Annotated in this window: 51 protein-coding genes and 1 pseudogene (1 of these 52 only partly in view); 24 read left to right on the top strand and 28 right to left on the bottom strand. The window is 61.9% G+C overall.

The annotated features are described in order from the left end of the window. Window positions 1-1,026, bottom strand: partial view of a penicillin-insensitive murein endopeptidase gene (gene mepA / locus BHMPCIPO_RS01295; RefSeq protein ID WP_173515091.1) — the 5' portion only. 33 nt of this gene lie to the left of the window's left edge; 1,026 of the gene's 1,059 nt are visible here — the first part of the coding sequence; it begins with the start codon at window positions 1,024-1,026; the stop codon falls past the left edge of the window. A gap of 233 nt (window positions 1,027-1,259) precedes the next feature. Between mepA and BHMPCIPO_RS01290 the strand changes: the two genes are divergently transcribed. The 5 genes from BHMPCIPO_RS01290 (at window position 1,260) to BHMPCIPO_RS01270 (ending at window position 8,131) form a co-directional block, all read left to right on the top strand. Beyond that, complete coding sequence (locus tag BHMPCIPO_RS01290; RefSeq protein ID WP_173515090.1) at window positions 1,260-3,113, top strand: extracellular solute-binding protein; 1,854 nt, start codon at window positions 1,260-1,262, stop codon at window positions 3,111-3,113. Window positions 3,114-3,296: 183 nt separating this feature from the next. After that, window positions 3,297-4,379: a microcin C ABC transporter permease YejB gene (locus BHMPCIPO_RS01285; RefSeq protein WP_173515089.1), complete on the top strand. Its 1,083-nt coding sequence runs from the start codon at window positions 3,297-3,299 to the stop codon at window positions 4,377-4,379. After that, a complete protein-coding gene (locus BHMPCIPO_RS01280) occupies window positions 4,379-5,524 on the top strand; it encodes an ABC transporter permease (RefSeq protein ID WP_173515088.1) in 1,146 nt (381 codons plus the stop codon). Before BHMPCIPO_RS01285 ends, BHMPCIPO_RS01280 begins: the two co-directional genes overlap by 1 nt. A gap of 8 nt (window positions 5,525-5,532) precedes the next feature. Beyond that, on the top strand, window positions 5,533-7,161 hold the full coding sequence (locus BHMPCIPO_RS01275) for an ABC transporter ATP-binding protein (RefSeq protein ID WP_173515087.1): 1,629 nt from the start codon (window positions 5,533-5,535) through the stop codon (window positions 7,159-7,161). 10 nt (window positions 7,162-7,171) lie between these two features. Further along, on the top strand, window positions 7,172-8,131 hold the full coding sequence (locus BHMPCIPO_RS01270; RefSeq protein ID WP_173515086.1) for a 2-hydroxyacid dehydrogenase: 960 nt from the start codon (window positions 7,172-7,174) through the stop codon (window positions 8,129-8,131). 59 nt (window positions 8,132-8,190) lie between these two features. Here the strand turns inward: BHMPCIPO_RS01270 and BHMPCIPO_RS01265 are convergent, their stop codons facing one another. From BHMPCIPO_RS01265 to BHMPCIPO_RS01255, 3 genes are all read right to left on the bottom strand, one after another. Further along, window positions 8,191-9,045 (bottom strand): C40 family peptidase, encoded by an 855-nt coding sequence (locus BHMPCIPO_RS01265; protein WP_173515085.1) that lies wholly within the window; start codon window positions 9,043-9,045, stop codon window positions 8,191-8,193. Between the two features lie 6 nt (window positions 9,046-9,051). Then, window positions 9,052-9,402, bottom strand: coding sequence for a MarR family transcriptional regulator (locus BHMPCIPO_RS01260; protein WP_173515084.1), 351 nt, complete (start codon window positions 9,400-9,402; stop codon window positions 9,052-9,054). A gap of 87 nt (window positions 9,403-9,489) precedes the next feature. Then, window positions 9,490-10,881, bottom strand: a complete 1,392-nt coding sequence (locus tag BHMPCIPO_RS01255) for a leucyl aminopeptidase family protein (protein WP_173515083.1) — start codon at window positions 10,879-10,881, stop codon at window positions 9,490-9,492. 131 nt (window positions 10,882-11,012) lie between these two features. Here BHMPCIPO_RS01255 and BHMPCIPO_RS01250 point away from each other — a divergent pair, with 131 nt between their 5' ends. Further along, a complete protein-coding gene (locus BHMPCIPO_RS01250; RefSeq protein ID WP_173515082.1) occupies window positions 11,013-11,837 on the top strand; it encodes a tetratricopeptide repeat protein in 825 nt (274 codons plus the stop codon). A gap of 196 nt (window positions 11,838-12,033) precedes the next feature. Here the strand turns inward: BHMPCIPO_RS01250 and BHMPCIPO_RS01245 are convergent, their stop codons facing one another. From BHMPCIPO_RS01245 to BHMPCIPO_RS01200, 10 genes are all read right to left on the bottom strand, one after another. Continuing rightward, on the bottom strand, window positions 12,034-13,017 hold the full coding sequence (locus BHMPCIPO_RS01245; RefSeq protein WP_173515081.1) for a type II secretion system F family protein: 984 nt from the start codon (window positions 13,015-13,017) through the stop codon (window positions 12,034-12,036). A gap of 9 nt (window positions 13,018-13,026) precedes the next feature. Beyond that, window positions 13,027-14,037: a type II secretion system F family protein gene (locus BHMPCIPO_RS01240; protein WP_173515080.1), complete on the bottom strand. Its 1,011-nt coding sequence runs from the start codon at window positions 14,035-14,037 to the stop codon at window positions 13,027-13,029. A gap of 8 nt (window positions 14,038-14,045) precedes the next feature. Then, the gene (locus tag BHMPCIPO_RS01235; protein ID WP_173515079.1) at window positions 14,046-15,515 is read right to left on the bottom strand and encodes a TadA family conjugal transfer-associated ATPase; all 1,470 of its coding nucleotides are present in this window, start codon (window positions 15,513-15,515) and stop codon (window positions 14,046-14,048) included. Window positions 15,516-15,536: 21 nt separating this feature from the next. Continuing rightward, window positions 15,537-16,826 (bottom strand): CpaE/TadZ family protein, encoded by a 1,290-nt coding sequence (locus tag BHMPCIPO_RS01230; protein WP_173515078.1) that lies wholly within the window; start codon window positions 16,824-16,826, stop codon window positions 15,537-15,539. 18 nt (window positions 16,827-16,844) lie between these two features. Further along, entirely contained in the window at window positions 16,845-17,540 is a 696-nt protein-coding gene (locus BHMPCIPO_RS01225; RefSeq protein ID WP_173515077.1) for a CpaD family pilus assembly protein, read from the bottom strand. A 55-nt stretch (window positions 17,541-17,595) separates the two neighbouring features. Further along, a complete protein-coding gene (locus BHMPCIPO_RS01220; protein WP_210266389.1) occupies window positions 17,596-19,059 on the bottom strand; it encodes a type II and III secretion system protein family protein in 1,464 nt (487 codons plus the stop codon). 94 nt (window positions 19,060-19,153) lie between these two features. After that, window positions 19,154-19,963, bottom strand: coding sequence for a Flp pilus assembly protein CpaB (gene cpaB / locus BHMPCIPO_RS01215; protein WP_173515075.1), 810 nt, complete (start codon window positions 19,961-19,963; stop codon window positions 19,154-19,156). 118 nt (window positions 19,964-20,081) lie between these two features. Next, the gene (locus tag BHMPCIPO_RS01210; RefSeq protein ID WP_173515074.1) at window positions 20,082-20,594 is read right to left on the bottom strand and encodes an A24 family peptidase; all 513 of its coding nucleotides are present in this window, start codon (window positions 20,592-20,594) and stop codon (window positions 20,082-20,084) included. A 112-nt stretch (window positions 20,595-20,706) separates the two neighbouring features. Continuing rightward, window positions 20,707-20,892 (bottom strand): Flp family type IVb pilin, encoded by a 186-nt coding sequence (locus BHMPCIPO_RS01205; protein WP_173515073.1) that lies wholly within the window; start codon window positions 20,890-20,892, stop codon window positions 20,707-20,709. A gap of 32 nt (window positions 20,893-20,924) precedes the next feature. Then, the gene (locus BHMPCIPO_RS01200) at window positions 20,925-21,110 is read right to left on the bottom strand and encodes a Flp family type IVb pilin (protein ID WP_173515072.1); all 186 of its coding nucleotides are present in this window, start codon (window positions 21,108-21,110) and stop codon (window positions 20,925-20,927) included. Window positions 21,111-21,367: 257 nt separating this feature from the next. Here BHMPCIPO_RS01200 and BHMPCIPO_RS01195 point away from each other — a divergent pair, with 257 nt between their 5' ends. The 5 genes from BHMPCIPO_RS01195 (at window position 21,368) to BHMPCIPO_RS01175 (ending at window position 25,446) form a co-directional block, all read left to right on the top strand. Continuing rightward, window positions 21,368-21,781 carry a pilus assembly protein N-terminal domain-containing protein gene (locus BHMPCIPO_RS01195; protein WP_173515071.1) on the top strand — a complete coding sequence of 138 codons (414 nt, stop codon included), beginning with the start codon at window positions 21,368-21,370 and terminating at the stop codon, window positions 21,779-21,781. A 115-nt stretch (window positions 21,782-21,896) separates the two neighbouring features. After that, entirely contained in the window at window positions 21,897-22,520 is a 624-nt protein-coding gene (locus tag BHMPCIPO_RS01190) for a TadE/TadG family type IV pilus assembly protein (RefSeq protein WP_173515070.1), read from the top strand. 8 nt (window positions 22,521-22,528) lie between these two features. Next, window positions 22,529-23,119 (top strand): TadE/TadG family type IV pilus assembly protein, encoded by a 591-nt coding sequence (locus BHMPCIPO_RS01185; protein ID WP_173515069.1) that lies wholly within the window; start codon window positions 22,529-22,531, stop codon window positions 23,117-23,119. Window positions 23,120-23,260: 141 nt separating this feature from the next. Continuing rightward, window positions 23,261-24,481 (top strand): phosphopentomutase, encoded by a 1,221-nt coding sequence (locus tag BHMPCIPO_RS01180; protein ID WP_173515068.1) that lies wholly within the window; start codon window positions 23,261-23,263, stop codon window positions 24,479-24,481. Next, on the top strand, window positions 24,478-25,446 hold the full coding sequence (locus BHMPCIPO_RS01175; protein ID WP_173515067.1) for an adenosine deaminase: 969 nt from the start codon (window positions 24,478-24,480) through the stop codon (window positions 25,444-25,446). The genes BHMPCIPO_RS01180 and BHMPCIPO_RS01175 overlap by 4 nt, the downstream gene beginning before the upstream one ends. A gap of 13 nt (window positions 25,447-25,459) precedes the next feature. On the opposite strand, the gene BHMPCIPO_RS01170 is transcribed toward BHMPCIPO_RS01175, so the two are convergent. From BHMPCIPO_RS01170 to BHMPCIPO_RS01160, 3 genes and pseudogenes are all read right to left on the bottom strand, one after another. Next, window positions 25,460-25,891, bottom strand: a complete 432-nt coding sequence (locus BHMPCIPO_RS01170; protein WP_173515066.1) for an IS5 family transposase — start codon at window positions 25,889-25,891, stop codon at window positions 25,460-25,462. A 292-nt stretch (window positions 25,892-26,183) separates the two neighbouring features. Further along, window positions 26,184-27,338 carry an IS110 family RNA-guided transposase gene (locus BHMPCIPO_RS01165; RefSeq protein ID WP_173515065.1) on the bottom strand — a complete coding sequence of 385 codons (1,155 nt, stop codon included), beginning with the start codon at window positions 27,336-27,338 and terminating at the stop codon, window positions 26,184-26,186. A gap of 79 nt (window positions 27,339-27,417) precedes the next feature. Then, a pseudogene (locus tag BHMPCIPO_RS01160) lies at window positions 27,418-27,747 on the bottom strand (IS5 family transposase); the annotation flags it as partial. Window positions 27,748-27,884: 137 nt separating this feature from the next. Here BHMPCIPO_RS01160 and BHMPCIPO_RS01155 point away from each other — a divergent pair. Continuing rightward, entirely contained in the window at window positions 27,885-29,006 is a 1,122-nt protein-coding gene (locus BHMPCIPO_RS01155) for an IS630 family transposase (RefSeq protein WP_173515064.1), read from the top strand. Window positions 29,007-29,249: 243 nt separating this feature from the next. Here BHMPCIPO_RS01155 and BHMPCIPO_RS01150 read toward each other — a convergent pair whose 3' ends face one another. From BHMPCIPO_RS01150 to BHMPCIPO_RS01140, 3 genes are all read right to left on the bottom strand, one after another. Next, window positions 29,250-30,857, bottom strand: coding sequence for a copper resistance CopC/CopD family protein (locus BHMPCIPO_RS01150; RefSeq protein WP_173515063.1), 1,608 nt, complete (start codon window positions 30,855-30,857; stop codon window positions 29,250-29,252). Between the two features lie 45 nt (window positions 30,858-30,902). Next, window positions 30,903-31,433 (bottom strand): YcnI family copper-binding membrane protein, encoded by a 531-nt coding sequence (locus tag BHMPCIPO_RS01145; RefSeq protein ID WP_173515062.1) that lies wholly within the window; start codon window positions 31,431-31,433, stop codon window positions 30,903-30,905. Between the two features lie 972 nt (window positions 31,434-32,405). After that, window positions 32,406-32,948, bottom strand: coding sequence for an NADPH-dependent FMN reductase (locus tag BHMPCIPO_RS01140; RefSeq protein ID WP_173515061.1), 543 nt, complete (start codon window positions 32,946-32,948; stop codon window positions 32,406-32,408). A 483-nt stretch (window positions 32,949-33,431) separates the two neighbouring features. Here BHMPCIPO_RS01140 and BHMPCIPO_RS01135 point away from each other — a divergent pair, with 483 nt between their 5' ends. The 5 genes from BHMPCIPO_RS01135 to BHMPCIPO_RS01115 all read left to right on the top strand — a co-directional run bounded on the left by BHMPCIPO_RS01135 (window position 33,432) and on the right by BHMPCIPO_RS01115 (window position 38,744). Continuing rightward, window positions 33,432-34,775, top strand: a complete 1,344-nt coding sequence (locus BHMPCIPO_RS01135; RefSeq protein ID WP_173515060.1) for an extracellular solute-binding protein — start codon at window positions 33,432-33,434, stop codon at window positions 34,773-34,775. A 74-nt stretch (window positions 34,776-34,849) separates the two neighbouring features. After that, the gene (locus tag BHMPCIPO_RS01130) at window positions 34,850-35,740 is read left to right on the top strand and encodes a carbohydrate ABC transporter permease (RefSeq protein ID WP_173515059.1); all 891 of its coding nucleotides are present in this window, start codon (window positions 34,850-34,852) and stop codon (window positions 35,738-35,740) included. 7 nt (window positions 35,741-35,747) lie between these two features. Continuing rightward, window positions 35,748-36,635, top strand: a complete 888-nt coding sequence (locus BHMPCIPO_RS01125) for an ABC transporter permease subunit (RefSeq protein WP_173515058.1) — start codon at window positions 35,748-35,750, stop codon at window positions 36,633-36,635. A 42-nt stretch (window positions 36,636-36,677) separates the two neighbouring features. Further along, on the top strand, window positions 36,678-37,799 hold the full coding sequence (locus BHMPCIPO_RS01120) for a sn-glycerol-3-phosphate import ATP-binding protein UgpC (protein WP_173515057.1): 1,122 nt from the start codon (window positions 36,678-36,680) through the stop codon (window positions 37,797-37,799). Window positions 37,800-37,829: 30 nt separating this feature from the next. Continuing rightward, on the top strand, window positions 37,830-38,744 hold the full coding sequence (locus BHMPCIPO_RS01115; RefSeq protein WP_173515056.1) for a TIM barrel protein: 915 nt from the start codon (window positions 37,830-37,832) through the stop codon (window positions 38,742-38,744). A 93-nt stretch (window positions 38,745-38,837) separates the two neighbouring features. On the opposite strand, the gene BHMPCIPO_RS33420 is transcribed toward BHMPCIPO_RS01115, so the two are convergent. The 5 genes from BHMPCIPO_RS33420 to BHMPCIPO_RS01095 form a co-directional block, all read right to left on the bottom strand. Then, window positions 38,838-38,972, bottom strand: coding sequence for a hypothetical protein (locus BHMPCIPO_RS33420; RefSeq protein WP_282439001.1), 135 nt, complete (start codon window positions 38,970-38,972; stop codon window positions 38,838-38,840). 37 nt (window positions 38,973-39,009) lie between these two features. Beyond that, complete coding sequence (locus BHMPCIPO_RS01110) at window positions 39,010-39,666, bottom strand: flavin reductase family protein (RefSeq protein WP_173518048.1); 657 nt, start codon at window positions 39,664-39,666, stop codon at window positions 39,010-39,012. 599 nt (window positions 39,667-40,265) lie between these two features. Beyond that, window positions 40,266-40,982, bottom strand: coding sequence for a GntR family transcriptional regulator (locus tag BHMPCIPO_RS01105; RefSeq protein ID WP_173515055.1), 717 nt, complete (start codon window positions 40,980-40,982; stop codon window positions 40,266-40,268). A 36-nt stretch (window positions 40,983-41,018) separates the two neighbouring features. Next, the gene (locus BHMPCIPO_RS01100) at window positions 41,019-42,215 is read right to left on the bottom strand and encodes an amidohydrolase (protein ID WP_173515054.1); all 1,197 of its coding nucleotides are present in this window, start codon (window positions 42,213-42,215) and stop codon (window positions 41,019-41,021) included. A gap of 26 nt (window positions 42,216-42,241) precedes the next feature. Continuing rightward, window positions 42,242-43,618, bottom strand: coding sequence for an amidohydrolase family protein (locus BHMPCIPO_RS01095; protein WP_173515053.1), 1,377 nt, complete (start codon window positions 43,616-43,618; stop codon window positions 42,242-42,244). Between the two features lie 165 nt (window positions 43,619-43,783). Here BHMPCIPO_RS01095 and BHMPCIPO_RS01090 point away from each other — a divergent pair, with 165 nt between their 5' ends. The 6 genes from BHMPCIPO_RS01090 to BHMPCIPO_RS01065 all read left to right on the top strand — a co-directional run bounded on the left by BHMPCIPO_RS01090 (window position 43,784) and on the right by BHMPCIPO_RS01065 (window position 51,384). Continuing rightward, window positions 43,784-45,358, top strand: a complete 1,575-nt coding sequence (locus BHMPCIPO_RS01090) for an ABC transporter substrate-binding protein (protein ID WP_173515052.1) — start codon at window positions 43,784-43,786, stop codon at window positions 45,356-45,358. Between the two features lie 163 nt (window positions 45,359-45,521). Next, window positions 45,522-46,487, top strand: a complete 966-nt coding sequence (locus BHMPCIPO_RS01085; protein WP_173515051.1) for an ABC transporter permease — start codon at window positions 45,522-45,524, stop codon at window positions 46,485-46,487. Next, on the top strand, window positions 46,487-47,383 hold the full coding sequence (locus tag BHMPCIPO_RS01080; RefSeq protein ID WP_173515050.1) for an ABC transporter permease: 897 nt from the start codon (window positions 46,487-46,489) through the stop codon (window positions 47,381-47,383). Before BHMPCIPO_RS01085 ends, BHMPCIPO_RS01080 begins: the two co-directional genes overlap by 1 nt. A gap of 1 nt (window position 47,384) precedes the next feature. After that, on the top strand, window positions 47,385-49,097 hold the full coding sequence (locus BHMPCIPO_RS01075; protein ID WP_173515049.1) for a dipeptide ABC transporter ATP-binding protein: 1,713 nt from the start codon (window positions 47,385-47,387) through the stop codon (window positions 49,095-49,097). A gap of 211 nt (window positions 49,098-49,308) precedes the next feature. Continuing rightward, entirely contained in the window at window positions 49,309-50,505 is a 1,197-nt protein-coding gene (locus BHMPCIPO_RS01070) for a cyanate transporter (RefSeq protein ID WP_173515048.1), read from the top strand. Between the two features lie 174 nt (window positions 50,506-50,679). Next, complete coding sequence (locus BHMPCIPO_RS01065) at window positions 50,680-51,384, top strand: GntR family transcriptional regulator (RefSeq protein WP_173515047.1); 705 nt, start codon at window positions 50,680-50,682, stop codon at window positions 51,382-51,384. 180 nt (window positions 51,385-51,564) lie between these two features. Here BHMPCIPO_RS01065 and BHMPCIPO_RS01060 read toward each other — a convergent pair whose 3' ends face one another. The 3 genes from BHMPCIPO_RS01060 to BHMPCIPO_RS01050 all read right to left on the bottom strand — a co-directional run bounded on the left by BHMPCIPO_RS01060 (window position 51,565) and on the right by BHMPCIPO_RS01050 (window position 54,952). After that, window positions 51,565-52,962 (bottom strand): amidohydrolase family protein, encoded by a 1,398-nt coding sequence (locus tag BHMPCIPO_RS01060; RefSeq protein ID WP_173515046.1) that lies wholly within the window; start codon window positions 52,960-52,962, stop codon window positions 51,565-51,567. Between the two features lie 154 nt (window positions 52,963-53,116). Next, the gene (locus BHMPCIPO_RS01055) at window positions 53,117-53,977 is read right to left on the bottom strand and encodes a LysR family transcriptional regulator (RefSeq protein WP_173515045.1); all 861 of its coding nucleotides are present in this window, start codon (window positions 53,975-53,977) and stop codon (window positions 53,117-53,119) included. A 270-nt stretch (window positions 53,978-54,247) separates the two neighbouring features. After that, window positions 54,248-54,952 (bottom strand): gamma-glutamyl-gamma-aminobutyrate hydrolase family protein, encoded by a 705-nt coding sequence (locus BHMPCIPO_RS01050; protein ID WP_173515044.1) that lies wholly within the window; start codon window positions 54,950-54,952, stop codon window positions 54,248-54,250. Window positions 54,953-55,397: 445 nt separating this feature from the next. Between BHMPCIPO_RS01050 and BHMPCIPO_RS01045 the strand changes: the two genes are divergently transcribed. Beyond that, the gene (locus BHMPCIPO_RS01045; protein WP_173515043.1) at window positions 55,398-55,664 is read left to right on the top strand and encodes a hypothetical protein; all 267 of its coding nucleotides are present in this window, start codon (window positions 55,398-55,400) and stop codon (window positions 55,662-55,664) included. Window positions 55,665-55,669: the final 5 nt, after the last annotated feature.

Raw genomic sequence — 55,669 nt, 5'->3', positions numbered from 1 at the left:
AACATCGGCCGGCGGCACATCGCCTGCGGCAGCGCCGATCACCTGTTCGATACCCTCCTCAACCGCCGGAGCCGGCGCAGCCGCGCGATAGGCCGTGCCAAAGGTGGCGGCCTCTTCCGAGGCCGGCGCGGGGCCGTTCAGCACCAGCGCACAGGCCTTCGGCAGGTCGGCAAGCGTCGTCACCTTCGGCTTCACGGGTTTTTCGCCCGGCTTCTTCGCAGGCTTCGCCCAGGGCTCGTCGGTAAACCACCAGGCCAGCGACTTGTCGCAGCCGTCGCCGGCCGGCACGGCCGCCTGGTCCTTGCAGCTCGTGGCGCCCTCGGGGCATTTGATGCGGATGTGGAAATGATAGTCGTGGCCGTAGATCGGCCGGACCTTGCCGAGCGCCGAACGGTCGCCGGTCCAGGTATCGCAAAGTTTCTTCTTGATCGCCGGATTGACGAAGACGCGCTCGACCTGCGGGTAGCTCGCAGCCAGCATGATCAATTGCGCATGTTTCGGCGTCCAGACCGAACGATCGATCGTCAAGAACTTGTTCTTCTGCAGCATCGATGTTGCCGAAATATCCTCGCGCTCGCGATAGGTGAGCGTGCGCTGAGGCATCGGCGTCAGCCAAATATCGGCGTCAAGGCCGATCTGGTGGGACGCATGCCCCGACAGCATCGGGCCGCCGCGCGGCTGGGAGATGTCGCCGAGCAACAGGCCCGGCCAGCCGACCTTTTCGGCCGCATCATGCGAAAACTGCTCAATCAGCGCGATCATCTGCGGGTGGCCCCAACGGCGGTTGCGCGACAGCCGCATCGCCTGCCAGGTGGGCCCGTCGGTCGGGATCGCGACCCCGCCGGCAAGGCAACCCTTGGCGTAGAACCCATAGGGATTGGCAGCCATTTCGGCCGGCAGGGCCTTGGCGCCGAACAGCGCCTTGGCCGGCGTTTCATCCGCAACCGCATTGTCGGCAACCAGAAGGCTTGTGCCCAGCAGCAGCGCCAGAAGCGCCGAACCGCAGCGTCGAAATGGAGCAATCATCAAAATTCGTCCCGTTTGTCCCGCGGACATCCGCGCCGACGCGCAGCCTGCGATGTCCTACGAACCCCTATCCTAGAGCCCGGTCTTTGCCTGAGCCTTGCGACTCACGCGGTCGTGAATCACCGGGATGTGACTCAAAAATTTCGCCTGATTTGCGGCAGTGCCTGTCAATTGCCGGGATTTCGCCTATGCTCTCAAAAAAGAAGATTGAAATATAAGGGGGTACCGGCTGGATGCCAAACTTCTGCAGGACCATGAAACCTGGCCTCGCAACGTCACTGCTGGCTGCGGCGCTTCTTCTCCTTCCTCCTGCAGCCAAAGCCGAACACCCCGACTGGCATCATGGGCTGTCGCTCGTCGGCGAACTCAAATACAAGCCCAACTTCCCGCATTACGACTATGTCAATCCGAACGCACCGAAGGGCGGCGACGTCAGGCTCTCGAACACCGGCACCTTCGACACCTTCAATCCGATCCTCGACAGGGGGGAGGTCGCAGTCGGCCTGGCGCTGGTCTTCGACACCTTGATGAAATCCGCAGACGACGAAATCTCGACGGCCTATGGCCTGCTTGCCGAGGGCGTTTCCTTCCCCGCCGACATCTCGTCGGCCACCTTCCGCCTGCGGCAGGAAGCGAAATGGGCGGACGGAAAGCCGGTGACGCCGGAAGACGTCATCTTCAGCTTCGACAAGACCAAGGAACTCAATCCGCTCTATTCGAACTACTACAAGCACGTGAAGTCGGCCGAAAAGACCGGAGAACGCGACGTCACCTTCCATTTCGACGAGAAGAACAACCACGAACTGCCGCATATTCTGGGCCAGTTCCTCATCCTCCCGAAGCACTGGTGGGAGGGGCAAGGGCCGGATGGCAAGCCGCGCGACATCAACAAGACGACGCTGGAACCGGTGATGGGCTCCGGCCCCTACAAGATCGCATCCTTTTCAGCCGGAGCGACGATCCGCTACGAGCTCAGGGACGACTATTGGGGCAAGTCGCTCAACGTCAATGTCGGACACAACAATTTCGGCTCGATCAGTTATACGTACTTCGGCGACCGCGATGTCGAGTTCGAGGCGTTTCGTTCGGGCAACAGCGACTATTGGCAGGAAAACCAGGCGAGCCGCTGGGCTACCGGCTACGACTTCCCGGCGGTCAAGGACGGCCGCATCAAGCGCGAGAGCCTGCCCAATCCGCTGAGGGCCACCGGCATCATGCAGGCCCTCGTGCCCAACATGCGGCGGGTGCCCTTCAACGACGAAAGGGTGCGCCAGGCACTGAACTATGCCTTCGACTTCGAAGAGATGAACCGCACGGTCTTCTATAACCAATATACGCGGGTCGACAGCTACTTCTGGAACACGGAGCTCGCCTCTTCGGGCCTGCCGGAAGGGGACGAGCTCTCCATCCTCAACGAAGTGAAGGACAAGGTGCCGCCAGAAGTCTTCACGACACCCTACAAGAACCCCGTGGGAGGCACGCCGCAGGCGGGGCGCGACAACCTGCGCCAGGCGATCGCCCTGCTCATGGAGGCCGGCTACGAGCTGAAGGGCAACCGGATGGTCGAGGCAAAATCGGGAAGGCCGTTCTCGTTCGAGATCCTCTTGAGCAGCGCCACGCTCGAACGCGTCGCCCTGCCCTATGCGCAGAACCTCAAAAAGATCGGCATCGACGCGCGCGTGCGCACCGTCGATCCGTCGCAATACACCAACCGCACGCGCGCCTTCGACTACGACATGACCTGGATCGTGTGGGGCGAGACCCTCAGCCCCGGAAACGAGCAACTCGACCAATGGGGATCGAGGGCCGCCAAGGAGCCCGGCTCGCGAAATTACGCCGGGATCGCCGATGCCGGCGTCGATGCGCTGATCGAGAAGGTGATCTTCGCCAAGGATCGCAAGGCACTCGTGGCGGCGACGAAAGCACTCGACCGCGTCCTGCTCGCGCATAATTTCGTCGTGCCGCTCTACTACAAGAAGGACATGACGATCGCCTACTGGGACAAGTTCGAGCGGCCCGCAGAACTGCCGACCTATGGGATCGGCTTCCCCGATATCTGGTGGTCGAAAACCGCCGCTGCCAAATGAAGTCCTTGCACTCCAGCGGCGTCTCGATTCCAAATGCAAAAAAACGAATCACTGAAACAAGCACGAGCCCCGATCCGGGCCCGACAGCCGCAAGGAGACGCAAGGATTGAGACATCATAGACGGCATGCCGACGCTTCGCGGGTCCGGGCCACCGCCCACACGTCGATCGAAAGGCTGGCCTGATGGGTGCCTATATCCTGCGCCGCCTGCTCCTGATGATACCGACGCTGTTCGGGATCATGGCGATCTCCTTCATCGTCGTTCAGTTCGCGCCGGGCGGCCCGGTCGAGCAGGTGATCTCTGAACTTACCAATGCCAGCGGCTCGGATCGACTGAGCGGCAATGGCGGCGACCTTCTGCAGCGCGGCGGCGAGGAAAGCGGCCGCTATCGCGGTGCCCAGGGTCTTGATCCGGAATTCATCGCCAAACTCGAAAAGCAATTCGGCTTCGACAAGCCGCCGCTCGAACGCTTCGTCACGATGATGTGGAACTATATCCGCTTCGATTTCGGCGAGAGCTTCTTCCGCAACACCTCGGTCATCGACCTCATCAAGGAGAAGATGCCGGTCTCGATCTCGCTCGGCCTCTGGATTCTCCTGTTTTCCTACGCGATCTCCATCCCGCTCGGCATCAAGAAGGCGGTCACCGACGGCTCCACCTTCGATGTCTGGACCTCCGGCGTCATCATCATCGGCTATGCCGTGCCGAGCTTCCTGTTCGGCATCCTGCTGATCGTCGTGTTCGCCGGCGGGTCGTTCTTCGACTGGTTCCCGCTGCGCGGCATCGTCTCGGACAATTTCTGGCAATTGCCCTGGTGGCAGAAGCCGCTCGACTATATCTGGCACATGACGCTGCCGCTGATCACGCTGCTGCTCTCGGCATTTGCGACCACGACGCTGCTCACCAAGAATTCCTTCATCGACGAGATCAAGAAGCAATATGTGACGACGGCGCGGGCCAAGGGGCTCAACGATCGCCAGGTGCTCTACGGCCACGTGTTCCGCAACGCCATGCTGATCATCATCGCCGGCTTTCCTGGTGCCTTCATCTCGGCCTTTTTCACCGGCTCGCTGCTGATCGAATACATCTTCTCGCTCGATGGTCTCGGCCGTCTCGGCTATGATTCGGTCGTCAAGCGCGACTATCCGATCGTCTTCGCGACGCTCTTCATCTTCTCGCTGATGGGCCTGCTCGTCAGCCTGCTTTCGGACCTCATCTACACCTGGGTCGATCCGCGGATCGACTTCGAGCGGAGGGATGTCTGATGGCAAGCGTGACCACCTCTCCGACTGCCCCCGCGGCCGTGCCGCCGCGCGGCTGGCTATCCCCGGTCAACCAGCGGCGTTGGCAGAATTTCAAGGCGAACCGGCGCGGCTACTGGTCGCTCTGGATCTTTCTCGTGCTGTTCGGGCTCAGCCTCTGTGCCGAGCTCATCGCCAACGACAGGCCGATCGTTGCCTCCTACAAGGGCGAACTGCTGTTTCCGGTGGCCATCAACTACCCTGAAGAGAAGTTCGGCGGCTTCCTTGCGGAAACCGACTACCGCTCCGACTTCATTCGCGACGAGATCGAGGCCAACGGCTGGATGATCTGGCCGCCGATCCGCTATTCCTACCAGACGGTCAATTCCAACATTCCGCATTCGGCGCCGACGGCTCCCTTCTGGCTGATGAGCAAGGAGGAGCGCTGCACCGCCTATCCGGAAGGTGTGAACGACCGCAACTGCGTCGCCGGCAATCTCAATTGGCTCGGCACCGACGACCAGGCGCGCGACGTCATGGCGCGGATGATCTACGGCTTCCGCATCTCGGTGCTTTTCGGCCTGACGCTGACCATTGCCTCGGCCGTGATCGGCGTCACGGCGGGCGCCGTCCAGGGCTATTTCGGCGGCTGGACGGATCTCCTGATGCAACGTTTCATCGAGATCTGGTCGTCAATGCCGGTGCTCTACATCCTGTTGATCATCGCCGCGATCCTGCCGCCCGGCTTCTTCGTGCTGCTCGGCATCATGCTCTTGTTTTCCTGGGTCGGCTTCGTCGGCGTCGTGCGCGCCGAGTTCCTCCGGGCACGCAATTTCGAATATGTAAATGCGGCCCGCGCGCTCGGCGTCGGCAATGCCACGATCATGTTTCGCCACCTGCTGCCGAACGCCATGGTCGCGACGCTGACCTTCCTACCCTTCATCCTTTCCGGATCGATCACGACGCTGACCTCGCTCGACTTCCTGGGCTTCGGCATGCCGCCGGGCTCGCCTTCGCTCGGCGAAATGATCGCCCAGGGCAAGTCCAACCTCCAGGCGCCCTGGTTGGGACTGACGGCTTTCTGCGTCATGTCGATCATGCTGTCGCTGCTGATTTTCGTCGGCGAGGCAACGCGCGACGCCTTCGACCCGAGAAAGACGTTCCGGTGAGCGCGACGATGACAGATCCCCTTCTTTCCGTTCGCGACCTCTCGGTTGCCTTTCATCAGGGCGGCAACACGTCGCTTGCCGTCGAGCACATTTCCTTCGACATCCAGCGCGGCGAGACCGTTGCGCTCGTCGGCGAATCCGGTTCTGGCAAGTCGGTCTCGGCCAATTCGATCCTGAAGCTGCTGCCCTACCCTTCGGCCAGCCATCCGAGCGGCGAGATCCTCTTCAACGGCAAGGACCTCCTGAAGGCCAACGACGCGGAGCTGCGCAACGTGCGCGGCAACGACATCACCATGATCTTCCAGGAACCGATGACCTCGCTCAATCCGCTGCATTCGATCGAGCGGCAGATCGGCGAGATCCTCGAACTGCACCAAGGGCTCGAAGGAGCCGCCGCGCGCACCCGCATTCTCGAACTCCTGAACCAGGTCGGCATCCGCGAGCCGGAGAAGCGCCTCAGCGCCTATCCGCACGAGCTCTCCGGCGGCCAGCGCCAGCGCGTCATGATCGCGATGGCGCTCGCCAACCGGCCGGAACTGCTGATTGCCGACGAACCGACGACGGCGCTCGACGTGACGGTCCAGGCACAGATCCTCGAGCTTCTGAAGAAGCTCAAGGACGAACACGGCATGTCGATGCTGTTCATCACCCACGACCTCGGCATCGTGCGCAAGATCGCCGACCGGGTCTGCGTGATGACCAAGGGCAAGATCGTCGAGACCGGGCCGACCGCCGAGATCTTCGCCAGCCCGCAACACGCCTATACCCGCCACCTGCTTGCGTCGGAACCGAAGGGCAACCCGCCGCCCTCCGACGCCTCCAAGCCGATCGTGATGGAAGCCTCCGACATGAAGGTCTGGTTCCCGATCAAGGCCGGCTTCCTGCGCAAGGTGGTCGACCATGTGAAGGCGGTCGACGGTATAGACCTCAAGCTGCGTGCCGGTCAGACGCTCGGCGTCGTCGGCGAATCCGGCTCCGGCAAGACGACCCTCGGGCTGGCGCTGACGCGGCTGATCTCGTCCAAGGGACGCATCGCCTTCGTCGGCAAGGACATCGACCGTTACAGCTTCAACGAGATGCGGCCGCTGCGAAACCGGATGCAGATCGTCTTCCAGGATCCCTATGGCTCGCTCAGCCCGCGCATGTCAGTGGCCGACATCATTGCCGAGGGCCTGAAGATTCACGAGCGGTCCCTTTCCGAAAACGAGCGCGATGCGCGTGTCGCCGCCGCACTCGAAGAGGTCGGCCTCGATCCTTCGACCCGCTGGCGCTACCCGCACGAATTTTCCGGCGGACAACGCCAGCGCATCGCCATCGCCCGTGCCATGGTGCTCAAGCCGCAATTCGTCATGCTCGACGAACCGACCTCGGCCCTCGACATGAGCGTGCAGGCGCAGGTGGTCGATCTGCTGCGCGACCTGCAGAGCAAACACGACCTCGCCTATCTGTTCATCAGCCACGACCTGAAAGTCGTGCGGGCACTGGCGAACGAGATGATCGTGATGCGCATGGGCAAGGTGGTGGAACAGGGGCCGGCCGAACGCATCTTCAGCGCGCCGACCGAGGACTATACCAAGGCGCTGATGGCGGCCGCGTTCGACATCGAAGCCGTCAATCTCACCGCGATCCGCCAGTAGAGTGCCCGCAATGACTGCAAAGAGCCCCGTCATCGTCGATCTGAAGTTCATTCCGGAAGAGGTCGAGGAGGCCCTTCGCGGCGCCTTTCCCGATCGCGAGGTGATCAATCGCGCCGACATTGTGCACCACAGTCGCGACCTCTCGGGTATCGACTATGCAGTGGTGTGGAAATCGGCACCGGATCTCTTCGAACGGGCGCCAGACCTCAAGGTGGTCTTCTCCGGCGGCGCCGGCGTCGATCACGTGCTGACGCTTCCCGGCCTTCCCGAGGTGCCGCTCGTACGCTTTGTGGATCAAACACTGACAACGCGCATGAGCGAATGGGTCGTCATGCAGTGCCTCATGCATCTGCGCCAGCACCGCGCCTACGAGGCGCTGGCGGCGAAGCGCGAGTGGCGCGATCTGACCCAGCCGGAAGCCGCCGACATCACGGTCGGCATCATGGGCATGGGCGTCCTCGGCCAGGACGCCGCCCGTAAGCTCTCGCTCATGGGCTTCAAGGTGGTGGGGTGGTCGCGAACCAAGAGGTCTGTCGCGGGCATCGAGACCTACGGCGGCAGCGAACTCGACAGCTTCCTGGCGCGCGCGGATTTCCTCGTCGGCCTGCTTCCGCTCACCCCGGATACGCGGGGTATCTTCAATCTGCGCCTGTTTGCCAAACTCAGCCGCAACGGCCCGTTCGGTGCGCCTGTCTTCATCAATGCCGGCCGCGGCGGCAGCCAGGTCGAAGCCGATATCCTGAAGGCACTCGACAGTGGCGTGCTCGGCGGCGCCTCGCTCGATGTCTTCGAAGAGGAACCGCTTGTCCGCGACAGCCGCTTCTGGACCATGCCGAACGTCTATGTGACGCCGCATGTGGCGGCATCCTCCGACGTCAAGGCGCTGTTCCGTCATGTCGAGCAGCAGATCGCCCGCTTCGAGAGCGGGCAGCCGCTCGAACATGTGGTCGATAAAGTAGCCGGCTATTGATTGAGAGCAGGCGAGGAGGAAGCAAGCAGTAGTCTCCTTGTTCCTCCCATAACGGGCGATCAGGGACGGCGATAGCCCGTCGGCTGGTCATAGAGCCAACCAATACGTTCGATCGAGGCTTCCAACCCCTCGCGCGCAACGGTCATCGTGTGGCCGTTGGCATGGATCAGGGTCTGGTCGTCCTCCATCAGCGCGACGTGCCCTTTCCAGAAGACGAGGTCGCCGCGCTTGAGCTCATCGCGCGCAATCGGCGTTCCCAGGCCCGTCGCCTGCATGTCCGAATCGCGCGGCGCGAGCCTGCCGACCATCATCATCGACAGTTGCACAAGGCCGGAGCAATCGATGCCGAAGCCTGAGCGACCGCCCCAGAGATACGGCGTTTCGATGAAACGGGCAGCAACGGAGACATAGTCTCCCGGCATGACACTGCCGACCTCGATGCAGTGATTGGCGATGACCGCCTGGCCGCCATCGAGCAGGAAGTAGCGCGTTCCCCGGGTTTCGCGCTCATCGACAACCGTCAACCGACTACCCATCGACAGCGGATAAACGGTCGGAAGGCGCAGATCATGGCCGGTATAGACGAAGGTGCGCGGCACTGAGACGATATGTGTCGGGCTCTTGACCACCGGCGCGAGGCAATATTCCGGCAGGTAGCCGACATAGCCGTCGAGATCGGCCTTCACCCAGCACCAGCTCGCGTTGGTGTCGAGCACTCGAACCGATTCGCCAAGCAGCAGCTCTGTGTCGGTGCCGCAGGTGAGTTCGGGCTTCGCCCGCAGGGGCGCAACGGGAACCGAGACGCGGGCAACGCTTCCCTCGACATAGCGTTCGGCTTGCACGACACCGCGAAGACGGCTCTCTGCGAGGTCGGGTCGATAGGCATTCAAGCGGCGATCGGGGAGTGTCGACATATCTACTCACTTGGGCTGTTTGCGGCCCTGATCAATGATCAGGTCACCGAATTTTTCAAGATAGATGGCACCCTCGACTGTCCTTTTGATGACGACGTTGCGGCGATCACGGTCATCGCGGACGCGATCGACAAGACCAAGCGCCCCCATGGTATCGAGCGCGCGGGTGATAACCGGCTTGGTGACGCCCAGCGTCGCCGCCAGACCGCGCACGGTGTGCGGCGGCGGCACGAGGTAGATGTGCAGGAGGATAGCCAGCTGCCGCAAGGTCAGGTCGCGGCTGTCGACCCGGACCTGGGCGAGCGACACCGCATGCCAAAGCCCGAGGGCCTGGGAAGGCGTAAGCTCGATCGGCAATGGCGGCTCCTGCGCATGGGACTGACCCGCCACGATAGCGGCGGATCGTTACGCAAGCGTTTCTTTTTGCAGGCCGAATAGGCCCGACTATTTCGCCATCTTCTGGATGTGATAATAGAGCGCCCGGATGGCCTGTGCCTCGCCGCCAATCGGCGAATGCGGCCGCTCGGTCTGCGCCCATCCGAAGATGTCGAAATGCACCCAGCTCTTGGTGTTGGTGATGAAGCGCCGGAGGAAGAGCGCCGCGGTGATCGAACCGGCCATGCCGCCCGCCGGCGCATTGGTGAGATCTGCGATCCGCGCCGAGACATCCTTGTCGTAGCCGTTGTAGAGCGGCATGCGCCATATCGGATCGTCCACCTCGAGGCTTGCTTCGGAGAGATCGTGGGCGAGATCGGCATCGTCGGTGAAGAAAGGCGGCAGGTCCGGGCCGAGCGCGACGCGGGCGGCGCCGGTGAGCGTTGCCATGTCGACGAGCAGGTCGGTCTTTTCCTCGTCGGCATAGGCGAGCGCATCGGCCAAGATCAGCCGGCCCTCGGCATCGGTGTTGTCGATCTGCACTGTCAGTCCCTTGCGGCTGCGGTAGATGTCACCGGGGCGGAAGGCATTGGCGGAGATCGAGTTTTCGACCACGGGCACGATGACGCGCAGATCGACCTTGAGCTTGGCGTCCATGATCATCAGCGCGAGGCCGAGCACATTGGCGGCACCGCCCATGTCCTTCTTCATCAGGAGCATGGAGGCGGACGGCTTGATGTCGAGGCCGCCGGTATCAAAGCAGACGCCCTTGCCGACCAGCGTTATCTTCCTGTGACCCTTCTTGCCCCAGCGCAACTCGAGAAGGCGGGGCGCCTCGGCGCTGGCGCGACCAACGGTATGGACCAGCGGGAAGTTCTGCGTCAGCAGCGCTTCGCCTGATATGACCGAGACATCAGCCTTGTAGTGGGTCGCCAGCGCGCGGAATGCCGCCTCGAGCGCTTCCGGTCCCATGTCGTTGGTCGGCGTGTTGATGAGGTCGCGCGCCAGAAAGACGCCGGCAAGCTGCCGCTTGATGTCGGTCGCGTCGGCGTCAGCGGGGATGAGCAGCGTCGGCGGCTCACCCTTGGCGGATTTGTAGCGTTCAAAGCGGTAGGAGCCGAGGCCGTAGCCGAGCGCCAGGCGGTTGGCGGTAAGCGGGGCCGTTTCGATGTGCCACTTGCCCGCCGGCAGCGCCCGCGCGAGCTTGCCGGCCAGGAACGGCGCCTCCGACGGGTTGCTGCCGAGACCGAAAAGCGCGCCGCCGAGATGGCCGTCGGACGACGGGATCAACAGCACCGCGCCGGATTCGGCGGTAAAGCCAGCCTTGCGCGCCCAGTCCAAAGCGATCGGATCGATCGTCCCCGTCTCGATGTGCGCCGGCGTGACCGCGAAGATCGGCAGGGTCTTGCCGGCGCTGGTGTTGAACGGCGACGGCCGCTCGATGAACTGATAGGGAGCCATGAAAGTCCTCGGCTGACAGAGATGGAATCGCGCCATTAACGCTCTGTTAGGGTTAACAGATTATTGCTGGAGTGAAAGTTGCGCCGGTGTTGTCTGAAGTTCAGGTGCGCGAATGCATGCTGGGGACACTCATGGCCAAACGCACGACTTCACGCTTGAAAGCCGCTCATCTCTTCCAGGGCGCGGCGATTGCGCTGGTGGCGCTCACGCTGGCGGGCTGCGCCAGTCAGCCGAAGAAGGAACTGACGACGGGCTCGATATCGCGCACGTCGAAGCCGGTGCAGTCGATGACCGCGACGGAGCTTTCGGCGGCGGCCGAAAGCATCGGCCAGGCCTATGAAAAGAACCCGAGGGATCGCGAAGCTGGGCTCAACTACGCCAACCTTCTGCGCATGACCGGCCGCAACGAGCAGGCCCTCGCCGTCATGCAGCAGGTCGCGATCAACAATCCATCGGACCGGGAAGTGCTCGGCGCCTATGGCAAGGCGCAGGCCGCGGCCGGCCAGCTCGACCAGGCGCTGGCGACGATCAGCCGGGCCCAGACCCCAGACCGTCCGGACTGGAAGCTGAAATCGGCCGAGGGCGCGATCCTCGACCAGCTCGGACGCCCGCAGGAGGCGCGCGCGCGCTATCGCGAAGCGCTCGACCTCAAGCCGAATGAACCGTCCGTGCTCTCCAACCTTGGCATGTCCTACCTTCTGACCAAGGATCTTCGCACCGCGGAAACCTATCTCAAGTCGGCAGCAGGCCAGCCCGGCGCCGACAGCAGTGTGCGGCAGAACCTGGCGCTGGCGGTCGGGCTTCAGGGCCGTTTTCAAGAGGCCGAGACCATCGCCCGGCAAGAGCTTTCCAGCGAACAGGCGGAAGCGAACGTCGCCTATCTGCGCTCGATGCTCTCCCAGCAGGGAGCGTGGAAGCAACTGGCCAAGGCTGACGAGGCGAAGGCCGCCAACTAACGACGAGCGCAAATCCCCACGGTCGCGCGCGCAGGCGCTGCCCGGACAGGTGTATCAAGCTATGCGGATTACTGCGCCCGGTTGCCGCCTACGGCGGCGATCTGGTGCAACGCCGGGACAGGTTCGAGTGCCACCGGCTACCCTCCAAAACATGTCGCGCAAGCACAAGGTCGAATCTGAAGGCCGGCGACGCGCGTCAGAACTTGTCGGCGACCTGGATGCCGGCGGGCCCGAGAATGACGGCGACCAGGACCGGCAAGAAGAAGAGGATCATCGGCACCGTCAGCTTCGGCGGCAGCGCCGCCGCCTTCTTTTCAGCCGCCGTCATGCGCTGATCGCGGCTTTCCTGCGCAAGAACACGCAGCGCCTGGGCGATCGGCGTACCGTAACGGTCCGCCTGGATGAGTGCCTGGACCACCGACTTGACCTCTTCGAGGCCGGTGCGAAGGCCGAGGTTTTCGAGCGCCGCGCGACGGTCAGGCAGGAAGGAAAGTTCTGCGGTCGTGAGCACCAGTTCCTCTGCCAAAGGCTGCGACTGGGCCGCGATTTCGTCTGCGACACGACGCATCGCCAGTTCCATCGACACGCCCGATTCGACGCAGATCAGGAGAAGGTCCAGCGCGTCCGGCCAGGCGCGACGGATCGAATGCTGGCGCTTGGAGACGGCGTTGGCGACAATAATGTTCGGCGCGTAGAAGCCCAGATAGGCGAAACCGATCGCGAAGAAGAGACGCACCATCAGCGGCTTCTCGACGAAATTTCCGAGCACGAAAATGTAGACGAGAGCGATGAGCAGAAACAGGAAAGGCAGGCAGAAGCGCGCGAACAGAAAAGTATTGAGGGCATTCTGCGAGCGGAAGCCGGCCATTTTCAAACGGTTGACCGTGTTGTCGTCCACGAGCGCCGTGCGCAGATTGAGCCTTTCGACGATCTGGCGAATAGAAGCGTTGTTCTGGCCACGCAGACTCGCCCTGCCGCTCTGTGCTTCGGCGAGCCGCGCCCGTTCGCGTGCGCGGATTTGCTCCCGCTCGCTCGCAACCGACTTCATCCGCTTTCCGAGATCGCCCCGTTCGAAGAACGGCACGATCAGCGAGTAAAATGTCGCGAGCACGGCAAGCGAAACCAGAACGGCGATGACGACGTTCGGATCGGTCAGCGTCTTGATCAGGTCCATGCTCATCGATGCGCCTCAGATATCGAAATTGATCATATTGCGCATCACCAAGATGCCGATGCTCATCCAGACGAGGCCAGCGCCGATGATGAGGTGACCGCGCGGGTCGGTGAACAGCACCATCATGTATGCGGGCGAGGTCACGTAGACCAGGAACGAGACGATGAACGGCAGGGCACCGATGATGCAGGCCGACGCCTTGGCCTCCATCGACATTGCGCTGACCTTCGCCCTCATCTTCCTGCGATCGCGCAGAACCCTCGACAGGTTGCCGAGGGCTTCGGAAAGGTTGCCGCCCGCCTGCGCCTGAATGGCGATGACGATGGCGAAGAAGTTCACCTCGGGCAGAGGAATGCTGTTGATCATGCGGGCACAGGCTTCGGTGACGCTCAATCCGACCTGCTGGGATTCGACCACACGGCGGAACTCTGTCTTGACCGGCTCCTGCCCATCGGCGGCGATGAGGCGGAGCGCGTCATTGAGCGGAAGGCCGGATTTGATCGAGCGGACCATGATCTCGAGCGCGTTCGGAAACTCCTCCAGGAACTTCTTGCAGCGTCGCTTGATGAGGAAGCCGACAAACCAGCGAGGCAGGCCAAGGCCTGCGATCAGGGCGATTCCCAGGCCGATTGCGGGTCCGGCTCCCATGATCACGGCGACGAGAAAGGCGAAGACGCCGAAAAGCGCGCTGAACAGATAGAAGCGTCCCAAGGACATCGAGAGGTCCGCCTGGGTCAGCCGCACCTTCATCGAAGGCGATGATTTGGCCGAGCGTTCCTGCTGCTTCTTCTCGAGTTCCTTCAGCGAATCCTGCACGGATTTGCGCCGCTTCGACAATTCGCTGACACGGTCTCGTGCCGCCTTAACCTTCGCGCGGTCCGTTTCCGCCGCGCTGACCTTGCGCACGCGGCTTTCCGCCTTCTTTTCGCTTTCGATACGCGAGAACAGCAAGCCGTAGGCAAGCGCCGCCGCCGATATGGCGACGAGAGCGGCCAGTGCCAGAACGGTGATGTCTATGCCAAACATCGCAGCTCCTAGTTCTTGTCCATCGCGTCGAGGGTGGCGGCCAGGCGCTTGTCCTCGTTGAAGTAGCGGGCGCGCTCCCAGAAATGCGGCCGGCCGATACCGGTTGAGGTATGGCGGCCAATAATGCGTCCGTTGGCATCCTCGCCTTCGATCTCGTAGCGCATCAGGTCCTGCGTGATGATCACGTCGCCTTCCATGCCCACGACTTCGGTTATGTGGGTAATTCGGCGGGAGCCGTCGCGCAAACGCGACGCCTGGATGATCACGTCCACCGATCCGGCAATGATCTCGCGCACGGTCTTGGCTGGCAGGCTGTAACCGCCCAGGGCGATCATCGATTCCATGCGGCTCAAGCATTCACGTGGCGTGTTGGCATGGATCGTTCCCATCGAGCCGTCATGGCCGGTGTTCATCGCCTGAAGCAGATCGAAGACCTCGGGGCCACGCACTTCGCCGACGATGATGCGTTCCGGCCGCATGCGCAGGCAGTTCTTGATGAGATCGCGCATGGTGATCTCGCCTTCGCCTTCGATGTTCGGCGGGCGTGTTTCCAGGCGCACGACATGCGGCTGTTGCAGTTGCAGTTCCGCCGTATCCTCGCAGGTGATCACCCGCTCGTCGGCATCGATGTAGCGCGTGAGGCAGTTGAGAAGTGTCGTCTTGCCCGAGCCCGTACCGCCAGAGATGACAATGTTGCAGCGGACGCGACCGATGATCTGCAGCAGGGTGGCGCCTTCCGGCGTTACCGATCCGAAGCGGACGAGCTGCTCCAGCGTCAGCTTGTCCTTCTTGAACTTTCGGATCGTCAGGGCCGTGCCGTCGATCGCAAGCGGCGGGGCGATGACGTTGACGCGCGATCCGTCCGGCAGGCGGGCGTCGCAGATGGGGCTCGATTCGTCGACGCGGCGACCGACCTGGCCGACGATACGCTGGCAGATCGACAGGAGCTGGGCGTTGTCGCGGAAGCGGATTTCCGATTCCTGTACCTTGCCGCCGACTTCGATGAAGGTCTGCCCCGCGCCGTTGACCATGATGTCGGCTATGTCGTCGCGGGCAAGCAGCGGTTCGAGCGGGCCATATCCCAGCACGTCGTTACAGATATCGTCGAGCAGCTCTTCCTGCTCGGAGATCGACATCGCGAAATTCTTGATTGTGATGATGTCGTTGACGATGTCGCGAATTTCCTCGCGCGCGCTTTCTGTATCCAGCTTGGCGAGCTGCGACAGATCGATCGTGTCGATCAGCGCCGAAAATACCTGCGACTTCGTATCGTAATAATCTTCCGTTCGCGCGGTGCGACGACGGGCCGGCGACGCGGCGGCAGGCTGGATCTTCGGGATCGCGGAAGTCGGCTCGCCGAGAACCGGGACGGCGGGCCGTTCGATCGCCGCCGGTTGCGCAACAGCCACGGGCGGAGGAACGGCGGGACCCGGGGTACCGCTTTTGCCGAAGCCTTCGTTTCCGCGTTTGCCAAACATTTGCGTGATCCTACGTCCTGTCTATTTCCTACCGAGCGCGGCAAGCACCTTGCCAAGTCCGCCGCGCCGGGCCTTCTTCATCGTCACCCGGCCGGTCAAGAGATGTGCGAGCTGTGAGAACGTTTCGGCTGCCGGCGCCTTCTTGTCGATTTCCGCGATCATCCGCCCGCTGTTCGAAGCGTTGCCGAAGAGCGCCGCGTCAAAGGGGATAATGGCGACCGCTTCGGTTTCCAGCGAATCGCAGAACTCGCTCGCCGTAATCTCCGGACGCTTCGGCATCCCGACCTGGTTCAGAACCAGGTGGGGCGGCTTGTCATTTGGACGCAACTTCTTCATTGCATCGAGCAGGTTCTTGGTATTGCGAAGGCTGGCGAGATCGGGGGTCGCGGTGATCACCACTTCGTCGGCTTCCGCGAGCACGGCGCGGGTCCAGTCCGTCCACAGATGCGGAACATCTAGAACGGAAACGGGCGCGCTGCGCTGCAGGATCTCGAGGATCGGGTGGAACGCACCGGTCTCGAAATCATAGGCGCGGTCCAGCATGGAGGGGGCAGCCAGCAGCGACAGGTGGTCGGAGCATTTGGTCAGCAGCCGGTCAAGGAACACCTCGTCCAGGCGCTCCGGCGCAAACACCGCTTCGGCAATGCCCTGCGGCGGATCCTGGTCGAAATCGATGTTGGCCGTGCCATAGGGAAGGTCGAGATCGGCGAGAATGGTCTCGGTCGAGAAGAGGCTGGAGATGCCCCAGGCGCAATTGTGCGCGATCACCGACGAACCGCAGCCGCCCTTTGCACCGATGAAGGCGATGCTTCGGCCGAGCGGCTCGGCATCCGGGTCGACGAAGATCGCTGAAACGGCGGTGAGAATATCCGGCATGGACACCGGTGCGACCATGTATTCGGAAATGCCGTTGCGGATGAGTTCGCGATAGAGCCCGATATCGTTGTGCTTGCCGACGAGGATCACCTTGGTGCTCGGGTCGCAGACCTCCGCAAGCGGCGCGAGTTCCGCCAGAAGCGACCGCGGTTCGGTCGATGTCTCGAGGATGATGAGATTGGGAGTGGATACGGTCGCGAACATGTTTGCGGCCGCGTCGATGCTGCCGCTGTTGATGCGCAGGCTGACCTTCGTCATGCGCCGGTCCTGCCCGCAACGCTCCATCAGCCGCTGCATTGCATTGGTTTCGCAGAAGGCGTGGATCGAAATCCGCGGCAGCGGACGGACCTGCTCCAGATCGCCCGTACGCACCTGGTCGAAGAAGGGATCGTCCCCCTCGCCACCGGTCTCGATCTTATAGTCGATCGTGCTCATTTCCTCATCCCGCCGCTATCAGTTGAAGATGACGACCGGGCCGTCGCTCTTTTCGGTTCCACGCCAGTCCTTGATGACCTGACCGCGCTGTTCCGCATCGATCGGCGATGTCTGGCGCGGACCGAGCAAGTCTGTCGGGTTGGCGATCTGGGCGGCCAGGTTCGATTGCGAGGCGCAACCGAAATTGTAATAGTTCTTGTTTTCCATCGTGTTGAGGTTCAGGTCCTCCGGCCAGGTGCCGCAAGGCGCCGTCTGGGCGGTAATCGCAACGTAGCTCAAGCGGATCGGTGCCGCGTCGCCATAGGGTCCGGCGTCATAGCTCGTCTCGAGGAGGCGTTTGGCCGGGACCCCGGCGGCAACCAGAACGCTGCGGATCTCCCTGCGCATCGCCTGCGCAGCATGGCTGTTGGCCGCGCCGCGCGGCATCATGATCTGCACGACGCCGCTTGCCGAATTGTGATAGTCGGAAGCGAAACCGGCTATGACATCGCGCGTTCCCTGGGTCAGGCGGCGGTCGCCCGACGCGATCGGGATATCGATGGCGCGTTCGCCTTCGGCAAGCACGATCGGATGCCGCGTGCGATAGTCGTCCGGAATCGAGCCGGTGGCGAGATTGTCCTTCGTCCCGCAGCTCGCAAGGAAGATGCCGGCGATGGCCAGCATGGCCACGCGGCCCGTGCATCGCATGACGGCGCTGGATGTGCTCAGGGGCATGGCATTCGGCCTTTCAGGTGTCTTGTGGGAACCGGTTCGAAGCGTCATGACCGACCTATTTGTAGATGAAGCCGACATTGCCGTGATAGCGCCCCGCCGGAGCCGCGGCCTCCGGCCGCCCGTAGATGCGGTTCACACGGCCAAGGAAGTAGCTGTCGAGATCGTTGGCCGGATTGAAGTTGTCGTCAGGCCGGGAGATCGCGCTTCTTGCGACCGGGCGGACCAGATAGGGTGTCGCGATGATGACGAGCTCGGTCTCGTTGCGCACGAAATCCTTGCTGCGGAAGAGCGTTCCGAGGATCGGGATCTTCGCTGCCCCCGGCAGGCCCGACATCGCCTGGCGAATATTGTCCTGAACCAGGCCGGCAATCACGATCGAGCCGCCGGAAGGCAGTTCGACGCTGGTCGATGCCTCGCGCCTGCGGATGCCGAGAAAGGTATTGCCGGGAATGCTTGTCTTGCCGTTGCCGGTGACAGCAGATCCCTCATAGGTCGGCTCCGAGACGTTCGTCTCGATCTGAAGGCTGATGCGTCCAGGCCCAAGAACGACGGGCTTGAAGTTCAAGCGGATGCCATATTCAACATCGTTGACTTCGCGCGTGACCTTGTCTTCCCCGGTTTTCTCGTCCGTCGTGACTTCTTGGGTTCCGGGCAGGCGGAATTCACCGCCAACATAGAACTTTGCTTCCTGTCCGGAAATCGCCGTCAGACTCGGCTCGGCCAGCGTCCGCATCACGCCCGCCTGCTCCATCGCATTGATGTAGCTCGCGATCGTCGTTCCGCCGATGGTCCCTCTGATCAACGCATTCGCACCGACGCCAACCGCGTCGCCGAGGTTGGCCGGGTTGCGGAAACCGATGCCGCTCTCGCCATCGCCAATGCGGCCGTTGAAACCGAGCTGTTTCAAGACTTGACGGCTGACTTCGGCAACGGTGACCTTGAGGTTGACCTGGTCGTCGCCGTCGATCGTCAGGAGATTGACGATCTGCGAGACCTGCCGATCTTCGGCGAAGATATCGGCGTCACCATTGTTGCCCTGGGCGGTGATATTGCGCGTGGTCGCCTCACCGCCCTGGAGGAAGGCTTTGGCGAGATCGACGGCGCGGGTAGAATCGAGCGGCGTTCGCACCGTTCCGGTGAGCACGATGTTGTCCGAGATGATCTCGACATTGATATCGGCGTCCGGAATGAAGCGACGCAAATTCGACTGAAGGTTGGCGATATCGCGCTCGACTTCGATGTCGAGGCTGACGATCTCCTCGCCATTGGGGCCAAAGACGAAGATGTTGGTCTGGCCAACGGACTTGCCGAAGAGGTAGATACGCCGCGACGTACGGGTCACGGCATCGGCCAGCGAAGGATCTGCCACGAGAATATCGTGCGCGTCGGCGGGGAGGTCGACGACGACGGCCTTGTTCAGGCCGAGGCTGACCTTCTTCTTGACGCCAGGACCACTCTCAACGATCCGTACGACCGAGGAAGCGGCGGCGAGTGCCACCGACGGCGTCGGCAGGTACATGCCGGAAAACGCCAGGCAGAACGATAAACCGGCTGCGACAGACGCCCGAAATTTGTTTCCGCTCTGTTTCACCTTGTGCCCCGTTCTAACCTGGTTACTGCTGCGTCTGGCCGGCTGTGCCGTCGCTCTTGACGATGGACCCGGACTTGATGACCTGGATGCTCGGCTGGCCGTCACCGCTCAGCAGGTAATCTGCGGCGTCGGTGTCGGATTCCTGTGCGTCGGCGACGCTTCGGAGTGCCAATGAAATGCGCTCGGCCATTTGCTGCGCGACCGTCATTACCTTCGACTGGTCGGGCGTCAGCTCCAGGGTGGCCGTGGTACCGACGACGGCTTTCGTGCCGTCGTCCTTCTCCTCGACCTGCTGGTCGATTGCCAGGACACGCACATTGCTGAGCACGGTTTCGGTCAGATAGAGTTCGCCATCGCCCTTGCGGACCATGATGACGTCGACACGGTCATTCGGAAGGATGAAGCCGCCGGCACCGGTGGCGACGGTGATTTCCGTCGCGACGGCGCGTTTGCCAGCCGGCAACAGCGACGACATGATGCGGCTGGACGAATCTGCGACCTTTTCGTGGCGGACCGGCTCGCCGTTGAAGATCGGCAGGCGGACGACGGCCCCCGTGAGGTCGTCGATTGCCGATGGTTGATTTTCGTCGGTGATCAGGCCGTCAACCACACCGTCCTTCGGCCAGGCCATCCACTGGATGGAATCGCCGCCAAGGCGCGATCCGACGGGCAGGCTCTTGCTGGCAACCAGGACGTTGACGGTCGGCGCCCTCTCGATCAGGGGCTCGGCGGCCATCGGCGCAGGTGCGCGCGTCAGTTTCATCGCCAATAGACCAGCCATCGCGGCCGATAGCACGGCCACCGCCAGTATGATGATGCGAACCGGTTTCATGATCGTTTCCGAGCCCCAAAGAAATGCCAGGGTCAGATTGATCAGGAATTGGTGTAATTATGGTTAACGGATTACTTATGGGCGCGGTTAACGAAGGATGACGCCCTACACGCTCGTGTTAGGAAAGACGCGCAAAGGCCGCCTCCATAAGCGGCGAAGCCGGGTAGGCGGCAAAGCCACCGAGCGCGATCGCGACCCCGTAGGGAATTTTCTTGGCCGTCAGCAAGAGTTGCGGAACGGGAATGCCACTCGCAAGTATCGCATTTTCCTGCCGACGCAGCATGAGGATGGCAAGCGTCAGCAAGCCTCCGAAAATCGAGACATAGAGCAGAAAAGCGGTCAACGACGGCGTGATTCCAAACCAGATGGCGCTGGCGGTCAGGAGCTTGGCGTCACCGCCACCCATCACATTCGTGGCGAACAGGCAGAAGCACACGGCAAAGACAGCGAGGGCTGCGGCAAGATGCTGTCCGATCTCGCTGAAACCGAGCCCCGCGAATGGCGCGACGACGAAGAACGAGCCCAGTAGAATCGCCGAAACGCGATTGGGAATCGTCATGGTCAGCAGGTCCGAAAACGCTGCAAATCCCAGACAGAAGGGAAAGATCACGAAGATGGCGGCTTCAGTCATGTTCCTGTCTTCCGAACGTAGGCATGCAATCTTCAACCCGCCGCAAGGACCAGATAGCAATAGAGCCGCCTCTGCGGCGGCTCCATCGTCGATCCTTGCCGAAGCCGGATCGTCAGAGCTTACCGGCGGTGCTCGTCGAAATCTTCGATCCGAGGCCGTTGAACGTGGAGTCAAGCGCGTTGCCGAGCGTGCTCGCACCGGCAATCAACGCAACCGAGATGAGAGCTGCGATAAGGCCGTATTCGATGGCAGTCGCACCGGACTCGTCTCGTACCAAGCGGAAGACAATGGTCTTCATGGAACCCCCTTCGCCTTAAGCTATCAAGCCGACTAGAGCTTGCCGGCCGTGCTGCTCGAAAGCTTCGAGCCAAGGCTGTTGAACGTGGTATTGAGCGTACTGCCGAGCGAGGTTGCACCAGCGATCAGAGCAACGGAAATCAGGGCGGCGATCAGGCCGTATTCAATGGCAGTCGCGCCGGACTCGTCCTTCATCAGACGGGCAAAAATCTTCTTCATGATGATTCTCCTACTTCACATTTGTTGTTCAGCACTTCCGCCAACTGTTGCCGTTGATCGGATGGCCTCAAACTAGTCCTGGCGCATTGCCATCGACTTAAGGAAGGCGGTTACCGACAAGTTAACGAAGCGTCCCTGATTTTTGGGTAAACGAACAGAAAACGACGCAGCATCCGCAAAGCCCCGAAATGGCGGACTTAACGGTTCATTCACCAAGATGGGTGAGTGTAGGGTGAGCACCATCCCAAGGACCCGTCATGACCCTGCCTTTCGCGACCAGCCGAGCCGCCATCTTAGCATTCGCGATCGCCGCGCTCGCCCCAGCGGTTGCCGTCGCGACCGAAGGCGACATGATGCGCGTCTACATGGATCACGCGCGCGTGCTCAAGCTCGATCGCCCGGTCAGCAAGGTCATCATCGGTAATGCCGAAGTGGCGGACGCCACGGTTGCCGACGCCCGAACCATCGTCATCACCGGCCGCAATTTTGGCACCACCAATCTGGTCATCCTCGACCAGGACGGAAACGCCATTGTCGATGAGCGGATTCTGGTGTCGATCGACGAAGGAAACACCGTGCGTATCTACAAGCAGACGTCGCGCACCGTGCTCTCCTGTACGCCAAATTGCGAACGACACGCCGAACGTAAAACCACAGGTAGCACCAACTGAATTTTATGGGTTTTGACCCGCGATTCGTTAAAATGCACATGATCTGCAGGAACGAAATATCAACTGTTGCTCCATAATCTGCCGCCCGTCTGGCGTAACGTGATGGAACGGCACAATGAGCATCGAGCAGGCAATCGAGCGCCCGAGTGGGCCTGATATCAGGCGAAAAGGCATTCTGCGCCGCTTCGTCCGCAACCGCAAAGGCACGACGAGTATCGAGTTCGCCATCCTCGCTTTGCCCTTCTTTCTCGTGATTTTCGCCTCACTCGAAACCTTTGCCGCCTTCTACGGCGACCAGCTGCTGGCGAACGCAACGGAGACGATGGCACGCAAGGTCCGCACGGGCCAGATCACCTTCGAGCAGGGCAAGGTCACGGACATGACGCAGGCGCAGTTCCGTCAGGCCTTCTGCGATGAAATCGCGATCCTGATGAAATGCTCCGCCACCGAAGCAACTCAGCCCTCCCAGTTCTACCTGGATGTCCGGGCGGTTTCAGACCTCACCAATTTTCCTGTGCACATTCCACGCAAGGCGGGCTCGACAGATATTGATACGGGTGACTTCAAATTTGCCCCCGGCGGCCCGGGTACCTTCAACGTGGTGCGTGCCTACTACCGATGGAGCGTGATCACAGACCTCGTCAGGCCGTTCGTCACCAACTTGCGGCCCGCCGGCGCGAGCATGCCGAGGGATTATCTCATGGTGGCAACGGCCACGTTCCGAAACGAGAGCGAGTGAGGCATGCCATGAAGCAGGTTGCGGAGCAAAAGATCCGGCGTCTCCAGGCGGTTTACGGCGTGTTTCACGCGCTGCGGCGGGATAGGCGCGGCGTGGGAGCCGTTGAATTCGCGATTGTCGCACCCTTGCTGATCATGACCTATCTCGGCGCGTTCGAGCTTTCGGTCGGCTTTACGGTTGCAGGCAAGACCGCACGCGCCGCAAGCGCCGTCGCCGACGTCGTCGCACAACAGTCGGAAGTCAATAAAGCCTTCCTCACCAACGTGTCGAATGTCGCAAAGAGCATTCTCGAACCCTACGGGAACGTGAACTACACGCTGAAGATCACCGGCATCGAGGTCTCGGGCACCAACGAGGGAACCGTCATTTGGTCGCGCGATCAGGCCGGCGGGGTTCCCTACACCGTGAATTCGAAGGTCACCCTGCCCGGCCAATTCACGGCCAACAAGTCCTTCGTCATTCGGACGGAGCTCACCGTTCCGCATGAGTTGATGCTCTACGCTCCGAGCCTTCAGGCCACGTCCAAAACGATAGACCTCTCCAAGACGGCCTACTTCCACTCGCGCCTGGCTCAATCGATAAAATGCACTGACTGCTGATCGGGCACTGATCCGGCGCAATTGCATTGCGTCGTGTGCAGCGTTATCCCTTCGGGATTGCGCGGCGTGCCTTTAGGTGTCGTCGCGCCCTTCCAGAAGCTATCGGAGCGCGATGCCAGCGCTTCCGCTGTCAGGTGCATCATGGCGCGTGCATTTCTTTTCGTTCTCGATTCCTTCGGCATAGGCGGCGCGCCGGATGCCGAGGCCTATGGTGACCTCGGCGCCAACACGCTCGGACATATCGCCGAGTTCTGCGCCGTCGGCGCTGCCGACCGGTCCGGTCTGCGCGAAGGCCCGCTCAGCCTGCCGAACATGTCCGCCCTTGGCCTCGTACATGCGGCAAAGCTTGCCAATGGCACCATTCCTCGGGGCATGCCGGTGCCCAACCGCGTCTACGGCGCCTTTGGTGCCGCGAGCGAGGTTTCACGCGGCAAGGACACGCCTTCCGGGCACTGGGAAATCGCCGGCACGCCGGTCATGTTCGACTGGGGTTACTTTTCGGCCGAAGGCGACGCCTTTCCGGCCGAACTCGTCGAAGCCATCTGTCGCGAAGGCAACGTTCCCGGCATCCTCGGCAATTGCCATGCTTCCGGCACCGACATCATCGCCCGCCACGGCGAGGAGCATATGCGCAGCGGCAAGCCGATCTGCTACACCTCTTCGGACTCGGTCTTCCAGATCGCTGCGCATGAGCAGAGCTTCGGGCTCGACCGCCTGCTCGAGCTTTGCCAGACCGTCCGGCGTCTACTCGACGACTACAATATCGGCCGGGTGATTGCGCGCCCCTTCGTCGGCACGAGCCCGCAGACCTTCACCCGCACCGGCAACCGGCGCGATTATTCTGTTCTGCCGCCGGAGCCCACGGTCCTCGACCGGTTGACGGAAGCCGGGCGCACGGTTCACGCGATCGGCAAGATCGGCGACATCTTCGCGCATCAGGGCGTGACCAAGCTGACAAAGGCCGACGGCAACATGGCGCTCTTCGACGCGAGCCTCGCGGCCATCGATGAGGCCGAGGACGGCAGCCTGGTGTTCACCAATTTCGTCGATTTCGACATGCTCTACGGCCATCGCCGCGATGTCGCCGGCTATGCAGCCGCGCTCGAGGCGTTCGATGCGCGCCTGCCGGATCTCGACCGCCGCCTGCAACCGACCGATATCGTCATCCTGACCGCCGATCACGGCTGCGACCCGACCTGGCGCGGCACCGACCACACGCGCGAGCGGGTGCCAGTGCTGATGTTCGGACCGTCGCTGCGCAGCCGCTCCCTCGGCGTTGCCAACACCTTCGCGCATATTGGCGAGAGCGTCGCCAAACATCTCGGCATCGCGCCGGGCCATCATGGGAGAAGCCTCATTTGACCGCACATCTGAAGAAGGCGGAACTGCATTGCCACATCGAAGGCGCAACACCGCCCGAGCTGGCGCTCGCCCAGGCCGAAAAATACGGCATCGACGCCCGCGCAATCATCCGCGACAAGGCCTATGTCTGGGAAGACTTCACCAGCTTCGTGAAGTGCTACGACGCCATCGCCTCGCTGTTCCGGACCGAGGAAGACTATGCGCTGCTCGCCGAAGCCTATCTGACCGAGCTTGCCGAAGCGGGCACGATCTATAGCGAGATCATCGTTTCGCCCGACCACGGCAACACGATCGGCCTGGGCGCCCATGCCTATCTCGAAGGCCTCGCTGCCGGCATGGAAGCCGCCCGGCAGAAGACCGGTATCGAATCGCGCATGCTGATAACAGGCATTCGCCACCTAGGCCCGGAGTCGGTCATCAAGACAGCCGAATTCGCGGCCAGGCGCGAACATGCGCTCGTCACCGGCTTCAATCTGGCCGGCGAAGAACGCATGCACAAGGTTGGCGATTTCGCCCGCGCCTTCGATATCGTGCGTGACGCGGGTCTCGGGCTGACGATCCATGCAGGCGAGCTCTCCGGCGCCTTCAGCGTTCGCGACGCACTCGAGCACGTACGCCCGTCACGCATCAGCCACGGTGTCCGGGCGATCGAGGACATGGAGCTCGTGCGGCGCCTTGCCGACGCCGGCGTGGTGCTCGAAGTCTGTCCCGGTTCCAACATCTCGCTGCAGGTCTTTCCGGACTTCGCCTCGCATCCGCTGCGGGCGCTTCACGAAGCCGGCGTGCGCGTGACGCTCAACTCGGACGATCCGCCATTCTTCCATACGTCGCTCGCGCAGGAGTACGACATCGCCTCTGCGGTCATGGGCTTTTCCGACGAGGAGATCAACGGCATGACCCGCACGGCAATCGAGGCTGCCTTCGTGGACGAGCCGACACGTCAGCGGCTGTTCGCGCGGATCTAGGGCGAATCGACATTCACTGGAGCCAACTCATTGCGGCGACGAGATAGAGGAAGCCTTGGAAGTGAATGGTTCTACGGTCGTAGCGCGTGGCGAAGCGACGAAAGTGCTTCATCCGATTGAAGCATCGCTCGATGCGGTTGCGATGTTTGTAGACGAGTTCGTCGTGGGGGATGATGACCTTGCGCGAGCGGTTTGACGGGATTACCGCCACGGCTCCCATGTCGGCGATCGTCTCACGCAAGGCATGGCTGTCATAGGCTTTGTCAGCCAGAACGGCATCGCCGCTCTGGCCATCCAGAAGAGCCGGCGCTTGCGTGATGTCGCCAACTTGGCCAGCCGTCACAATGAAACGTAGCGGCCGACCAAGCGTGTCGGCCAACATGTGGATCTTGGTGGTCAGTCCGCCTCGGGAACGCCCCAGCGCCTGATCCTTGGCCCCCCTCATATGATGATTTGAAGGTCAAGAGGGTGGCGTCACCATATTTGCAGGCCTTTTGTCGTCGACGGTATCCAGCTGCGCCCTTCCCAGTACTGGCAGGCCATGCCTCACCTGTACCACCTCATATCCGGTCGCCGCTCAAGACGGCTGCACCATAATCCCGCATTCGGGGGTGGGCTCAGGAGAACGGAACCATTCTTTTAGGCGGCGATAGAAGCCATGGGGGGCCTCGGTCCGTTCACCTGGATCCGTCAGGGCTGCTCAAGCCCCGAGGATTGGGTTGCTTTAAAAGATGGGCTCAGGCCTTGGTCATCACGGCTCCCTCGATCACGACGCCGCTGGTCGCATACTTCCACAAGGCCACGAGCAGTTTGCGTGCGAGCGCGACGATCGCAACCTTCTTGCCACGTCCGCCACTGTGGCTGATCCGTTCATAGAACCAGCGCGTCAGGGCCGAGCCCGGCTGGTGGCGCAGCCAGAGCCAGGCCAGTTGGATCATCATCGTCCGCAGCCTCGGATTGCCCGCCTTCGAGACACCTTGCTCGCGATCGATCGAGCCGCTTCGCCACGGCGAAGGCGCGAGCCCTGCATAGGCTGCAATCTGGCGCCGGTTGTCGAACTGGCGGAACAGCCCCTCGCAAGTCAGGACGTTCGCAACCTCCGCGCCAATGCCCTTGATCGCCTTGAGTATCGCCTGCGGCCCGGTACCATCCACCTTGGCACACTGGGCATCGCGCTCGGTCTCGACAGCTTTGATCTGCTCGTTCACCAATTCGAACCGATCGAGCTCACGACTGAGCTGCGCCTTGAGATGGGCAGGCAATGACCGGCCATCCCCCGTCCGTAGTTCATCCAAGCGTTCGCGCCGGTCGCGACGCGTAGGCTCATAACCGCGGACGCCAACGCTGAAGAGCAGTCCTTTGATCCGGTTGATGTGCCTTTTGCGCTCCTCGATCAGCGCTTTGCGCTCTCGCCCGATCCTGCGCCGATCTTCGTCGTCAACCGCCGGGACGCGGACCATCGAACAAACCCGCGGTTCGCCCCGCATCCACGCCATCAGCGTGCGAACCAACGTCTCTCCGTCTATGCGGTCGGTCTTCGCCCGGCGGTGCCGGCGCGACACCGCAATCGAGGCCGCATCCACGACATGGCTCGAGATCCAGTCTTCCGCCTCAAGCGCACGGTGGATCCAGAAACCATCGAGCCCCGCCTCCTGGATGACTATCACGGGATAGAGCCGGCCCTCGCGCGCCGCTGCCTTCTCGCGCAAGAGGTTCAAGCATGCCAGCAATGCCGGTAGGTCACCGCCGGGTACCGAATGACGCGACATCTTCTCGCTGCCAGGCGATAGCGACGTCACCAGCCAGATCGACTTCGACAGTTCCAATGAAACGAAAACTGCGCCAAGATCAACCCGGATAGCGGCAGGTGGCGAAGCTGGTTCTGCTGTCATGGCAAGTCCCTTCAGAGTGGTTGGTAGCAAACCGACTCTGATCTCTCACAGGCCGCTGTCCACCGCTCATCATGGAATCTTTTCCGGATGCCGCCTGCTGATGGGCACGAACGATGGTGCTGTCGATCATTAGATACTGGTTGTCACGGTCAGCCGTCAGCGTCTCGAACACCCGCTCCCATATGCCGGCATGACACCAGCGGCTAAAGCGCTTATGCACCGTCTTCCATTTGCCATAACGCTCCGGCAGATCGCGCCAATGGGCGCCGGAACGCAGCACCCAAAGACAGCCATTGATAAACAAGCGGTTGTCCGAGCCGGTGCGCCCGGGATCACCAGCCTTACCAGGCAACAAAGATGCAATCCTGACCCACTGAGCATCGCTCAGTTCATACCGCTTCGCCGCCATGCAAAAGACCCTCGTTCAACACGGTCTCCTATGAATCAGCGATCAACTGATTTGGGAAGCCTGAATGTCGATTGGACCTAGTGTCCTGATCGATAAATTTGTGCGATCATTTTCCCTGTTTGAGAAGGGGATGATCGATGGGCAAAGCGGCGGTTGCGATTGTCTTGACGGGTGAGGAGCGCGGTGAACTGGAGACATTGGTTCGCCGCCGCGGCACGGCGCAGGGCCTGGCGCGGCGGGCCCAGATCGTGCTGATGGCCGCGGACGGCGTTGAGAACAAGGAGATTGCCACGCGGCTTGGCACGATGCCGAACACGGTGGCCAAATGGCGACGGCGTTTCGCCGAGCAGCGGCTCGATGGGCTTTACGACGAGCCGCGTCCCGGCGCGCCGCGCCAGATCGGCGACGAAGAGATCGCCGAGACGATCCGGTTGACGCTGGAGACGACACCGCCGGACGCCACCCACTGGAGCCTGCGTTCGATGGCACGGGCGGTCGGACATGCGCCCTCGACGATCCATCGCATCTGGACGGCCTTCGGGCTGCAGCCGCATCGCGCCGAAAGTTTCAAGCTGTCTTCGGATGCGCTATTCGTCGAGAAGGTGCGCGACATTGTCGGCCTTTATCTCAACCCGCCCGAGCGGGCGCTGGTGCTCTGCGTCGATGAGAAGAGCCAGATCCAGGCACTCGATCGCAGCCAGCCGGTGTTGCCGATGCGGCCCGGCCAGATCGAGCGGCGCAGCCACGACTACACCCGGCATGGAACACTTTCGCTCTTCGCCGCGCTCGACGCTGCCACCGGCAAGATCATCGGTCGCTGCTTCAAGCGTCACCGCGCGCAGGAATTCCTGAGATTCCTGCGCGAAATCGAAGCCAACGTGCCGCCAGACCTTGATATCCACATCGTCATGGACAACTACGCCACCCACAAGACCAGCGCCATCCGCAGCTTCTTTCTCAAGCGGCCCCGCTGGCACATTCATTTCACCCCGACGGCGGCGTCATGGCTCAACCAGGTCGAGCGCTTCTTTGCCAACCTGACCGAAAAGCAAATCCGGCGCGGCGTGCACCGCTCCACCGCTGAATTGGAGGCGGCAATCACCGCCTATATCGACGCCGTCAACACCGATCCCAAACCGTTCCGATGGACCAAATCGGCAGACGATATCCTCGCCACCATCAAACGCTTTTGCCTGGCAACCCTGCAAATCGCCGATGTGCAAAACAAATCGGCAGAAACTTCTGAATCAGGACACTAGAAGCGGGTGCGCAGAAAGTTCAATTGGGCGTTCAGCCAATACCCGGCGCGTCTGGTCGCGGAGTGAATTTCATGCCCAAGCTCCTGGGTGTAGCGGCCTTCACACAGGGTCGTGTCCGCCACCCACAATCCGCCAGCGAAAATTGCCATCAGCAGAAAACCGCGCATGGTGGCGCAGTATGAACATTTGATATTTCTAAAATACTAACAAGGCATCGCTCTGCCGGCGCCGCGGCCGCCGCGCTCATGGCCCGATGCTGATCTCGTCGCTCAGCGTTACCTTCTCGAAGTCATTGATCAGAATATCGACCCGCAGTTGCCAGAGACCCGGCAAGGGGATGGCCATGCGGTCGACGCCCCAATCCGCTTCGCCACGCCGTACCGCTATGCGCTTGAACGGCTCGATACCGGAATCGAGCTTGGAAAGGATGAGCGTCACCTCCTTGGCAGCAAGCGGTTCACTTTCACCCGTGAGAACGTTGATCGATACGTCGACCTCACCCATCCGCCCCGGCAAGACCTCAATGAGGACCATCGCCTTGTCCGTGTGGATATGAAGGCTTGCGGCTTGGGCCGCCAAGGCGGGAAGGGCGCGCGGCGGCGGCGTAAAGCGCCAGCAAGACACGGCGCCGAAAATCAGGAAAACGACAAGCGTCTCCGCAGCGATCGAGCGGACCAGATGCTTCGCTGATGTCCGACCTCCAGCAACGACCGGCTCCGTCAGTCGCCAGCGATTTGCGATCGCCAGGAGAAACAATCCGACCAGCAATGCCATCTTGACCATAAAGACCTGACCATAGGCGGTTTCCAACAGCGCTTGCGGTTTTTCGACCTGCACGATGGTCAAGACGACACCCGCCCCAACGAGCCCGACAAGCACATAAGGGATGAATGTTGAGAACCGACGCAGCGCCCGAAGTGCCATCGGGTCGCCGCGCCGCAACGCCATGCCCAGGGGAGCCAGTGCTCCGACCCAGAGACCTATTGCAGCGACGTGCAGGAAGACGGCCGGGCGCATCAGCCATTGCGGCTCTGCCGTAGAAGCGTGGCCGCTCAGCGACAAGGCGGCCGATGACACGATCAGGGCCGCGAGGGATGACACCCGGGCAAACCGCCCCTTGCCGCTAAGCGCCATGGCGGCCACGCCAAAGGCAACGAGCGCCGCCATCCCTGTCCGCCCGAAGCTCGTTGCCATCGCCGTGGACCAAACGGCCGGCTCGACAAAGTGCGTCAGGGGCACTCCCAGCGCATCGAGCCCCTGAAAGCCCACGGCGGCAAGCGCGCCAAGGAACCCTGTGCCAAGCGCGACCGCAACGATGTTGCGCCCTGGGCGGGTGCTGCAGGGCAGCCAGCAGAGCGAAAACACGCCGCCAACGCCGATGAACAGGCCCACATAAAGTGCGAGTTTCGATAACAGGATGCCGGCGCGTACGGCCCAGTCGATCCTATCTCCCATCGCGGGCGGTGCGGCGCTCGTCGCGCCGAGCGAAAAGACGACCGATCCACCGATCGGATGGCCATCGGCGGAGGTCACACGCCAGCTGAGTACATGCGTGCCTCGCCCAAGGTCAGTTGGTGCTGCGATCGCGACGGTTCGATCTTTGAGCTCGAACCTCTCCAGGGGGAGCACCGTCCCATCCGGCCTGATGAGCTTCAAATGCAATGGCGATACCGGTTCGCTGAACGTCAACACGTAGACGGACGGCGCGGTGTCGGCGACCGTGCCGTCCGCCGGCTCGCTTGAATTGAGCGCCGCATGGGCGAACGCCACGCCAGCCTGCAGGAAGAGCCCGCACAGCGCGATTGCCATCAGCCTCGCCAGGCGGGAGAAGCTCCTTGGTACGAGCGCCATGCGTGCTCTCCGGTTAGCTAACCTTCTTGGGCCAAGTCGATCCGGTCAGTGCCCGCTTTTCTTTTCGAGCAGCCTGATGCCGGGTGCCGGAGATTCGAGATCGTCGCTCGACTTGCCTTCTGCCGGGACCTCGATCCAGCGCTCGGTCGCGCCATCTGGGCACTCCTGCACCAGCGGCACATAGAGCGTCTTGCCGACCGGCAGGCTTTCGGTCAGAAAAGCCCGGAAGACGAACTCCTCATACTCGTCGTCGGCCAGGCTGCCGCCCTTCCAGACGATCTCCTTCACGCCCTCCTTCATCGGCGTGCCGAAGTAGTCGTAGGACTTCGCGTAGGCTCCCTTGATCTTCTCCAGCGTCCAGCCTGGTTTCGGCATCGGCTTTGCCGCAATCATTCCTTCCGGGATCTGGACCCGCAGAGCGAGCGTCGGCTTGCCCTCGCAGCCGTGCGGGACCCGGATGACCGCCTTGTAGGACGCGCCGACATGCGCCTCCGTCACTTCGAGCGTGGAGTGGGCGAAGGCCGTCGTGGCGCTTATCCCGAGGAAGGCGGCGGTGATGATCAGTTTCGACAGCATGTGCTATTCCTTTGAGATGATTGGCTTAGTCGGAGTTGGACGTTTCATAGGAGGACGCGGGAATACCTCCCGCGGGTCTCCGGGTTGGATGCGGTGGTCCGGAAAAGGTTGCCGAGATTTTCATCGGTGGTGCCCGGCGATCGCGCACAGGATTGATGTGCGCAGTGCCCGTCAGCTCAATGCCGACCCGCAGTCAGCGTTGGACCCCGCGAAAGGAGTGATCGTTGCGGTGGTGGCGGCCGCATGCCGGCGAACGAAAGGCCCACGTCAGACAGAGGACGGCCGAACGCAATCGATCAGGCGAACAACCGTGGAGGCGCGCGAGGATAGCCGGGCCGGTGTTTGCCGGTCGACACCGGGCTTGCTGCGGGCCACACCTGGTGCACCGCAGACGCGGCTTGAAGGGCAACACCCCCGCCGGCAGGGGGCGCAGCCGCCAGGAACGGCGAGGACACGCAGCATCCGAGAAGGCAGCAATCGGCGGCGGTCCGATGATCGGAGTCTTGATTGCCGTTGCTGGCGTGATCCCTGCTTACGCAGAGCGCATTGCCGAAAGCGTCGATTTGCGAGAAGGCAGGCATCGAACTCGCGGCAAATGCGCCGACGATCGATTGCAGCACGAACAGGCAGGCAGCGACAAACGCCAGTCGCCAACCGTTGCGTCGCCTCACCACAATCAAACTCCTTCTGCGTTGTCTTTCGGAAGTGTCCAGAGCCACCGCATAGCTATCGGTTACGCACGCCCCCGTCCTTGCTCCACAGCAACTATGAAGCCACCAGGAAACCGGAAAGCTGAGCGGACCCCCATTCTCCGACTTCGCAAGCAAAATCAGGTCGGAAGGGCGCCGGCCGGTCGATCAGCGGGTGACGGCTCGCAAAGAGCGTCGAACCGGCTGATCATCGGCCAGGCTATGGGCTGCCCCTCGAGGCGCGGATCGCTCCCGCAGCCAGAGGCTACGACAGGTTTCCACCTTAAGCGGTTTCACGCTCGGCCACGCAGAACGATGCAAACGCCTGAAGATAGGCTTGTACCTTCCAGCGGTTCTCAGGTGTTTCGACGGCCCGCGACACGTCAGCCGGCTCCATTTTCATCAGGTGGAGCCGGAGAAAGATGTCCGTCGTGAAACGGTCGCTGACGGTCGCAAGAACCGTGCGCAGACTGGCCAGCATGTCGTCTCCCCGATGGGAGGCGTGCAGCAGGGCAATCGGCTTGCTGATGATTTCCTCTCCGGATACGAGCCAGTCGATCGCATTCTTGAGGCCGCCGGGAATGGAGCGCACGTATTCCGGGCTTGCAATGATCAGGCCGTCACTCTTTGCGATGGCGTCTATAAAGTCTCGCACCGTCCGCGGCAGAGGCAGGCTCTCGAGGTCCGGCGAAAAGACCGGCAATTCTCCCAGGCGATCGAAGACTGAAATATCGATGCTCGCCGGCGCAATCGAACGGACGGCACGCAGCATGGCCGTATTGGTGGAATTGATCCGGGCGCTGCCTGATATCGCGAGAATCTTCATGGGGAGAAGAGTGGTCGATTGGACATGGTTGTCAACGCATGCGGCCTACCCCATCGGCTGAGCTCCTGAACGGGGCGGCGCCGACAGACGACAAACGCATTAGATGAGTATTGTGAGATAGTTTAACTTCTAATACGCATCGAACGATAGGTGAACGTCGCAGGTACGAAAGCGGTCGCCTAACCCATTCGTATTAGGTATCCCCGGGAGCGATCGGATGCGCGCCAGAAACGATCTGGCTCAGCCCCGTCTGCGCGCAACGCCGTTACAGCCGGGGGCATCCGGCGCCAGGCAAACAATGGCAGCTCGCAAAATGGAAACGGCGCAACCATGGAGCGCACCGCATCTTGGCGGCGTAATCAAACTTTCATTTTTCCATCATGCAGATTGGCAAGGACTGTCACACTCAGCTGTTAGCAAGCGCCCGGCTTCATTCGTGCCACCGATCCTGGTGTCCGCCAATCTGCAAGGAGCGTTTTGCAAATGAGAGTCTCCGTCACTACGTCCGTATTCATCGGCCTGATGGCAAGCGTCGCGTTGGGCGCGCCGGCGGCAGCCGCCGAAAAGACCAAATTCGAATTCTGGTACGGCCTTTCGGGCGATCTTGGCGAACGTGTCCAGGATGCCTGCAAGAAGTTCAACGACAGCCAATCCGAGTTCGAGATCGTCTGCACCTCGCAAAACGGTTACGACACGACGCTGCAAAACACGATTGCCGCCTACCGCGCCAAGAAGCAGCCGGCGATCACCCAGATCTATGATGCCGGCACGCTCGACATGATGCTCTCCGGCGCATTCGTGCCCGCCAAGAAGCTGATGGCCGACAATGGCTACACGATCGACTGGAACAATTATTTCGGCGGCATCGCCAACTATTATGCAACGGCAAAGGGCGAGCTGAATTCCTTCCCGTTCAACTCCTCGACAGCCATGTTCTATTACAACGCCGACGCCTTCCAGAAGGCTGGCATCGACTTCAAGCCGGACACCTGGGAGCAGGTCGAAGAAGCGGCGCGCAAGCTGAAGGCAGCCGGCTACGAATGCCCGCTCGCATTCAACTTCGACACATGGGCGCTGATGGAGCAGTTCTCGGCGATCCACAACCAGCCGATTGCGACCAAGGCGAACGGCTATGAGGGACTGGACGCCGAGCTCGTCGTCAACAAGACCAAGTTCGTCGACCACGTGAAGTTCTTCAAGAAGATGGCCGACGAGAAGCTCTTCGTGGTCAAGACCAAGCAGCTCGGCATGGACATCGTCCCCGCCTTCACGTCCCAGACCTGCCAGATGATCCAGACCTCGATCGCCGACCATGGCACGATCGGCAAGACCCTTCCCGAGGGTGTGAAGTGGGAAGTCGCCATGTTGCCCGTATGGAAGGGCACCGAACGCCAGAACTCGCTCGTCGGCGGCGCATCGCTCTGGGTGCTCGCCGGTCGTCCGGAAGCGGAATACAAGGGTGCTGCCGCCTTCCTCAACTATCTTGCCACGCCGGAAATGGCCGAATGGTGGTCGACGGTGACGGGCTACATCCCGGTCACCAAGACCGGCTTCGACGCCATGAAGGCCAATGGCTTCTACGACAAGGCACCGTACAAGGGGCGTGAACTCGCCATCCAGAGCCTGTCCTTCACCCCGACTTCGGAAAACACCCGCGGCATTCGCCTCGGCGGCTTCACGCAGATCCGCAAGGAATTCGCGACCGCCCTCGAAGCGATCTTCATGCAGAACGCAGACGTGCAGGCCGAGCTCGACAAGACGGTTGAACGCGGCAACGCCGTTCTGCGTCGCTTCGAGAAGACCTACGCCGGACAGACGCTGAACTAAAAATCTGATCCGTCCGGAGCCTGCCGCAGCATCGGCAGGCTCCGATTTCTATTCTTGCGCATCGGAAATTCGACATGGACAAGCGTGCGGCCTTTCGCAGCTGGTGGCTGCCCAGCCTATTCGCCCTGCCGCAGATCATTCTGATCCTGCTCTTCTTCTATTGGCCGGCAGTCGCCGTGCTGCGATGGGCCTTCACGCTGGAGCCGCCATTCGGGGGCGCTGCGGAATTCGTCGGTTTCACCAACTTCCAGGAGGTGTTCGCCGATCCGCTCTACTGGAACTCCGTCGGCATCAGCCTGGCATTCGCCCTTTGCGGCACACTTGCCACCATTTTCATCGGCCTCGTTCTTGCCCTTGCGGTCGACCGGCAATTACCGGGCTCCGCCCCGTTCCGGTTCCTCTACATTCTGCCCTACGCGATCGCCGGACCTGCGGCCGGCATGGCCTTCCGTTTCATCCTGTCGCCGGAGCGCGGGCTGATGGCGTCGGCCAACGCCGCCTTTCCCGACTTCTGGAACCCGGCCAAGTACGGCAGTCACGCCCTGATCCTCGTCATCATCGTCTTCGCCTGGAAATGGGCGGGCTATACCTTCATCTTCCTTCTCGCCGGCCTGCAATCGGTTCCGCGCTCGCTCATCGAGGCTGCCGCGATGGACGGCTGCGGCCCGATCCGCCGCGCGGTCGATATCCAGATACCGCTGCTCGCGCCAACGCTCTTCTTCCTGCTGGTCATCATGATGACCGAAGGTTTCGTCGGTGCCGATACCTACGGCATCGTCGCCCGCACGACCGATGGCGGCCCGAACCACGGCACGGACGTGATGGTCTATCGCATCGTCGAGGAGGCGTTTCGCGGCTTGAACTACTCCGGCGCGTCGGCCCAGAGCCTCGTGCTCATCGGCCTCATCATGATCTTCACCTTCATTCAGTTCCGCTTCATCGAGCGCCAGGTCCATTACAAGTGAGGCTCCCATGATCCAGCGGACCCCTTTCGCCAACGCGCTGACCTACGGTGTCATGATCTTCGGCTTCCTGCTGCTGATCGGCCCGTTCATCGTCATCCTGGCGGGCGCCAGCCAGACATTCCAGCAGGTCAACGCCATACCCTTCAGCTTCGTGCCGCAGGATCGCCTGTTCGAGAACATGGGCGCCGCCTGGTCGCGCGCCAACCTCGGAACGGCGATGCTGAACAGCTTCGTGATGGCGAGCCTCGTCACGGTCGGCAAGGTGGCGCTGTCGGCGCTGACGGCCTTTGCCATCGTATTCTTCCGGACGCCGCTGAAAGGCTTCTTCTTCTGGATGGTGTTCATCACCCTGATGCTGCCGCTCGAGGTGCGTGTTGTGCCGACCTATGCGGTCGCCGCCGATCTGTTCCAGCCGGTTCGACTTCTGATTTCCACCGTCACCGGCCTCGAGGTCTCGGTCGACTGGAACCTTCTCAATTCCTATGCCGGCCTTACACTGCCGCTGATCGCGACCGCGACCGGGACCTTCCTCTATCGCCAGTTCTACCTGACCCTGCCCGACGAACTGGCAGAAGCCGCGCGCATGGACGGGTCGGGCGCGATCCGCTTCTTCATCGATATGCTCTTGCCGCTTTCGCGCACCAACATGCTGGCGCTGACGACGATCATGTTCGTCTATGGATGGAACCAGTATCTCTGGCCTCTCCTGATGGTGACGGACCCCCAATACAAGACCACGATGATGTCGCTGGTTGCGCTCCTTCCGGCCGACAATGGCACTCCGGACTGGAACGTGACGCTGGCCGGATCGCTGATCATCATGCTGCCCCCGCTCATCGTCGTTGCCGTCCTGCAGCGGTGGTTCGTGCGCGGCCTCGTGGCCACGGAAAAATGACCCCGCTTTCCCCAAACAGAACAGACAGAGAGGTCCGCGCTCATGGCTGACATCACAATTCGCGCCGTGCGTAAATCCTACGGAAAGAACCCCACCCTGCATGGCATCGACCTCGCCTTCGCATCGGGAGAATTCGTCGTGATCCTCGGCCCTTCCGGCTGCGGAAAATCAACGCTTCTGCGGATGATCGCAGGGCTGGAGGAGATCACTTCCGGTGAGATCGCGATCAACGGGAAGGTCGTGAACAGGCTCGAGCCGCGCGAACGCGGCTGCGCCATGGTGTTCCAGAACTACGCCCTCTATCCGCACATGACCGTTGCAGGAAACATCGGCTACGCTCTGAAGGTGGCAGGCGTCCCGAAGGCGGAGCGCCTGCGCCGGATCGAGGAAACGGCGAAGATCGTCGGGCTTTCCGATTATCTCGATCGCAAGCCGGCGGCGCTTTCCGGTGGTCAGCGGCAGCGCGTCGCCATGGCGCGCGCGATCATTCGCGAACCAAACGTCTTTCTTTTCGACGAACCGCTGTCCAACCTGGACGCCAAGCTGCGCGTCACCATGCGGGCGGAGATCCGCAAGCTGCATCAGCGTCTCTCGGCAACCTCCATCTTCGTCACCCACGATCAGGTGGAAGCAATGACGCTGGCGGACAAGCTGGTCGTAATGAACAAGGGTGTGGTCGAACAGGTGGGCCAGCCGCTCGATATCTACCACCGTCCGGCAAGCATCTTCGTCGCATCCTTCATCGGTTCGCCGGCGATGAACCTGTTCGACGCCGCTGTCGACGTCGACAATGCCTGTCTCACATTCGGCGGCACGAAGATGCCGATCGACAGAGGCCTTGCGACGCGACTGGGCGCAAGGCAGATCACGGTCGGCATCCGCCCGGAACAATGTGCCGTTGCGCCTGAGGGCGTGTCGCTAAAGGTGGATTTCATCGAGGAGCTCGGCTCCGGCCGCGTCATCCACTCGGAACTGAACGGCTACCCCTTCGCCGCGAGCGTCGACGAGCATACGCGCGTGCGGCCCGGCGATCGGATCACCCTGGAACTGCCACTGGCGCACCTTCATCTCTTCGACCGGGAGACCGGCCGACGGATCGAGATCGATCTGGCGCCGCGCGCCATCCGCAGTTCCGCCAGTCAACCGACACTCCAAGCAGTCTGATCACAAATCAATACATCAGGAGACACCGTGATGAACGACATCATTTCCGCCGTAGGATTCTGCAACCGGACGGGCAAGGGCGATCTTTCGAGCCTTGATGCCTCCTTGCGTGAAGTTGCCGAGACGGGCGCCGACGCCTGCGAGATCGGAATCTACGGCGAAGAAATCGTCAGTGGCGGCCGCATCATCGAAGACCGTGTCCAGCGCGTCGCCGAGATCACCAAAAAGTACACCTTCAACAAGCTTTCGCTGCACGGCCAGATCGTATCCAACTTCATGGATCGCCAGCACCATCATCTGCAGAAGAAGGTCGTAAGGGCGATGCTCGAACTGTGCGACCGGCTCGGCGCGGGGATCCTCGTGCATCATTCCGGCGCAGCACAGCTTGTTCCCGGAGAGAACGCCGCGGATCTCGACAGGATGGAACGCGACGCCCTTGCAGAGATGGCGGAGATCGCAAAGGGATACGGCGTCCGCATCGCGCTCGAGAACATCTTCACGACGGAAAGCGGCCAGTACCGGCAAACCCCGAGCCAGGTCGCAGAAACGGTGCGGGCGATCGGCTCCAGCAACGTCGTCGCGCTCATCGACTTCTCGCATGCCTATATCGAGGCCACGCATCGTGGGTTGGATTTCCGTGACGAGCTGCGGGCCATGGCCCCGGTGACGGGTCACCTGCATGTGCACGACAGTTTCGGCCTGCCCTATTCCATGAACCGCTTCTATCATCCGGCCGAGGCGACGGCACTCGGCATCGGCGACCTGCATCTGCCGATCGGCTGGGGCGACATTGCCTGGGACGACATCTTTTCCGAGCTGACCTTCCTTCCGGATACGACGCTGATCATGGAAATCGGCGCCGAGCGCTTTGCCGATCAGCAACCGGCCTGCCTCGAGCGCGCAAGGCGCCTTGCCGCAGCGGTTGGACAGCGTTCCGCCGCATGATGTTTCCGGTTGCTCCATCGCAGACGCGGTGGAGCAACCCGGATCGCATCCAGCTCAAGGCGTGCATTTCGGCGACGCCTTGCGATAGGACGGTCAATATGGGATGCGGCCAAAGCCGCCCACTTCGTCGGAGTCGATCGAAGCCGGCGTGCCCATGGCCGTTTCGGCATCGATGACGAAGCCCTCCAATCGCACAGCCTCGGCCGCACGTACGAGGTGATCGGTCATGGACGCCGTCGAGTGGGGTTGACGACGTGTATGCGAATCATCGAGTGGCCTTTTCGGCCGTGGGGTTCACTTGTGCCTGCTCGAAGGGCAATAGCTCCTCCGGCTTCTTGAGCTCGAACTGTCGATCTGAGGTGATGTAGTTGTCGGCATGCAGCCGAGCGATCGGCTGATAGGTCTCGGGATTCGCATAACGCCCCTGCGCATCAAGGCACCGGTCCTGGATATGCATGTGCACCACTCTGCCGATGACCAGCACGCGTTTGTGATAATCGAGGATCTGCTCGACCCTGCATTCGAAGCTGCAGGGACTTTCGGCAATGCGGGCGGCGTCGATCTGGTCGCACGCTATCGGCGTCAGGCGGGCGAAATCGAGCTCATCGACTTCTGAGGCGAAATTGACGCCACAGACGATCATCGCGTCGGCGAGCGCCATGTCGACCATGTTGACGACGAATTCGCCGGTTCGGCGGATGTTCGCGACGGTGTCCTTCTCGTCGCCATTGCCTCGGTTCTGGATGCCGAGCACGACCAATGGCGGTTCGTGGGAGAACACGTTGAAGAAGCTCATGGGCGCTGCATTGTTGTGTCCGGCTGACGATCGCGTACCAACAAGCGCGATGGGGCGCGGGCCGATGAAGTTGGTCAGCAGCCGATAGCGATCGGGAGGCGGAAGCGTGGTGAAATCTATATTCATGTCCGGATCTCCTGCTTGCTGGTTCAAGAATTCATCGCGGCAGCGCGGAAACAGCGCGCACCCCACCGTCGGCCACATTGGGGAACGACGCCGGCGCACGGCAAAGCGCGGCCAGGAGCATTGATCGCTCGAGCGCGCAGACACGGCCAGCATCGGCATACATCTTTCGGCAGGAACGATAGGTTCTCAGGAAAGCATCGCCGGCCCTCCGGCCGGCAACGGGTACGTTGCGCATGCTGCCCTCCCCCGACAGTGCCAATCGCCGATACAGAGCTATATTGCATCCATTACACTGTCAATATCGTATCCCATTGCTATATCAAATTAGCGCAAAACGGCGAACGATATGGCCATCACCTGCAGGAAAACAAACCGCCACCCTAAAAACGGTCAGAACTATATAGAAAGAAATCAGGCCATTACCGAATCAAGCAATAGCAGGAGACGCGTGGAGTGGGAAACGTGCCCGCTCCCGTGAGCCGAAACACTGGCGACGTCTTCCGATTAAACCTTCAAAAGATTGCATACAATGCGCTCGATCATCGAAATCGCATCTTTGAACGCCCCAGCTTCAACAACGAACCGGAAGGCGTTGCGGCCTAAAGACCTTCTTCTCTTGCGTAAGCGGCAAGGAGGTGAGCCAGATCGTCTTCACCTTTGCTTTTCAACAGGGCTCGGACCGTTATGGCTTCGATGTGATGGCCCATCAATTCACGTGCTTTTTCGCGATCATTCCGCGCGAGGGCAGCAATCAGGGTGCGATGCTCGGATACGGCGCAATCGGAAGAATGGGGGCGTCCGTAGAGCGACAGTATCATAGACGAGCGCGAGACCAGTTCCGTGACGTATCGTGAGAGAATCGCGTTCTCCGTCAGTCTTGCGAGCAGGACGTGAAACTCGCCGGCGAGATGAATCGAGGTCGAAGGATCACCGACCCTGGCCTTGTCCTCGGCATCGAGATGCGCTTCGAGCGCCTCGATCTTCGGCGGCGTCAGCCTGCCGATCAGGCTGTCAACGACCAACGTCTCCAGTGCCCGCCGCACAACAAAAATGTCGTGTCCGTCCTCGACACTGGGATGGCTGACGCAGGCGCCCCTGTTCGGACGCAATTCGACCAACCCCTCACCGTTCAGGCGGGCCAGAGCCTGCCGGACAATCGTGCGACTGACGCCGAGCCGTTCGCCGATCGAATCCTCCGGAAGCTTCGTTCCCGCAGCGAACGCCTGATCGAGGATGGCGCGCTTCAAGATGCGATAGACCACGTCCGACTTGGGGACCGAGGGATTTTGATTGGCGGCGCTGGGTTTGGGCATCATGACGAACCTGAAGACGGCGAGGCACGGATCATGCGATCATTCGATGGTCGGCAGGTCACCAGCCGGTTCGCCGCCCTTCACGAGCATGCGGCCGCGCCGGATGACGGTGCGCCTTTGCGGCGTCAGGGCGACGGCTTCCGCCAGCGTGCGCGCCGGTACCAGCACCAGATCAGCGAAGCAACCTTCGGAGAGCCCATAGCCGCCAAGTCCGATGCCTTCAGCGCCACCGAAGGTGCAGATGCGGGCGACATCTTCGAGATCGGCATCGTTGGCCATTCCGTTGCGTTGCGCCAGGTACTTCGCCCGCTCCAGCATGTCGCCGTTCCCGTACGGCTCCCAGGTTCCCTGAATGCCGTCGGAACCGGAGGCTACGGTGAGACCGCTCCGGCGCATCAATCTCAGCGGCAATGCGGGCGCCGACGGACTCCCTACGGTCATGACCGCGATACGTTCGGCAGCCAGCTGGTCAATGAGCCCCGTTTGCCGGGAGGTATCGAGCGTCCCGAGGCAATAGGCATGGCTGACCATGACCCGCCCTTGCAACGACAAGGCGCGGGTACGCTCGACGATGAGTTCAAGGCAAAATGCTCCGAGGTCGCCGGGTTCGTGCAGGTGGATGTCGACCGGTTTTCCATGACGATCTGCAAGGGCGAAGATAGCATCGAGATGACGCACCGGATCGCGCTCGATGGAGGCGGGGTCGATACCGCCAACAATGTCGGCACCGGCCTTCAAGGCCGCATCCATCAACTCGAGCGTACCCGCGCGCGGCAGCATGCCGCTCTGCGGAAAGGCCACGATCTGCACGTCGACCAGATCGCGCAGCGCCTCGCGCGTTTCGAGCACGCCTTCGATATTGGCAATGCCGATCTCGGTGTCGACATCGACATGGCTGCGAATGCTCAAAACGCCGAAGGCCAGCGTCTGCATGATCTGGCGGGCAGACTGCCGGCGGGCGTCGATGCCAAGTTCGCGCTTGGCGTTGCGATCGGCGAGGATCCGGTCATTGCGAGTCGGGCCAACCCGATTTTCGAACCAGTCCATGCCGATGAGCGTCTTGTCGAGATGCGTATGGGCCTCGACAAACCCCGGCAGCGCGATATGTCCGGCCGCGTCGATCTCAACCGCAGCATGGACGCGGTCTGCCGCGACGAACCGGCCGTCACGGATGAAAAGGTCTTCTGAGGGCCCGCCGAAGGGACGGGCATTGCGGATGATTAGGTCTGCAGTCACCTTGAGATCCTCTCGTGTCGCAATGCTTAGGTACGAGCGCTTGGCCCGGCGCGGGCGATCGCGAGATGAAAGGCACGCAAGGCGCGATCCAGTATTGCGCCTTCGTCCTGGGCCACGAGGCGCCGCCCGCGCATCAGAATTCGTCCCCCGACAATGGTCGTATCCACGTCCGCCCCGTTGGCGAACCGCGCGAGGCGTTGCACCGGATCGTGCGGCGGCCAGAGATGCGGCTGACGCATGTTCATGAGCAGGATATCAGCGCGCTTGCCGGCTTCGAGCGAGCCGAGTTCATCCTCCATCATCAGTGCGCGTGCACCCTCGATCGTTGCCATCTCCAGCAGCCGCTGGGGCGGCAACACGGCATCGTCTGCGAAATGACGCGCGTGGTAACGATGCGCCTGGAACAGGTTGCGAAACATGTCGAAGGGCCGATCGGGTGCCGCGGCATCGGTGCCGAGCGACACCGTTATGCCATCCTCCATCAATTCCGGCGCCGGGCAGCGGCCATAGACCGACATCAATGCACTGGGATTGTGTGCAACCTTGGCACCCGTCCGTTTGAGAACGGCACGATCGGCCTCGGTGAGGTCTATGCAATGGGCAAGGAGCGATCGCTCGTCAAAGAGGCCGAGACGCGCATCATTGGCGGCAATGGATCCGTCGCGATGGCCGTCCTGGACCAGGAGGCCGCGTCTCTCACGCGCCCGATCACGGACCTTGCATGCGATCCTGTATACCGTTTCATCCCTGAGTTCCTGCTCGTCGAAAACGGGCAGAGAAAAGACAACCTGCAGGCGATCGTCGCGCCCAGCCCAGGCGTCGACCAATTCCGTGGCCACGTCAATTTGCCGGTCTGGGGAGACGACGATGTCGTCGTGCGCTGTCGATGTATAGTGGCGATAAACATGCCGGTGCCCGGGCCGGTTCGGCCCCACCGCCAGAACCTCCCGCACGCCCATAGCGGCAACCGAGGCAAGGTGGGCCTCCGCGGCCTCCGGCGCCTCGCTGCGCATGATATCCGGGCCGCCGCCGAACAGCAGCGCCGCGGTCGTCGTGCCGCATTTGATCCTCTCGGCCGCCGACAGCGCCGCCTCCGCCGCCCAGAATTCAGGATCGGTCGCGGTTGCGTAGATACGGCCGGTCACGGACATCCAATCCTCGGCCTCACTGCCAAGCCCCTTGGTCAGCATATGTCCGGCATGGGCGTGCGTATCGATCAATCCCGGCATCGCGACCATGCCGGCGGCTTCGATGCGCTCGGCCTGCCGATCTCCGGCGAAATCTTCCTCACCTATGGCGGCGATGCGCCCATTCTCGACCAGAATATGGCCGCGCTCGATGATGCGCCGGTCCGGGTCCATCGTGATGATCGTGGCATTTTCAATCAGTAGTGCGTTCGTCATGGCAGGTTCCCTCTCCGGCTGCTGGCTTTGGCGTTCTTTTTTGACAAAGCGGCGCCAAAACGACCTTCGCCATCTTGATCTTGTTTGCAGCAGATGTACACTATTTATGGGACCATTCGTATCCAATAGCAAAGACAATATGTATACGTTAAACGGGAGAAACCAGTGAAGACCTCTATAAAGACCCTCTTGGCAGGGCTCGCCCTGCTTACGCCGCTGTCTGCGCCGGCATTTGCCGAAACGCTGCGCTGGGCCTCATCCGGCGATGTCATTTCCTACGACCCGAACGCCCAGGTCGACAGCTTCACCCAGAGCGTTCATCACATGGTTTTCGATCCGCTGGTGCGCCGTAACAAGGATCTGAAGCTCGAGCCGGCGCTCGCCACGTCCTGGGAGGTCATCGAGCCCAAGCGCTGGCGCTTCAAGCTGCGCCAGGGCGTGAAATTTCATGAAGGCCAGCCCTTCAACGCCGACGATGTCGTGGCGACGATCCAGCGCCAGATCGACCCCGGCGCCCGCAACCGCGAGAACCTTTCCACCGTCGTCGGCGTCGAGAAGGTGGACGACTATACCGTCGACCTTATCCTGCGCGGCCCTTACCCGCTGCTCCTCAACGATCTTGCCGCCATCTACATCATGAGCAAGCCGTGGATGGAGGAGCATGACGCGCTCAAGCCGGGCAATGCGTCCACCGGCGTCGTCACCTATGCCAGCAACCATGCCAACGGCACGGGCGCCTTCAAGCTGAAAAGCTACGAGCCGGACTCGCGCTCGGTCTTCGAAGTGAACAAGGAGTGGTGGGACAAGCCGCAGCATAATCTGGACGAGGTCGAATTCCGTCCGATCGCCTCCGACGCAACCCGCGTCGCGGCGCTGATGTCGGGTGAAGTCGACATGATTGCACCGGTTCCGCTGCAGGACATCGACCGCATTGCGGCCACCGACGGCCTGAAGGTTGTCGAAAACCCGTCGCTTCGCACCATCTTCTTCGTATTCAGCTACCGGCCGGAACTGCATGCAACTCCGGGCCAACCGAACCCGCTGCGCGATGTGCGCGTGCGCCAGGCATTGTGGCAAGCGATCGATACCAACACGATCCAGAAGCGCCTGATGCGCGGCAAGTCCCGTACAGCCGGCATGCTGGTCGCACCGGCGGTGACCGGTTACGATGAAGACATCGATGTGCCCCTGCCTTACGATGTCGCCAAGGCCAAGGCGCTGCTGGCCGAGGCCGGCTATCCGGATGGCTTCAAGACCGGGCTCGCCTGCCCCAACGACCGCTATATCGCCGACGAACAGATCTGCCTTGCGGTCGCTTCCATGTGGGCGCAGATCGGGGTCCAAGCCAACGTGAGTGTCGAGAGCAAGACGACCTATTTCCCGCGTACCGACAAGGGGGAGTTCGACATCTACCTTCTCGGCTGGGCCTCGCTACCGCCGATGGATGGCTTTAGCCCGCTGCAAGCGCTCCTGGCGACGAATGACGGCACCTTCGGCGGCAGCAACGCCGATGGGCTTTCCAATCCCGAGATCGACAAGCTGGCCTATGCCGCTTCGACGGAACTCGACGAAGCCAAGCGCATCGAGGATCTGAAGCAGGCCTTCCGTATTACGCATGACGAGGTCCTCTATCTGCCGCTGCACCAGCAGCCGGTCGCCTGGGCGATGAGCAGCAAGGTCGACATGCCGCAGTTCCCGGACGAGTACGTGCGTCCGTGGTTCGCGCAAATAAGGAAGTAGTCGGGATTCTCCCAAGGCCAGTCCTGGCGAGCGAAAGCAAGCCGGGACTGGGCCGCAAACCGGGTTAACCCCTCCATGACCGGCGACGGCACGGAGGAAGCGGGAGCGTACGACCCGGTAGCCGCCCCCTTCGGGCAACATCGCTCCCCGTAAGGACTATCCGATGATCAGACTCCTTTCAGTCAGGCTGCTTCAGGCCATCCTCGTGATGGTTGCGGTGACCGCCATCGCCTTCGTCATGTTTCGTTTCGTCGGCGATCCCGTCGCCTCAATGGTGCGCGAAGGCGCGACCCAGGCGGAAAAGGACGCCGTACGCGTCGCCCTCGGCCTCGATAAGCCGGTCCTGGCTCAGTTCGTCAATTTCCTCGGCCAGGTGGTGACCGGCGATCTCGGCACGAGCTACCGCTACCAGCAGCCCGTGACGAGCCTGTTGCTCAGCCGCCTTCCTGCCACGCTGGAGCTGGTGATCGTTGCCACCGTGCTGGCGCTGTCGCTCGGCATTCCGCTCGGGGTGCTCTGCGCGCTGAAGCCGCACGCCTTTTTCTCACGGCTGACCCAGTCTGCGACACTCGTCGGCATTTCCATGCCCACCTTCGTCACCGGCCTACTGCTGATCCTGATTTTCGCGGTAAACCTGCGATGGTTGCCATCCTCAGGACGCGGAGATCTCGTCGATATCGGGCTCTGGCAGACCGGCTTCCTCTCGCTTTCAGGCCTGAAGTCATTGATCCTGCCGTCGATCACGCTGGCATTGTTCCAGCTCACTCTGATCATGCGGTTGGTGCGCTCGGAGATGATCGACGTCTTGTCGTCGGATTACATCCGCTTCGCCTTCGCACGCGGCCTGCCGCGAACCTACATCTATGGGCAGCTTGCCCTGCGCAACGCATTGATGCCGGTTGTCACGGTCACAGGGCTGCAGATCGGCCAGCTCATCGCCTTCGCGATCGTCACCGAGACGGTGTTCCAATGGCCGGGCATGGGCCTGCTGTTCACCAACGCGGTCGGCTATCCTGACGTACCGGTGCTGGCGGCCTACCTTCTCTTCGTGGGCTTCCTCTTCGTCATGATCAACATGATCGTCGACATTCTCTACACCTTCATCGATCCGCGGCTGAGGACACGATAATGGCTACGCAATCCCTGATGCGCCGGCTTCCGCCGGTTTCCGTTGTCATCGCCAGCCTGGTGCTCGCCATCATGCTGATCCTCGTCATCTTCGCACCGCTGATCGCGCCGATGGACCCGCGCGACGTCGCCTCCTACTCGCTGATGGACATGGAAATTCCGCCAGTGTTCATGGAGGGCGGCGATTCCCGCTTCCTGCTCGGCACGGACAACCAGGGACGCGACCTCGTCTCCGTCATTCTGTTCGGGCTGAGGATCTCCGTCGTCATCGGCCTCGGCGCCGTGGTCTTTGCGGCCATGCTCGGCGTCGTGCTTGGCCTCATTGCCGGCTTCTTCGGCGGCATGGTCGACGGCATCGTGATGCGCGTCGCCGATATATTCGTGAGCTTCCCGACCATCCTCGTTGCATTGCTCATCAGCGGCATCGCCCGCGCACAGCTTAGCGCCGATGCGATGCTTGCCTGGGCGCCGCTGGTGCTGATCTTCTCCATCGCCATCAACGAATGGGTCCAATACGCGCGGACCGTGCGCGCCTCGACCATGGTGGAGATCGCGCGGGACTATGTGCGCGCCGCCAAGGTCATCGGCCTGCCGTCGCCCCGCATCATGGCCCGCCACATCCTGCCGAACATCATGAGTTCGGTGATGGTCATCGCCACGATCAACCTCGCCGGCGCAATCCTGACGGAAGCGACGCTCTCGTTCCTCGGCGCGGGCATGCCGCCGACCTATCCTTCGCTCGGCACGCTGATCCGCATCGGCAACCAGTTCCTGTTCTCCGGTCTCTGGTGGATCGCGGTGATGCCCGCGACGGTGCTGGTCATCCTCGTGCTGGCCGTCAATGTGATCGGCGACTACCTGCGCGACCACTTCAACCCGAAACTGATGGCGACATGAGATGACCGAAACAACGCGCCCCGTCCTCGACATTCGCAAGCTCCGCGTCGAGTATCCGCTGGCCAACGGCAACACGCTGACGGCCGTCAAGGACCTCGATCTGACGATTCGCCCTGGAGAGATCCACGCCCTCGTCGGTGAATCCGGCGCCGGCAAGACCACTGTCGGCAACGCGCTGATGGGCCTCCTGCAGGCCCCCGGCAAAATCGCCGCCGGCTCGATCACCATTGCCGGCAAGGAGATCAACCTGCGTACCGGCCGTACCGAAGGCATTGTGCCCGGGCGCGATGTCGGCGCAATCTTCCAGGACCCGATGACGAGCCTCAACCCCCTCTTCACGGTGGAAAGCCAGCTCTGCGAAGGCATGCTTACCCATCTGAAGCTCTCCTCCCGGGAGGCGAAGGCCCGCGCGCTGGAATTGATGAAGGCCGTCGGTATCCCGGAACCCGAGCGCCGGCTCGGCAGCTATCCGCACCAGCTTTCCGGCGGTCAGCGCCAGCGCGTGGTCATCGCCACGGCACTCGCCTGCAATCCGCAGCTGATCGTTGCCGACGAGCCGACGACCGCGCTCGACGTCTCGGTGCAGGCGCAGATCCTCAAGCTCATTCGTGACCTTGCCGACGAGCGGGGCGTCGGCGTTCTGCTCGTCACGCACAATATGGGCGTTGTCGCCGAGATCGCCGACCGCGTCACCATCATGCAGAACGGTGCGGTCGTGGAAAGCGGCTCGACGCGCGAGGTGCTGACGGCACCGAAGGCGCCTTACGCCCGCACGCTGATCGCCGCCGTGCCGCCAATCGATACGCGCCTCGATCGCCTGCCAGTGCCGAGCGAAGAAACGCAGGTGACCCTCGACGCGCGCGCCTCGGTGCGCCGCATGAGTGCGAAGAGCGAGACAGGCAGCCGCGACGAAGTGGTGCTCTCCGTGCGCGACCTTGCCGTGGAGTACGGCGGGCGCGGATTGCTTCGCAAGGCCTCGGTGTTCAAGGCCGTCAGGGGCGTTTCATTCGATGTTCGGCGCGGCGAGATTTTCGGTCTCGTCGGCGAATCCGGCTGCGGCAAGACGACCGTTGCCAACACCATCGCGGGCCTTGTCACGCAAAGTGCAGGTTCCATCGATTTTCAGGGCACGGCGCTCGGCGGCCGCCGTGAAAAATCGATCCGGCAGTCCCTGCAGATGGTCTTTCAGGATCCCTATTCGGCACTCAATCCGCGCCTGCGGATCAACGCCGCCATTGCGGAGCCGATCCTGTTCTACAAGCTGGCCTCCAACGCAGTGGAAGCCCGGCAGGACGCCAGGACCCTGCTCGAAGCTGTCGGCCTTCCCGCCGACGCCGGCGCGCGCTTTGCGCACGCCTTCTCCGGCGGCCAGCGCCAGCGCATCGCCATTGCCCGCGCGCTCGGACCGCGCCCGTCGCTGCTCATTTGCGACGAGCCGACCTCGGCGCTCGACGTCTCGGTGCAGGCGCAGCTCCTCAACCTACTGAAGGATCTGCGCGATCTTGCCGGCCTCTCCATGCTGTTCATCAGCCACGACCTCGCCGTGATCCGTCAGATGTGCGACCGCGTCGCCGTGATGAAGGCCGGCCAGATCGTCGAGCTCTCGGATACCGAAACCCTCTTCACCGCGCCGAAACACGAGTATACGCGCGAGCTTCTCCGCCTTGCTCCGTCCGTCGAGCGCATCATGGGGCGCGAGCTGGCTTCGGCCTAAGCCTGGAGAACCAAAGACCGATACTCCCGCCCCTGCGCTTCGCCGGCCAAAGTCGGCGCGGTCGGGAACCTGTCGCCAGCATCCTCATTCGCCCGCCGCTTCCGCGGCTTGCGCCGGCCGCTTTTGCGCAATCGCCAACGATTGACGCGCCAGCGCGCAAGTACCCCTTCGGGCCACAAAACAAGAAGAAGACGTAAGGAAATACCCAATCATGCCCAATTCATCAAAGCCCACGACGGGCCGCCAATGGATGCTGCTCATTCTCGTCGTGCTGGTCGCCGTCAACCTGCGGCCATTTCTCACCGCTCCCGGGCCCGTGCTGTCCGAGATCGTCGCCGATACCGGCATGGGATATGGCAGCCTGGCCCTGCTGACATTGTTGCCGATGATGCTGATGGGTGTGGGCGCCTTCGTGTCTCCTTCTGTGCAGGCCTTGATCGGCACGCGGCGCGGCATTCTCATCGCCCTGTTTGTGCTGGCGGCCGGCTCGCTGCTCCGCCTCGTCGCGCCGGGCGGCGCAGCATTGGTGCTGACGGCTGCCCTTTGCGGCGCCGGCGTCGCTTTCATCCAGGCGGCTTTCCCCGGCATCATCAAGGCGGAGTTTCCCCGGAGCATACCGGTGGTCACCGGGCTCTATTCCGCGGTTCTGATGGGTGGCGGAGCGTTGGGCGCGCGGCTGACGCCATTTCTCGTCAATCACGGTTCCGGCTGGCGCCCGGCCCTCGCCTGGCTCGCGGCGCCAGCGTTCGTTGCTCTCGGTGCCGCCTGGCTGATCCTGTCGGACTCACGTAGCGATCGTCCGGACAAGGCGCTCACCGGCCGGCTGCTCCGCCGACCACGGACCTGGACACTTATTCTCGCCTTCGGCCTGGTCAACGCCGGTTACTCTTCCGCCGTCGCCTGGCTCGCCTCCTATTACCAGTCCCTCGGTTGGAGCAGCGGAGATAGCGGCAATCTCGTGGCGCTGATGGCGATCTGTCAGGCGGCGGCGGCCCTCGCCCTGCCGATTTTGGCTCGCCGCAGTATCGATCGCCGCGCGTTTCTGCGCTTGACGCTGGCGATGCAGGCGATCGGTTTTGCCGGCCTCGCGTTCCTGCCCCAGGCAGCGCCCGCGGTCTGGGTTGGCCTGTGCGGCGCCGGCCTTGGCAGCAGCTTCTCGTTGGCGATCGTCACCGCCCTCGACCATCTGCCGCGGCCGGAAGAGGCCGGCGTGCTGGTGGCATTGATGCAGGGCGGTGGTTTCCTGATCGCGTCCCTCGGCCCGTTTGCCACGGCATTTCTGCACGATGTCAGCGGCAGCTTCGCCGCTGGCTGGACGCTGCACCTTGCCTGCGTCGTCAGCGTGTTCTTCCTCTACACGCGCTTCAACCCATCGCGCTACGCGCAGGCCATGCAGTCACCCATCTGAGCGACGTCTTGCTCTCAAAGGCTTTGGCCGCGCTCGGGCAGTCGACGAGACTTTCCGGGCGGCGGCTCTTGCGGTTCCCGCGGATACCGGTGGCGGACGAGACCAATACACTAGACATGTCGCCGTTTTGTATGCAATTCGAAGAGATAATTGCGACGGCTCGGAGTGACCAGTATGGCAAAGAAAGAGAACGAAACGGGCGGTGGCCGCGCTCAGGCCGTTCATCGCGTCCTGAAGCGGGCAATCCTTGATCAGGCGCTGTCTCCAGGATCGAAGCTGCCGGAAGATTCAATCGGCGAAAGGCTGGGGGTCAGCAGAACCCTGGTGCGCGAGGCGCTGGTTCGCCTGAGCGAGGAAGGGCTGGTAGAGCTCAGGCCAAACAGGGGAGCAGTGGTTGCGCGGCCAACCCTTGAGGAAGGACGCAATCTGTTCCTTACCCGAATGGCGCTGGAACGTCTTGTGGTAGAGACGCTTTCCGGAAAACTGACGCAAGAGCAAATCGGCATTCTCTCGTCTCATATTGAAGCCGAGGAAGCCGCGAAGAAGGAGCGCGCTCAATCGATCCGCCTGGCGGGCGAATTCCACACACTCCTTGCTCAGATGACGAACAACGCCAGCCTCATCCGCTACGTGAACGAACTGGTCGCGCGCAGTTCCCTGATCCTTGCACTCTATGGGCGGCCGCATTCTTCGGAATGCGCCGTATCGGAGCACCAGGAGCTTCTGGACAAATTGATCGCCGGCAAGACCGACGAGGCGGCAGCCCTCATGGCACATCACCTCGACTCCGTGACGACGCGTGCGTTGCTTCCGACCGACGGGGACAGAAACATCAAGGAGGTGCTCTCCGCCTACGCTGTGGCGGAGGGCCTTGCCTAGACGAAACGCGGCGCTCCCGGAAGATATCCGGGAGCCTTATGCGGCAGTCGGCGCGCGAGCCTTTCCTTGGACATCCGCGGCATCGGCCCCTGGCCCACTTCGTCATTCGGCAAGGGGCAGACGCTGCCCGGCTCCGCGATGACGAACGTCGAAGTGGTCACAGGGAAACCCTGAGCTTTATCAGGCCTCGCCGAGCCCGCCCGACACCAGGCGCCCTTTGTGGAAGGTCGCGGACCTCGCCGGCACGCGGGCCACTGCCTCTGCCGAGCAGCTCGCCCCGACAAGCGTGAATGAGGCCTCGTCGCCGACATTTGGCCAGGCCCGTTTGCCCTCGTGGTCGAGGGGCAGGATGCCGCCGGTGGCGATCGACATGGACCGCGAGAGGCGGAATTCGTCCGACCCACGATAAAGCTGCGCATAGAGATACGCCTTTTCCAACATGTCCCCGCTGCCGAATGGCGACCAGTGGTCGATGACGCTATCGGTTCCGGTCATGACGAAGACCCCCTTCTCAGACAGTTGCGGCAAGGGCATCATCAGCGCTCCGATCGGCACCGTCGAGGCAATCGAGATCTTCTGTTCCGCGAGGCGCGAGGCTGTCTCCTCCAAGGCTTCCGGAGCAAGTGTGGTCAATGCGAAGGCGTGGCTGATCGTGACTTTGCCACGCAGAGCCGGGTTCTTTTCAACGGTCTCGATCATGTAATTGACCGCCGCAACACCAGCAGGGCTCGTTTCGTGCAGATGAATGTCGACCCCTTTGCCGTTGTCCAGGGCGATCTGGAACATGGCATCGAGTGACTTTTCAATGGCGCCGTCGACATTCGTCGGGTCCAGGCCGCCGACATACTGAACGCCCATCTGCATCGCTTCGCGCATCAGACCGTCGACCTTGGAGTGAAGCAGGCCGTGCTGGGGGAAGGCGACGATCTCGCACACGAAATCGTCACGATGGTTCTCCAATGCCTGCTGCAGGTGCTCGAGGCTCTTGAGGCCACTAACGGGGTCGATGTTGCAATGGCTACGCGCGACGGTTGTTCCCTTGGACTGCAGGAGGGCGATCAGCCCCTCGGCCCGCTCTCGCGAGGTCGGCAGCAACTGAGGAAGCAGCTTCTCCTCGAGCGCGATCATATCCATGATGGTTTTGCCCTGACGCGGGCGCGGCGCCTGCCAAGGGCCGCCATAGAACGTCTTGTCCAGATGGATGTGCATGTCGCGCATCGCCGGCAACAGAAGCTGGCCATGAGCCTGATACTGCGGCACACTTCCGGGCAAGGTCGCCTTTTCCGGATGCAAGGCAACGATCGCGCCGTCCTTGATCTCCAACGCGTAGAGCGCAGTCCGCGTGGCGACGACGATATCGCCGTCGCGCTCAAACCCCTCCTCCAATCGCACGCCGGTCAAAACGTAGTGGCGATCCGCGAGCGTCTTGGTATTTGTCTCGCCGGCACCGTCACCGGCGCTGGCCGATGCCTCGCGAACCGCTCCGCCAGCAAAGCCAGCGACAGCGCAAGCGGTGGTGAGCATCCCGGTCCGGCTGAGAAAGGTCCTGCGGCTTTGCGGTAGCATCTGTTCCAACATCATTGCCTCATCATGGATAGTATTAGAGCCGGCAATCTACCGAACGGCGCCAAGGCATGGCAGCGACATTTGCCAATGCTGGCTATTCGATTTGCCAATGCATGCGGCCAGCTTCGTAGTGATAGTCAATGACAAGCGAGGGAGACGCTTCCGTCTATGACCGCCTCAGGCCACAATACTCGATAAGGCGCTCCGCCAGCGCGAGCGTGGCGGCACTGGCGTTGTCGCGATAAAAGAGAGCCAGCTCGAAGTCATCGACAGGCGGCAGGCGCTCGGCGGCACCCAGCACGCGATGGGACGGCAGCCTGCAGCTGGCGGGCAACAGACTGACGCCAAGACCGGCAGCGGAAGCGGCGGCCAGGGCCGCGAGACTGGCGCTGCAGTAGCTAATGCGCCAGCGTATACCCAGGCTGTCGAGCGCCTGGCACAATTCCTCGCGATAGAGGCCGTTGAGCGGAAACACTGCCAGCGGCACCGGCAATTGTTCGATCGCCGGACGCACGACGCTGTCCAACCACAGCAGGGGTTCGGGTCTGGCGGCGCGCGGCAATTGCTTGCGGCGCTGCTTGACGAGGATGAGATCGAGCTCTCCCTCCCGGTAGGCAAGTTGCAGATCCGCGCTCAGGCCGCTGGTGACATCCAATCGCAAGTGTGGATGCTGGCTGTTGAACGACGCCAGCAAGTCGACCGTCGGTACCGTGAAATCCTCAGGCATTCCCAACCGGAGCACGCCGTCACGCCAGGGACCAGCCAAGGCATCATGCGCCTCTTCGTTCAACGCGATGATGCGCCGTGCATAGCTCAGCAACTTGACGCCCTCTTCCGTCAGTTGCACCAGATGCGATGAGCGCTCGAAAAGCGCTTTCCCGAGCATGTCTTCCAGTCGGCGAATTTGCTGGCTGACTGTCGATTGGGAAAGGTTTACCCGCTCGGCAGCGCGGGTGAAGCTGTTGCTTTCACAAATGGCGACAAAGCTGAGCAACAGCTGGGGATTGAACATGGGATAACGGTTCATTCGTCCCCCCGAATGCGCTGGAGCCGGTTGGGCGAGGGCTCGTCAGCCAATCGCCGCGCCGTGCGATTCCCAGGCAGGCCAGTTCACGCGTAACACCAAGATTGAATGCACTGAATTTATTATCTTGTATACAACCTGCATGCAAAGGCAAAAGTTCTCTGCGCGTTCCGGAGTTGCTGCGCTACAGCGGCCTCCAGAACGGAGCCCGCCAACCATCACGAGGGCGAGCTTCTGTTGGAGAAGCGATGCACTCAGCCTTCATGCCGTTTTTCAAGCCGAACGGGAGCTTGCAGCTTCTACAAACGCGTCAAATACGCGGGCGCCCGGATGGCTTTCGGCATCCAGCAGTTCCGGGTGCCATTGAAGCCCCATGGCAAAAGACTGCGAGCTGATCTCGATCGCTTCGACGACTCCATCCGGTGCTCGAGCCGTAACGGTCACTGTATTGGGCACCTCCACAATGGCCTCTCTATGAAACGTGTTCACGGCGAACGTTTCGGCGCCGAAGATATCGGCCATTCTCGTGCCGGCGACGGCGCGCACCTCATGTGACAGATTTCCCTGGTCGTGAATGAGGGCTTCCGGCCACGAAGAGTGGACATCCGAAACCATCCGGCAGCCGTTCAGGCATCCAAGCATTTGCATGCCATTGCAGATGCCAAGCACAGGCTTGTCACGCGCAAGAAACCCTTCCATCAATGCCATATCGACGGCAAGACGATCCGAGGGCGGGTACCGGGATTGGTCCCCTTCGACGTACCAATCTTTCGGAAAGTTGATACGGCCGCCGACGCTCAGGAACCCGTCGAACTCCTCGATGACCTGGCCGACCATGTCAGGGATGTACGGAATACCGAAGGCGAAGGCGCCCGCGTGGCGCAGCGCAGAGAAGTAATTCTTCGAGATATCATAGCGTCCGCCCCCTGAGCTGGTGTTTTCGTCCATGATCACGGCGATCTTCGGCATGCGGCTCATTGGTTCATCCTGAATCTGGAAGTCCTACGCATATTTATCCCATCCGGATCACACAGGTAGTCCTTTTCAGACCGACGTCGCCTCTACCTTCGAACGGGAGTTTGCCGACCACGCTCCACTGGCCGGGCCAAGTCGCCTTTATATTTCAGTTATTTATCCAAGGGCAGCGCTCCGTCGGCGAAGGGCAGAACTCTCGCCGACACCGTCGTCGTCTGTCGCCGCCGGCAGCAAGTCTCGTGCGTGACATCCGCATCCACGAGTGCCATCGATCGCGGCTCCTGGCGTGTCTCGGGTGTCGTTCGGCAGCGACCATCGATCGTCGGGAACCCGTTCTCGTCTTGCAGCGTTTCCTGTTTTTCCGGTGCTTTCACGCGCCGGACCGCAGGAGATGACCTGGGCGAGGTACCAGACGGACCACAGGTCAGAGCAAAGGACATGAGACGATATGGGTTTGGTACAACTCGGCCGGGCTCGCCTTGCGCTGGTGCTTCCACGGCATCGCGAACTTCTGCGCATCACAAAGAACCATGAACTCTACGGTCTGTTCGAGGCCTATGCCCGCGAGTCGATGACACTCGACAACCTTTTGCGGGAACTTCCACGCCGCGAGAAGCAGGTATGGGAGCATCAGCAAACCTGCCTGGATCTGCAGGCCGAAGTGGTAGCGCTGCTGACGCGGCTGACAGAGCCGCTCAAACCGGGAGCTCTGTAACTGCC

The sequence above is a fragment of the Ensifer sesbaniae genome (genome assembly GCF_013283665.1).
Lineage (GTDB): Bacteria > Pseudomonadota > Alphaproteobacteria > Rhizobiales > Rhizobiaceae > Ensifer > Ensifer sesbaniae.
Note: the sequence above shows the minus strand (reverse complement) of the source record. Positions and strands in the feature narration are given on the sequence as shown.

Excerpts from the sequence above, each read along its gene's own strand:
- BHMPCIPO_RS01170 (WP_173515066.1), bottom strand. The coding sequence starts at position 25,891 with ATGAGGGGGGCCAAGGATCAGGCGCTGGGGCGTTCCCGAGGCGGACTG.
- BHMPCIPO_RS01255 (WP_173515083.1), bottom strand. The coding sequence starts at position 10,881 with ATGGCTCCCTATCAGTTCATCGAGCGGCCGTCGCCGTTCAACACCAGC.
- BHMPCIPO_RS01095 (WP_173515053.1), bottom strand. The coding sequence starts at position 43,618 with ATGACGAACGCACTACTGATTGAAAATGCCACGATCATCACGATGGAC.
- BHMPCIPO_RS01245 (WP_173515081.1), bottom strand. The coding sequence starts at position 13,017 with ATGAGCATGGACCTGATCAAGACGCTGACCGATCCGAACGTCGTCATC.
- BHMPCIPO_RS01070 (WP_173515048.1), top strand. The coding sequence starts at position 49,309 with ATGCCCAATTCATCAAAGCCCACGACGGGCCGCCAATGGATGCTGCTC.
- BHMPCIPO_RS01075 (WP_173515049.1), top strand. The coding sequence starts at position 47,385 with ATGACCGAAACAACGCGCCCCGTCCTCGACATTCGCAAGCTCCGCGTC.
- BHMPCIPO_RS01080 (WP_173515050.1), top strand. The coding sequence starts at position 46,487 with ATGGCTACGCAATCCCTGATGCGCCGGCTTCCGCCGGTTTCCGTTGTC.
- BHMPCIPO_RS01250 (WP_173515082.1), top strand. The coding sequence starts at position 11,013 with ATGGCCAAACGCACGACTTCACGCTTGAAAGCCGCTCATCTCTTCCAG.
- BHMPCIPO_RS01265 (WP_173515085.1), bottom strand. The coding sequence starts at position 9,045 with ATGTCGACACTCCCCGATCGCCGCTTGAATGCCTATCGACCCGACCTC.
- BHMPCIPO_RS01130 (WP_173515059.1), top strand. The coding sequence starts at position 34,850 with ATGGACAAGCGTGCGGCCTTTCGCAGCTGGTGGCTGCCCAGCCTATTC.
- BHMPCIPO_RS01060 (WP_173515046.1), bottom strand. The coding sequence starts at position 52,962 with ATGTTGGAACAGATGCTACCGCAAAGCCGCAGGACCTTTCTCAGCCGG.
- BHMPCIPO_RS01120 (WP_173515057.1), top strand. The coding sequence starts at position 36,678 with ATGGCTGACATCACAATTCGCGCCGTGCGTAAATCCTACGGAAAGAAC.
- BHMPCIPO_RS01085 (WP_173515051.1), top strand. The coding sequence starts at position 45,522 with ATGATCAGACTCCTTTCAGTCAGGCTGCTTCAGGCCATCCTCGTGATG.
- BHMPCIPO_RS01050 (WP_173515044.1), bottom strand. The coding sequence starts at position 54,952 with ATGAGCCGCATGCCGAAGATCGCCGTGATCATGGACGAAAACACCAGC.
- BHMPCIPO_RS01270 (WP_173515086.1), top strand. The coding sequence starts at position 7,172 with ATGACTGCAAAGAGCCCCGTCATCGTCGATCTGAAGTTCATTCCGGAA.
- BHMPCIPO_RS01275 (WP_173515087.1), top strand. The coding sequence starts at position 5,533 with ATGACAGATCCCCTTCTTTCCGTTCGCGACCTCTCGGTTGCCTTTCAT.
- BHMPCIPO_RS01185 (WP_173515069.1), top strand. The coding sequence starts at position 22,529 with ATGAAGCAGGTTGCGGAGCAAAAGATCCGGCGTCTCCAGGCGGTTTAC.
- BHMPCIPO_RS01195 (WP_173515071.1), top strand. The coding sequence starts at position 21,368 with ATGACCCTGCCTTTCGCGACCAGCCGAGCCGCCATCTTAGCATTCGCG.
- BHMPCIPO_RS01145 (WP_173515062.1), bottom strand. The coding sequence starts at position 31,433 with ATGCTGTCGAAACTGATCATCACCGCCGCCTTCCTCGGGATAAGCGCC.
- BHMPCIPO_RS01140 (WP_173515061.1), bottom strand. The coding sequence starts at position 32,948 with ATGAAGATTCTCGCGATATCAGGCAGCGCCCGGATCAATTCCACCAAT.
- BHMPCIPO_RS01155 (WP_173515064.1), top strand. The coding sequence starts at position 27,885 with ATGGGCAAAGCGGCGGTTGCGATTGTCTTGACGGGTGAGGAGCGCGGT.
- BHMPCIPO_RS01105 (WP_173515055.1), bottom strand. The coding sequence starts at position 40,982 with ATGATGCCCAAACCCAGCGCCGCCAATCAAAATCCCTCGGTCCCCAAG.
- BHMPCIPO_RS01125 (WP_173515058.1), top strand. The coding sequence starts at position 35,748 with ATGATCCAGCGGACCCCTTTCGCCAACGCGCTGACCTACGGTGTCATG.
- BHMPCIPO_RS01285 (WP_173515089.1), top strand. The coding sequence starts at position 3,297 with ATGGGTGCCTATATCCTGCGCCGCCTGCTCCTGATGATACCGACGCTG.
- BHMPCIPO_RS01225 (WP_173515077.1), bottom strand. The coding sequence starts at position 17,540 with ATGCCCCTGAGCACATCCAGCGCCGTCATGCGATGCACGGGCCGCGTG.
- BHMPCIPO_RS01240 (WP_173515080.1), bottom strand. The coding sequence starts at position 14,037 with ATGTTTGGCATAGACATCACCGTTCTGGCACTGGCCGCTCTCGTCGCC.
- cpaB (WP_173515075.1), bottom strand. The coding sequence starts at position 19,963 with ATGAAACCGGTTCGCATCATCATACTGGCGGTGGCCGTGCTATCGGCC.
- BHMPCIPO_RS01235 (WP_173515079.1), bottom strand. The coding sequence starts at position 15,515 with ATGTTTGGCAAACGCGGAAACGAAGGCTTCGGCAAAAGCGGTACCCCG.
- BHMPCIPO_RS01150 (WP_173515063.1), bottom strand. The coding sequence starts at position 30,857 with ATGGCGCTCGTACCAAGGAGCTTCTCCCGCCTGGCGAGGCTGATGGCA.
- BHMPCIPO_RS01135 (WP_173515060.1), top strand. The coding sequence starts at position 33,432 with ATGAGAGTCTCCGTCACTACGTCCGTATTCATCGGCCTGATGGCAAGC.
- BHMPCIPO_RS01200 (WP_173515072.1), bottom strand. The coding sequence starts at position 21,110 with ATGAAGAAGATTTTTGCCCGTCTGATGAAGGACGAGTCCGGCGCGACT.
- BHMPCIPO_RS33420 (WP_282439001.1), bottom strand. The coding sequence starts at position 38,972 with ATGACCGATCACCTCGTACGTGCGGCCGAGGCTGTGCGATTGGAGGGC.
- BHMPCIPO_RS01180 (WP_173515068.1), top strand. The coding sequence starts at position 23,261 with ATGGCGCGTGCATTTCTTTTCGTTCTCGATTCCTTCGGCATAGGCGGC.
- BHMPCIPO_RS01045 (WP_173515043.1), top strand. The coding sequence starts at position 55,398 with ATGGGTTTGGTACAACTCGGCCGGGCTCGCCTTGCGCTGGTGCTTCCA.
- BHMPCIPO_RS01165 (WP_173515065.1), bottom strand. The coding sequence starts at position 27,338 with ATGACAGCAGAACCAGCTTCGCCACCTGCCGCTATCCGGGTTGATCTT.
- BHMPCIPO_RS01055 (WP_173515045.1), bottom strand. The coding sequence starts at position 53,977 with ATGAACCGTTATCCCATGTTCAATCCCCAGCTGTTGCTCAGCTTTGTC.
- BHMPCIPO_RS01190 (WP_173515070.1), top strand. The coding sequence starts at position 21,897 with ATGAGCATCGAGCAGGCAATCGAGCGCCCGAGTGGGCCTGATATCAGG.
- BHMPCIPO_RS01290 (WP_173515090.1), top strand. The coding sequence starts at position 1,260 with ATGCCAAACTTCTGCAGGACCATGAAACCTGGCCTCGCAACGTCACTG.
- BHMPCIPO_RS01110 (WP_173518048.1), bottom strand. The coding sequence starts at position 39,666 with ATGAATATAGATTTCACCACGCTTCCGCCTCCCGATCGCTATCGGCTG.
- BHMPCIPO_RS01230 (WP_173515078.1), bottom strand. The coding sequence starts at position 16,826 with ATGAGCACGATCGACTATAAGATCGAGACCGGTGGCGAGGGGGACGAT.
- BHMPCIPO_RS01210 (WP_173515074.1), bottom strand. The coding sequence starts at position 20,594 with ATGACTGAAGCCGCCATCTTCGTGATCTTTCCCTTCTGTCTGGGATTT.
- BHMPCIPO_RS01220 (WP_210266389.1), bottom strand. The coding sequence starts at position 19,059 with ATGTACCTGCCGACGCCGTCGGTGGCACTCGCCGCCGCTTCCTCGGTC.
- BHMPCIPO_RS01205 (WP_173515073.1), bottom strand. The coding sequence starts at position 20,892 with ATGAAGACCATTGTCTTCCGCTTGGTACGAGACGAGTCCGGTGCGACT.
- BHMPCIPO_RS01115 (WP_173515056.1), top strand. The coding sequence starts at position 37,830 with ATGAACGACATCATTTCCGCCGTAGGATTCTGCAACCGGACGGGCAAG.
- BHMPCIPO_RS01280 (WP_173515088.1), top strand. The coding sequence starts at position 4,379 with ATGGCAAGCGTGACCACCTCTCCGACTGCCCCCGCGGCCGTGCCGCCG.
- BHMPCIPO_RS01065 (WP_173515047.1), top strand. The coding sequence starts at position 50,680 with ATGGCAAAGAAAGAGAACGAAACGGGCGGTGGCCGCGCTCAGGCCGTT.